Annotated in this window: 49 protein-coding genes (2 of these 49 only partly in view); 32 read left to right on the forward strand and 17 right to left on the reverse strand. The window is 68.0% G+C overall.

Translation table 11 applies throughout. The annotated features are described in order from the left end of the window. The 4 genes from AC1C2R_RS12170 to AC1C2R_RS12185 all read right to left on the reverse strand — a co-directional run. On the reverse strand, positions 1-1,196 hold the 5' portion of the coding sequence (locus AC1C2R_RS12170) for a TIM-barrel domain-containing protein (RefSeq protein WP_495380102.1). 1,231 nt of this gene lie to the left of the window's left edge; only the first 1,196 of its 2,427 coding nucleotides appear in the window; the start codon lies at positions 1,194-1,196; the stop codon falls past the left edge of the window. A 24-nt stretch (positions 1,197-1,220) separates the two neighbouring features. Then, on the reverse strand, positions 1,221-2,135 hold the full coding sequence (locus tag AC1C2R_RS12175) for a sugar ABC transporter permease (protein ID WP_495352754.1): 915 nt from the start codon (positions 2,133-2,135) through the stop codon (positions 1,221-1,223). A gap of 1 nt (position 2,136) precedes the next feature. After that, positions 2,137-3,756 (reverse strand): ABC transporter permease subunit, encoded by a 1,620-nt coding sequence (locus tag AC1C2R_RS12180; RefSeq protein WP_495380103.1) that lies wholly within the window; start codon positions 3,754-3,756, stop codon positions 2,137-2,139. A 91-nt stretch (positions 3,757-3,847) separates the two neighbouring features. Continuing rightward, the gene (locus tag AC1C2R_RS12185) at positions 3,848-5,044 is read right to left on the reverse strand and encodes a sugar ABC transporter substrate-binding protein (protein WP_495380104.1); all 1,197 of its coding nucleotides are present in this window, start codon (positions 5,042-5,044) and stop codon (positions 3,848-3,850) included. Positions 5,045-5,343: 299 nt separating this feature from the next. Between AC1C2R_RS12185 and AC1C2R_RS12190 the strand changes: the two genes are divergently transcribed. The 3 genes from AC1C2R_RS12190 to AC1C2R_RS12200 all read left to right on the forward strand — a co-directional run bounded on the left by AC1C2R_RS12190 (position 5,344) and on the right by AC1C2R_RS12200 (position 8,525). Continuing rightward, positions 5,344-5,757, forward strand: a complete 414-nt coding sequence (locus tag AC1C2R_RS12190) for a DUF7144 family membrane protein (protein ID WP_495352757.1) — start codon at positions 5,344-5,346, stop codon at positions 5,755-5,757. Beyond that, positions 5,754-6,152, forward strand: coding sequence for a DUF7144 family membrane protein (locus AC1C2R_RS12195; protein ID WP_495352758.1), 399 nt, complete (start codon positions 5,754-5,756; stop codon positions 6,150-6,152). Before AC1C2R_RS12190 ends, AC1C2R_RS12195 begins: the two co-directional genes overlap by 4 nt. Positions 6,153-6,374: 222 nt before the next feature. Further along, positions 6,375-8,525, forward strand: coding sequence for an acyl-CoA dehydrogenase family protein (locus tag AC1C2R_RS12200; RefSeq protein ID WP_495380105.1), 2,151 nt, complete (start codon positions 6,375-6,377; stop codon positions 8,523-8,525). A gap of 122 nt (positions 8,526-8,647) precedes the next feature. Here the strand turns inward: AC1C2R_RS12200 and AC1C2R_RS12205 are convergent, their stop codons facing one another. Beyond that, on the reverse strand, positions 8,648-9,487 hold the full coding sequence (locus tag AC1C2R_RS12205) for an ABC transporter permease (RefSeq protein WP_495380106.1): 840 nt from the start codon (positions 9,485-9,487) through the stop codon (positions 8,648-8,650). Then, positions 9,484-10,530 carry an ATP-binding cassette domain-containing protein gene (locus AC1C2R_RS12210; RefSeq protein WP_495380107.1) on the reverse strand — a complete coding sequence of 349 codons (1,047 nt, stop codon included), beginning with the start codon at positions 10,528-10,530 and terminating at the stop codon, positions 9,484-9,486. The genes AC1C2R_RS12205 and AC1C2R_RS12210 overlap by 4 nt, the downstream gene beginning before the upstream one ends. A gap of 84 nt (positions 10,531-10,614) precedes the next feature. Between AC1C2R_RS12210 and AC1C2R_RS12215 the strand changes: the two genes are divergently transcribed. Continuing rightward, positions 10,615-11,388, forward strand: coding sequence for a TetR/AcrR family transcriptional regulator (locus tag AC1C2R_RS12215; RefSeq protein WP_495352762.1), 774 nt, complete (start codon positions 10,615-10,617; stop codon positions 11,386-11,388). 7 nt (positions 11,389-11,395) lie between these two features. On the opposite strand, the gene AC1C2R_RS12220 is transcribed toward AC1C2R_RS12215, so the two are convergent. Both AC1C2R_RS12220 and AC1C2R_RS12225 read right to left on the reverse strand, forming a co-directional pair. Then, the gene (locus AC1C2R_RS12220; RefSeq protein ID WP_495352763.1) at positions 11,396-11,569 is read right to left on the reverse strand and encodes an HPP family protein; all 174 of its coding nucleotides are present in this window, start codon (positions 11,567-11,569) and stop codon (positions 11,396-11,398) included. 273 nt (positions 11,570-11,842) lie between these two features. Further along, the gene (locus tag AC1C2R_RS12225) at positions 11,843-12,856 is read right to left on the reverse strand and encodes a malate dehydrogenase (RefSeq protein WP_495352764.1); all 1,014 of its coding nucleotides are present in this window, start codon (positions 12,854-12,856) and stop codon (positions 11,843-11,845) included. A 174-nt stretch (positions 12,857-13,030) separates the two neighbouring features. Between AC1C2R_RS12225 and AC1C2R_RS12230 the strand changes: the two genes are divergently transcribed. The 6 genes from AC1C2R_RS12230 to AC1C2R_RS12255 all read left to right on the forward strand — a co-directional run bounded on the left by AC1C2R_RS12230 (position 13,031) and on the right by AC1C2R_RS12255 (position 19,149). Next, positions 13,031-13,633 carry a hypothetical protein gene (locus tag AC1C2R_RS12230; protein ID WP_495352765.1) on the forward strand — a complete coding sequence of 201 codons (603 nt, stop codon included), beginning with the start codon at positions 13,031-13,033 and terminating at the stop codon, positions 13,631-13,633. A 61-nt stretch (positions 13,634-13,694) separates the two neighbouring features. Then, positions 13,695-14,810, forward strand: coding sequence for a prolyl aminopeptidase (gene pip / locus AC1C2R_RS12235; protein ID WP_495380108.1), 1,116 nt, complete (start codon positions 13,695-13,697; stop codon positions 14,808-14,810). 79 nt (positions 14,811-14,889) lie between these two features. Next, a complete protein-coding gene (locus tag AC1C2R_RS12240; protein ID WP_495352767.1) occupies positions 14,890-15,648 on the forward strand; it encodes an alpha/beta hydrolase in 759 nt (252 codons plus the stop codon). 506 nt (positions 15,649-16,154) lie between these two features. Beyond that, on the forward strand, positions 16,155-16,787 hold the full coding sequence (locus AC1C2R_RS12245; protein WP_495352768.1) for a hypothetical protein: 633 nt from the start codon (positions 16,155-16,157) through the stop codon (positions 16,785-16,787). A 2-nt stretch (positions 16,788-16,789) separates the two neighbouring features. Beyond that, positions 16,790-18,142: an MFS transporter gene (locus tag AC1C2R_RS12250; protein ID WP_495380109.1), complete on the forward strand. Its 1,353-nt coding sequence runs from the start codon at positions 16,790-16,792 to the stop codon at positions 18,140-18,142. Further along, positions 18,139-19,149 (forward strand): TolB-like translocation protein, encoded by a 1,011-nt coding sequence (locus AC1C2R_RS12255; RefSeq protein ID WP_495380110.1) that lies wholly within the window; start codon positions 18,139-18,141, stop codon positions 19,147-19,149. The genes AC1C2R_RS12250 and AC1C2R_RS12255 overlap by 4 nt, the downstream gene beginning before the upstream one ends. A 25-nt stretch (positions 19,150-19,174) precedes the next feature. Here the strand turns inward: AC1C2R_RS12255 and AC1C2R_RS12260 are convergent, their stop codons facing one another. Next, entirely contained in the window at positions 19,175-23,935 is a 4,761-nt protein-coding gene (locus tag AC1C2R_RS12260; protein WP_495380111.1) for a DUF4082 domain-containing protein, read from the reverse strand. Positions 23,936-24,243: 308 nt separating this feature from the next. On the opposite strand from AC1C2R_RS12260, the gene AC1C2R_RS12265 reads away from it, so the two are divergent. The 8 genes from AC1C2R_RS12265 to AC1C2R_RS12300 are packed head-to-tail and all read left to right on the forward strand — an operon-like array spanning position 24,244 to position 33,352. Further along, a complete protein-coding gene (locus AC1C2R_RS12265; RefSeq protein ID WP_495380112.1) occupies positions 24,244-25,302 on the forward strand; it encodes a Gfo/Idh/MocA family protein in 1,059 nt (352 codons plus the stop codon). Continuing rightward, positions 25,299-26,297 carry an NAD-dependent epimerase/dehydratase family protein gene (locus tag AC1C2R_RS12270; RefSeq protein ID WP_495380113.1) on the forward strand — a complete coding sequence of 333 codons (999 nt, stop codon included), beginning with the start codon at positions 25,299-25,301 and terminating at the stop codon, positions 26,295-26,297. The genes AC1C2R_RS12265 and AC1C2R_RS12270 overlap by 4 nt, the downstream gene beginning before the upstream one ends. Next, the gene (locus tag AC1C2R_RS12275; protein WP_495352774.1) at positions 26,294-27,448 is read left to right on the forward strand and encodes a DegT/DnrJ/EryC1/StrS family aminotransferase; all 1,155 of its coding nucleotides are present in this window, start codon (positions 26,294-26,296) and stop codon (positions 27,446-27,448) included. The genes AC1C2R_RS12270 and AC1C2R_RS12275 overlap by 4 nt, the downstream gene beginning before the upstream one ends. 1 nt (position 27,449) lies before the next feature. Next, complete coding sequence (locus AC1C2R_RS12280; protein WP_495352775.1) at positions 27,450-28,082, forward strand: NeuD/PglB/VioB family sugar acetyltransferase; 633 nt, start codon at positions 27,450-27,452, stop codon at positions 28,080-28,082. After that, positions 28,079-29,200 (forward strand): DegT/DnrJ/EryC1/StrS family aminotransferase, encoded by a 1,122-nt coding sequence (locus tag AC1C2R_RS12285; protein ID WP_495352776.1) that lies wholly within the window; start codon positions 28,079-28,081, stop codon positions 29,198-29,200. Before AC1C2R_RS12280 ends, AC1C2R_RS12285 begins: the two co-directional genes overlap by 4 nt. Next, positions 29,197-30,450: a glycosyltransferase family 4 protein gene (locus AC1C2R_RS12290; RefSeq protein ID WP_495352777.1), complete on the forward strand. Its 1,254-nt coding sequence runs from the start codon at positions 29,197-29,199 to the stop codon at positions 30,448-30,450. Before AC1C2R_RS12285 ends, AC1C2R_RS12290 begins: the two co-directional genes overlap by 4 nt. Beyond that, the gene (locus tag AC1C2R_RS12295; RefSeq protein ID WP_495380114.1) at positions 30,447-31,949 is read left to right on the forward strand and encodes an oligosaccharide flippase family protein; all 1,503 of its coding nucleotides are present in this window, start codon (positions 30,447-30,449) and stop codon (positions 31,947-31,949) included. Before AC1C2R_RS12290 ends, AC1C2R_RS12295 begins: the two co-directional genes overlap by 4 nt. Further along, positions 31,946-33,352: a glycosyltransferase family 4 protein gene (locus AC1C2R_RS12300; RefSeq protein WP_495380115.1), complete on the forward strand. Its 1,407-nt coding sequence runs from the start codon at positions 31,946-31,948 to the stop codon at positions 33,350-33,352. Before AC1C2R_RS12295 ends, AC1C2R_RS12300 begins: the two co-directional genes overlap by 4 nt. Before the next feature lie 41 nt (positions 33,353-33,393). On the opposite strand, the gene AC1C2R_RS12305 is transcribed toward AC1C2R_RS12300, so the two are convergent. After that, entirely contained in the window at positions 33,394-34,911 is a 1,518-nt protein-coding gene (locus AC1C2R_RS12305; protein WP_495380116.1) for a DUF4082 domain-containing protein, read from the reverse strand. A 370-nt stretch (positions 34,912-35,281) separates the two neighbouring features. Here AC1C2R_RS12305 and AC1C2R_RS12310 point away from each other — a divergent pair, with 370 nt between their 5' ends. From AC1C2R_RS12310 to AC1C2R_RS12330, 5 genes are all read left to right on the forward strand, one after another. Beyond that, complete coding sequence (locus AC1C2R_RS12310; RefSeq protein WP_495352781.1) at positions 35,282-36,763, forward strand: glycosyltransferase family 4 protein; 1,482 nt, start codon at positions 35,282-35,284, stop codon at positions 36,761-36,763. Further along, a complete protein-coding gene (locus tag AC1C2R_RS12315; RefSeq protein ID WP_495352782.1) occupies positions 36,760-37,689 on the forward strand; it encodes a glycosyltransferase family 2 protein in 930 nt (309 codons plus the stop codon). Before AC1C2R_RS12310 ends, AC1C2R_RS12315 begins: the two co-directional genes overlap by 4 nt. 118 nt (positions 37,690-37,807) lie before the next feature. Further along, positions 37,808-38,512 (forward strand): hypothetical protein, encoded by a 705-nt coding sequence (locus tag AC1C2R_RS12320; protein ID WP_495352783.1) that lies wholly within the window; start codon positions 37,808-37,810, stop codon positions 38,510-38,512. After that, on the forward strand, positions 38,509-39,285 hold the full coding sequence (locus AC1C2R_RS12325; RefSeq protein ID WP_495352784.1) for a YveK family protein: 777 nt from the start codon (positions 38,509-38,511) through the stop codon (positions 39,283-39,285). Before AC1C2R_RS12320 ends, AC1C2R_RS12325 begins: the two co-directional genes overlap by 4 nt. A 7-nt stretch (positions 39,286-39,292) precedes the next feature. Next, positions 39,293-40,699, forward strand: a complete 1,407-nt coding sequence (locus tag AC1C2R_RS12330; RefSeq protein ID WP_495380117.1) for an O-antigen ligase family protein — start codon at positions 39,293-39,295, stop codon at positions 40,697-40,699. A 26-nt stretch (positions 40,700-40,725) separates the two neighbouring features. Here the strand turns inward: AC1C2R_RS12330 and AC1C2R_RS12335 are convergent, their stop codons facing one another. Further along, positions 40,726-41,793 (reverse strand): glycosyltransferase, encoded by a 1,068-nt coding sequence (locus AC1C2R_RS12335; protein ID WP_495380118.1) that lies wholly within the window; start codon positions 41,791-41,793, stop codon positions 40,726-40,728. Positions 41,794-41,879: 86 nt separating this feature from the next. Here AC1C2R_RS12335 and AC1C2R_RS12340 point away from each other — a divergent pair, with 86 nt between their 5' ends. Beyond that, positions 41,880-42,695 carry a PIG-L deacetylase family protein gene (locus AC1C2R_RS12340; RefSeq protein WP_495380119.1) on the forward strand — a complete coding sequence of 272 codons (816 nt, stop codon included), beginning with the start codon at positions 41,880-41,882 and terminating at the stop codon, positions 42,693-42,695. 54 nt (positions 42,696-42,749) lie between these two features. Here AC1C2R_RS12340 and AC1C2R_RS12345 read toward each other — a convergent pair whose 3' ends face one another. Both AC1C2R_RS12345 and AC1C2R_RS12350 read right to left on the reverse strand, forming a co-directional pair. Beyond that, on the reverse strand, positions 42,750-43,679 hold the full coding sequence (locus AC1C2R_RS12345) for a glycosyltransferase (protein WP_495352788.1): 930 nt from the start codon (positions 43,677-43,679) through the stop codon (positions 42,750-42,752). Positions 43,680-43,884: 205 nt separating this feature from the next. Then, positions 43,885-44,748, reverse strand: a complete 864-nt coding sequence (locus tag AC1C2R_RS12350) for a glycosyltransferase family 2 protein (protein ID WP_495380120.1) — start codon at positions 44,746-44,748, stop codon at positions 43,885-43,887. A gap of 200 nt (positions 44,749-44,948) precedes the next feature. Between AC1C2R_RS12350 and AC1C2R_RS12355 the strand changes: the two genes are divergently transcribed. Further along, positions 44,949-45,641 (forward strand): acyltransferase, encoded by a 693-nt coding sequence (locus AC1C2R_RS12355; protein ID WP_495352790.1) that lies wholly within the window; start codon positions 44,949-44,951, stop codon positions 45,639-45,641. Next, positions 45,638-46,597: a glycosyltransferase family 2 protein gene (locus tag AC1C2R_RS12360; protein ID WP_495352791.1), complete on the forward strand. Its 960-nt coding sequence runs from the start codon at positions 45,638-45,640 to the stop codon at positions 46,595-46,597. Before AC1C2R_RS12355 ends, AC1C2R_RS12360 begins: the two co-directional genes overlap by 4 nt. A gap of 4 nt (positions 46,598-46,601) precedes the next feature. On the opposite strand, the gene AC1C2R_RS12365 is transcribed toward AC1C2R_RS12360, so the two are convergent. Continuing rightward, positions 46,602-47,231 carry an acyltransferase gene (locus AC1C2R_RS12365; protein WP_495380121.1) on the reverse strand — a complete coding sequence of 210 codons (630 nt, stop codon included), beginning with the start codon at positions 47,229-47,231 and terminating at the stop codon, positions 46,602-46,604. 296 nt (positions 47,232-47,527) lie between these two features. On the opposite strand from AC1C2R_RS12365, the gene AC1C2R_RS12370 reads away from it, so the two are divergent. Continuing rightward, positions 47,528-47,977 (forward strand): VanZ family protein, encoded by a 450-nt coding sequence (locus AC1C2R_RS12370; RefSeq protein ID WP_495380122.1) that lies wholly within the window; start codon positions 47,528-47,530, stop codon positions 47,975-47,977. Here AC1C2R_RS12370 and AC1C2R_RS12375 read toward each other — a convergent pair. From AC1C2R_RS12375 to AC1C2R_RS12385, 3 genes are all read right to left on the reverse strand, one after another. Then, entirely contained in the window at positions 47,971-49,497 is a 1,527-nt protein-coding gene (locus tag AC1C2R_RS12375; protein ID WP_495380123.1) for a sugar transferase, read from the reverse strand. The genes AC1C2R_RS12370 and AC1C2R_RS12375 overlap by 7 nt on opposite strands. Before the next feature lie 341 nt (positions 49,498-49,838). Continuing rightward, positions 49,839-50,534 carry an alpha/beta fold hydrolase gene (locus tag AC1C2R_RS12380; RefSeq protein WP_495380124.1) on the reverse strand — a complete coding sequence of 232 codons (696 nt, stop codon included), beginning with the start codon at positions 50,532-50,534 and terminating at the stop codon, positions 49,839-49,841. Between the two features lie 108 nt (positions 50,535-50,642). After that, positions 50,643-51,626 (reverse strand): EamA family transporter, encoded by a 984-nt coding sequence (locus AC1C2R_RS12385; RefSeq protein WP_495380125.1) that lies wholly within the window; start codon positions 51,624-51,626, stop codon positions 50,643-50,645. A 135-nt stretch (positions 51,627-51,761) separates the two neighbouring features. On the opposite strand from AC1C2R_RS12385, the gene AC1C2R_RS12390 reads away from it, so the two are divergent. From AC1C2R_RS12390 to AC1C2R_RS12410, 5 genes are all read left to right on the forward strand, one after another. Next, entirely contained in the window at positions 51,762-54,233 is a 2,472-nt protein-coding gene (locus AC1C2R_RS12390) for an HAD-IC family P-type ATPase (protein WP_495380126.1), read from the forward strand. Between the two features lie 251 nt (positions 54,234-54,484). Next, positions 54,485-55,528, forward strand: a complete 1,044-nt coding sequence (locus tag AC1C2R_RS12395) for an alcohol dehydrogenase catalytic domain-containing protein (RefSeq protein ID WP_495352798.1) — start codon at positions 54,485-54,487, stop codon at positions 55,526-55,528. 72 nt (positions 55,529-55,600) lie between these two features. After that, on the forward strand, positions 55,601-55,975 hold the full coding sequence (locus AC1C2R_RS12400; RefSeq protein WP_495352799.1) for an ArsR/SmtB family transcription factor: 375 nt from the start codon (positions 55,601-55,603) through the stop codon (positions 55,973-55,975). Between the two features lie 116 nt (positions 55,976-56,091). Next, on the forward strand, positions 56,092-57,114 hold the full coding sequence (locus AC1C2R_RS12405) for a cation diffusion facilitator family transporter (RefSeq protein ID WP_495380127.1): 1,023 nt from the start codon (positions 56,092-56,094) through the stop codon (positions 57,112-57,114). 27 nt (positions 57,115-57,141) lie between these two features. Continuing rightward, positions 57,142-57,671 carry the 5' portion of a DUF2510 domain-containing protein gene (locus AC1C2R_RS12410; RefSeq protein WP_495380128.1) on the forward strand. Its footprint extends 229 nt past the window's final position, so 530 of the gene's 759 nt are visible here — the first part of the coding sequence; the start codon lies at positions 57,142-57,144; its stop codon lies off the right edge, out of view.

Below are 57,671 nucleotides of genomic sequence, written 5' to 3' on the forward strand. Positions count from 1 at the left end.
GGATAGCGGTGGCTGCCCGGGCCCGCATAGCGCGAGAGCGTCACGGCCCGACGCCCCGCACGCTCCAGATCGGTGAAGTGCACGTGGTTGAGCATCCACAGAGGGTCGAGGCCGTCGATGCGCGAGACGTCACCCGACTGCCAGTCGAGCCACCAGAAATCGACGCCCTGCTCCTGGAGCGGATGGTGCGCATGCGTCAGATACGCGTCGACGAATGCCCTCGATGCGATATCGAACGGGATCGCATCACCTGACTCCGGATCAACACCGAGTGCCCGTGCGACTGCGGGATAGGCATTCTCGTGCCGGCGGATTCCATCCGCAGGATGGAGATTCAGCGTGACCGCGATTCCGCGTTCATGCAGCGCATGGAGGAATGCGGGCGGATCAGGGAACAGCGCCGTGTTCCACGTATATCCGGTCCATCCCGTTCCGAGTGCCGGGTCGATGTCGACCAGGTGCCAATCCATGTCGAGCACCGCCACCGAGAAGGGCACCCGGTCCGCGGCGAAGCCATCCATGAGCGAGGCGAACTCGTCCGCGCTATAGGGCCAGTAGCGACTCCACCAGTTGCCGAGCACGGAGCGGGGCACCAGGGCGGGCGGTCCGGTGAGTCGGAAGTAGTCGTCGAGGGCACCCTGGTAGTCGTGCCCGTGGGCGAAGAGGTAGATGTCGTGGCCGTGGCCGGGTCGCGTCGCCGGCCAGCCGTCTGCGCCGAGGATGACAGACCGCGAGTCGTCGAGTGTCGCGAACCCGTACGTCGAGAGGATCCCGGGATCGAGTGGGCATTCACCGTCGACCTCGTCGAGGGTGCGAGCCGTGCCACCGAGGTTGCCGCGCAGGGGAAGCGACTGCGGGAGCGCTTCGCCGAACCGCCAGGTGGAGTAATGGATGTCGGGCGCGGCGAGAAGGGTGACCGACAGTCCCGAGGGGGAGAACTCGCGGCCGTTGTAGTGCAGTTCGAGGAAGTCCGTTCGTAGAGAGAGCCCGCTCTCGCCGTGAGTGACCGTGAACTCGGGAGTTGGGAACCGGCGATCCACGACGACGGCCGTCGGTTGGTCGACGAAGACCGCGTCCCCGCTCCATTCCATGCGGATGAGCCGCTCGGTGAGGACGGTGAACCGGTATCGATCACCTTGGATCACGGCTCCCGCACGGGCAGCGGTGAGCGCGACGTCTCGGGTGGCGATAGTCAATTCGAGCCTCTCTTGGGGCTGCCGTCAGCCCTTGGTGGAGCCGGCGGTGAGGCCGGAGACGATGTACCGCTGCAGCACGAGGAACAAGAGGACGACCGGGATGGCGGCGATGACGGCTCCGGCCGCGAACAGGCCCCACGGCGCATTGCGCTCGTCGGATCCCCAGTTGTACAGGCCGATTGCCAGCGTGAACTGCTCCGATCGCTGCAGCACGACGCGCGCAATGATGAAGTCACTGAAGGTCCCGATGAACGACAGGAGGCCGACGACCGTCAGGATGGGCGTGACGAGGCGGACGATGATGCGCCAGAAGATCTGCGCGTGGCTGGCTCCGTCGATCTTCGCGGCCTCGTCCAGCTCGCGTGGCACAGTGTTGAAGAACCCGTACATGAGGAATGTGTTCACCCCCAGCGCTCCGCCCAGGTAGACGAAGACGAGTCCCAGGTGGGAGTTCAACCCGAGCAGCGGGAAGACGTCGCCGATCGCCAACAGCACGAGGAAGATCGCCACGAACGCCAGCATCTGGGGAAACATCTGCAGCAGCAAGAGCGTCGTCAATCCCGCGCGCCGTCCGGTGAAGCGGAAGCGTGAGAAGGCGTAGGCCGCGGCCGCGCCCATGAGCACGGTGCCGATCGCCGTGAGGGATGACACCAGCAGGGAGTTCCTCATCCACGTTCCGAACGGAGTGGACCACAGCTCGACGAAGTTCTCGAGCGACACCACACGGAAGAGTTCGTACGAACCCGTCAGGGTGCCCGATGGGTTGAGCGACGCGGACAGGGCGTAGAGCAGCGGGAAGACGCAGATCACGATCATGACCGCCGCGACGACATAGCGCCAGCCGATCTCCGACCAGAACCGTGCACCCCGCAGCCGAGTATTGTTCGGCCGCACTGTCGCGTCCACGGTCGCGACGGCTGCGGTAGTCACCTTGGTCATGTCAGATCTCCTCCAGACGACGCGTACGGCGGAATCCGAGCCACGAGATGACGCCGACCAGGACGAAGATCACGAGCGAGAGAGCGCTCGCGACGCCGTACTGCTTGCTCCCGCTCTCGAAGGCGACGGAATAGACCATCGAGATGAGGATGTCGGTGTGGCCCACCACGTAGGGCGTGCCGGCGAAGTTCGGACCACCGCCGGTGAGCATGTAGATGAGGGCGAAGTTGTTGAAGTTGAACGCGAAGGACGAGATCAGCAGGGGAGCGACCGAGATCATCACGAATGGCAGCGTGAGGTGGCGGAAGACCTGCCAGCGGTTGGCACCGTCGATCCGGGCGGCGTCGATGATGTCCGAAGACACGGCCTGCAGCGCGCCGGTGCAGATGAGGAACATGTACGGGAAACCGAGCCAGAGGTTGACCAGGATGAGGGACACCTTGGCGAGGAACGGATCTGTCAGCCACGGCACGTCCGCCCCGCCCAGAAGCACCACATTGATGTAGCCGAAGCGGTCGTTGAGCATGCCCGCCCAGACGAGCGCGGAAAGGAAACCCGGGAACGCGTACGGCAGGATCAGCAGCGACCGGATGATCTTGCGCCCTCGGAGACGCTGATCGTTGAAGGCGACGGCAAGGAAGATCCCGAGCGCGAACGTGGTGACGACGGACAGGAGCGCGAAGCCGAACGTCCACAGGAAGATCTCGATGAACGGACCGACCATGCGCTCATCGGCGACCATCGCCGTGAAGTTCGAGAATCCGACACCGACGCGCCACCCGGGGGTGAGCACGGTCCCATCGTCGGAGACGAAGTTGCCGGTATCGCTGACGTGGTACACGGTGCCATCCGTCGTATTGACGAACGTGTCCGTCTCCGAGTCGTACTGCAGCACCGGCACCGCGATGAATCCCGATGAGCCGTCCTGCGTGCGTAGCGATCCGTCCGCGGGATCCTCCGACACGGGGACTCGCAGGTCGACGACATCGGTCTGTCTGTCGGCGATGTCCACGAAGGTGAGCGTGTCCCATCCTGGGACGGCCGCGACCCTCTCGTCTTCCACCGTCGCGTCGCTGACTTCGCCGAGAGGCTGCTCAGCGGTGCCGAGAAGCACCTCGCCGTCGTCGAGCACTGCGAAGGCCAGCTGATCGCCGTTCGAGAGAACGGTGAGCTGGAATGTGTTCGACCCCTCCACGCGACGCTCGTTCTGCACCGAGATCTGCTCGATGGCGTCTTCCTGCGTGGAGTTGTGGCCGTCACCGTAGTTGGTGAAAGCGACGTATGCCGTGTAGCCCATCGCGAAGATCTGGTACGCGAACAGGAAGATCAGCCCGGGGATGAGGTACTTCGCCGCAACCGCCCGCCGCGAGAAATACGCCCAGTTGACGAAGGCGAGAGTGACGATGAGGAAGGCGACGATGGCCCATTGGCCGATCGCCCATGCCGCGAGCAGGCCGTACAGCCCGAACGCGTCCGCGAGCCCGACCAGCACGAGCTTGACGAAGAAGCCGGGCGAGAGGGTTCGTTCACCCGAGCCTCGCCGGCCGGGGCGGACGGGGCGACCGGGGGGTTTCGGGGGCAGTGTCTGTGCGACGGGGTCGGAAGAAGTGGAAGTGGTCATCGATGATCCTCAGTGCGGCGATCGGTGCGTACGCAAACCCTGCTCCCGTCCGCCCGAGTGATGGGCGGGCGGGCGGAAGCAGCGAAGCCGATCAGCCGTTGTCGATGGCGTCCTGGATGTTCAGAACCAGAGAGTCCCACCCCGCGATGGGGTCGACCTGGCCGTCGATGATCTGGGCCTCGGTGGCGCCCCAGAATCCCCAGACCGCGCTCATCTCGGGAATCGCGGGCATCGGAGCGCCTGAGGCGCCTGCCTCGGTGAATCCGGCGATGATCGGGTCGTCGACCTTCTCCGCCGAGGCGATGAGCGCCGGGCTGCGCTTGCTGGACTCGTAGAGCATGTCCTGTGCCGCTTCGGTCGTCATGTAGTTGACCACGAACTCGTTCGCGAGCACCGGGTTCTTGGTCTTCGCCGAGATGAAGATGCCCGACACCCCGACGAACGGCTGCGCAGGCTGACCGCCCGCACTCGGGATCGGCAGCACCGTGAAGTCGATGCCGGCCTCCTGCATGCCCGGGATGCCCCACGGACCTGTGATGATGTAGGGCGCTTTGCCGTCACCGAACGCCTGCCCGGCGACAGCGCCGTCGACGGCGATGTCGAGAGTCCCGTCCCGGCCGAGCTTCGCGATGTACTCGGCGAAGGCATGCCCGGCATCGCCGCCCATCGCCAGCTCCGACGTGTATGAACCATCCGCGTTCTGCTTGAACACGGGGGCACCGAACGAGGTCTGGAGCGGGTACATGTGGTACGGGTCCGACGACTCACCCTGCTGGATGAGCACGGAGAACTCGGTGCCGGCCGTCGCGGCCTCGGTGATCAGCTCGTCGAACGTCGTGGCTTTCGTCTCCGACAACAGTGCGTTGTTGCGCACGAGCGCGACGTTCTCGAGCGCCAGGGGAACGCCGTAGTACTGACCGTCGTAGGCCATCGCCGCAGATGCCACCTGCGCGAAGTCGTCGGCCTTGTCGCCGAGGTCGATCGGCGCGACGACACCGTTCTTGATCCATTCACCGAGACCGTCGTGCGCCGAGATGATGAGGTCGGGGCCTTCGCCCGTGGGAACCTGGGCGACGAAGTCCGGCCCGATGTCTTCCACGGCCTTCTCGACGAGTTCAACCGTGACGCCGGACTCCTCTTTGAATGCCTCCACAAGGGGCTGCATTTCGGCATACCGGTTCGGATCCACCCACAGAGTGAGCGTCTCTTCCGTAGTCGCGGCGGGCTCTCCCCCGTCGGTGCTCGCGCAAGCCGCGAACGTAAGTACGACGCCAAGAGCGCCGATCATCATGATGCTCCTTCGCATCATCACTCCTCTTCGGGTTAGGCCCGCCACTTCAGCGAGGCTGATTGCTCATAGCGTAGATCAGAATTGCGTTAGAACGGCATATATTTTCATGCGTTCTGCATATCATTTCCGTAACGCACCGCGGTCGTCGGTCCCGCGCCTGGGAACGAAAACCTAACATCATTCGGTTTATGATCGAACGGATGCCGCTGAGTCGCGCGCGTTTCGAGACAGGCGAGCCCCCACAGCGCTAGCATCGGCGCAGAGGCGCCGCGTGCGCGGCGCAAGGGGGGCTCCGCATGTCCGATCAGTTGACTCGACCGACGGGGGTGACGGTCGTCGCGATTCTCGCCTGGATCGCCGGCGCGCTCGACATCGTCTCGGGAACCATCCTGCTGTTCCAAGCCGGAGTCACGTCCGTCGCCGACGGACTGGGCGGCACCGGTCCGCTCTATGCCGCCGCGATCGGCTCCATCGTGCTCGGCCTCGTCGTCGTGGTGGTCGCCGCCGGTCTCCTCACCGGCAATTGGGCCGCGCGCATGATCATCACGGTCGCCGAGGTGCTCTCGATCATCGGCTCGCTCTTCCTCGCCTTCGCGTACCTTGGCGGTGCGGTCGGCGAATGGCTCGGCATCCTCGTTTCGCTCATCGTGCTGTTCCTGCTCTGGGGGCACAAGTCGAGTGTGTTTTTCGGAAGCCGGAGCCCCGCGTGAACGCGATCGGCCGCCCGGGCGGCGTCACGTTCATTGCAGTGCTGGTCTGGATCAGCGGCCTCCTCGACATCGTCGGCGGCACGATCCTGCTCTTCCAGACGAGCATCGCTGCGACCGTGGAGCAGTTCGGCGGCGCCGGTCAGCTCATCACTTCGGCGATCATCACGATCCTGATCGGTATCGTCCTCATCGCCGTCGCCGGTGGACTCCTCCGAGGCAGTGCCGGTGCGCGCGTCGTCGTGACGATCTTCCAGGCGCTCTCGATCGTGAGCTCGGTCTTCCTTGCCATCGCCTACCCGGCCGGAGCCATCGGCGAGTACTTCAGCGTCGCCATCTCGGTGATCGTCCTGGCCCTCCTGTGGTCGGGGCGTGCGAACGCGTTCTTCCGCAGCTGATCACCGCCGCGGTCGATTGCGGCCGTGCTGTCGGGCCGTCTCGAGGTTCCCCTTGTGGATTCTCGGATGCGCAGCGTCGGCGAGTTTGTAGGGTAGTCACAGTCGCTCACGAGACGTCATCGGGCGGTTTTGTAGGGCACGGACGCAGGGTTTCCCCGCCACGTCGCCCCGTCCTACCGTGGAAGGAAGCCCAGACCGCACACGAAGGACGAGACACCGACGATGGTTGACACGGCACCCCGCACGACTTCGAAGCAGAAGCAGCAGCAGACGACGACGCCTGAGCGATCGGCCGACACGGCGTCGTCGAAGCCGGCGCGCACCGCGGCATCCGCACCATCGCAGCAGGCGAACGGCGGCGCGGCCACCGTGGCACGGGTCGATGTGGCGACGCTCGGCCGGCAGCTGCTCGGCACCTGGCCCGACATCCGCCTCGAGGCGCGAGAGCGCGCCGCGCGCCCCGACCTGCAGCGCATCGAGGGCCAGCCGATGGCTGAGCATCGCGAGCGCGTGCTGCAGCAAATGATGATCCTGGTCGAAACGCAAGCCGTGCACCGCGCGTTCCCGACTTCGCTCGGCGGCCACGACGACCACGGCGGCAACATCGCCGCGTTCGAAGAGCTCGTCATCGCCGACCCGAGCCTGCAGATCAAGGCGGGCGTGCAGTGGGGCCTCTTCGGTGCTGCCGTGCTGCACCTCGGCACCGAGTTCCACCACGAGACGTTCCTGCCCGACATCATGTCGCTGAAGGTGCCGGGCGCGTTCGCGATGACCGAGACCGGCCATGGTTCGGATGTCGCGGCGATCGGCACGACCGCGACCTACGACGAGGCCAAGCAGCAGTTCGTGATCAACACCCCGTTCCGCGGCGCGTGGAAGGACTACCTCGGCAACGCCGCGGTGCACGGCACCGCTGCCGTCGTGTTCGCGCAGCTCGTCACGAAGGGCGTGAACCACGGCGTGCACGCCTTCTACGTGCCGCTTCGCACTGCGAAGGGCGGGTTCCTCAAGGGCATCGGCGGCGAAGACGACGGCCTGAAGGGCGGGCTCAACGGCATCGACAACGGCCGTCTGCACTTCACGAACGTGCGTGTGCCTCGCGTGAACCTGCTGAACCGCTACGGTTCGGTCGCCGAAGACGGCACCTACTCGAGCCCGATCGCGAGCCCGGGCCGCCGCTTCTTCACCATGCTCGGCACGCTCGTGCAGGGCCGCGTCTCGCTCGACGGCGCGGCGACGACCGCTGCCGCGATGGCCCTCACGATCGCGATCACCTACGGCAACCAGCGTCGCCAGTTCAACGCGGCGAGCGACACCGACGAAGAGGTGCTGCTCGACTACCAGCGCCACCAGCGGCGTCTGCTGCCGAAGCTCGCGACGACGTACGCGCAGATCTTCGCCCACGACGAGTTCCTCGTGAAGTTCGATTCGGTCTTCTCTGGAGCGGCCGACACCGACGACGACCGCCAAGACCTCGAGACGATCGCGGCCGCGCTGAAGCCCCTGTCGACGTGGCACGCACTCGAGACGCTGCAAGAGGCGCGCGAGGCATCCGGCGGTGCGGGCTTCCTCGCCGAGAACCGCATGGTGGGCCTGCGTCAAGACCTCGATGTCTATGCGACCTTCGAAGGCGACAACAACGTGCTGCTGCAGCTCGTGGCCAAGCGCCTGCTGACGGACTTCTCGAAGCAGTTCGCGAAAGCCGACGCCGGCGCGATGGCACGCTACGTCGTCGCGCAGACCGCAGACCGCGCGTACCACGGCACGGGCCTCCGCAGCCTCGCGCAGACCATCGCCGACTTCGGCTCGACGGCGCGCTCGGTCTCAGAGCTCCGCGACGAGCAGACGCAGCGGGAGCTGCTCACCGACCGGGTCGAGGCGATGATCGCCGAGATCGCCGGGCGACTGCGCGACGCGCGCAAGCTGCCGAAGGCCGATGCGGCTGCGGCGTTCAACCGCAACCAGAACGAGCTCATCGAGGCAGCTCGCGCACACGGCGAGCTGCTGCAGTGGGAGGCGTTCACTCGAGCACTCGCGAAGACGAGCGATCCCGGCACCAAGCAGGTGCTCACCTGGGTGCGCGATCTCTTCGGGCTCGGCCTCGTCGAGAAGCACCTCGCGTGGTACCTGATCAACGGCCGGCTCTCGCCGAAGCGCGCGCAGGCCGTCAGCGCCTACATCGACCGGCTCGTCGAGCGTCTGCGCCCCCACGCACAAGATCTCGTCGACGCGTTCGGCTACTCGCCCGCGCACTTGCGCGCGAAGATCGCCTCGGGCGCCGAGCAGGAGCGTCAAGACGAGGCGCGTGCCTACTACGCCGCCCAGCGCGCCGCCGGCACCCTTCCCGTGCCCGAGAAGTCGAAGAAGAAATAGCCCTTTCCTCCCGCTGGTCGAGTAGCGCGAAGCGCGTATCGAGACCTGTCACCAGATCTCGATACGCGTCGTGCTTCGCCCGGCGCTACTCGATCAGCGTTCTCGCTCCCGCGGGGTCCGCGTCAGCGGCGCAAGCGCCGGTATGCGGCCGCCGCGAGCGGCAGGAACACCACGGTGATCACGAGCGGCCAGACGGATGCCGCGAGCACGGCGTTCTCCGCGAACCATCCGCTCGTCGTGCCGGTCGGGTTGCCGAACAACTCACGGGTGGCGGTGGCGGTCGCCGAGACCGGGTTCCACTCGGCGATCGTGCCCAGCCAGCCGGGCATCGTCTCGGCCGAGACGAACACGGTCGAGAGGAATCCGATCGGCCAGACGAGCACTTGCACCACGGTCGTCGCGCCGGCGCTCCTGAACCGCAGGCCGAGGAAGATGCCGAGCCACAGCAGTGAGAAACGCAGCCATAGCAGCAGCGCGATGCCGAGCGCGATCTCGCCCGGGCCCGTGGTCGGACGCCAGCCGATGAGCATACCGCCGAGCATGAGCACTCCGAGGCTCAGAGCTGAGGAGGCCAGGTCGGCGATCGCGCGACCGAGCGCCACCGAGGCGCTCGCGATGGGCAACGAACGGAACCGGTCGGTGATGCCGCGCTTCGCATCTTCCGCCATCGCGGTCATGGTCGATTCGAGCCCGAAGAGCATCGTGAGGGCGAACATGCCGGGCAGTAGGAACGCGATGTAGTCGCCGCCGCCCGGCAGCTCGATTGCGCCGCCGAAGAGGAACCCGAACATCAGGATGAGCATGATGTTGAACGCGAGCCCGAAGACGATGCCCCAGGGTTCTCGCACCCAGTGCATCATGTCGCGGCCGGCGATCAGCCAGCCTTCGCGGGCGGCGTTCGGGCGGCGGTCCCGGGTGACGGTTGCGTCGGCGATGGCGGTGGGCGGGGTGATGGCGGTCATCGTGCCTCCTCGGTGTCGTGGTGCCGTGCGGTGACGGCGATCGGGTCCGCGGTTGATGCGGCAGCGTGGCCGGCCGGGAGTGCAGCACCGCCCGGACCGGTGAGGTGCAGGAAGACCTCGTCGAGCGTGGGTCGGCGAAGGGAGAGGTCGTCGACGGTGAGGGCGGCGGCGTCGAGAGTGCGCACGATCGGGGCGAGCGCCTGCTGGCCGTCGGCGACCTCGACCGTGACGGTTCGGGTGTCGGTGTCGACGGATGCCTCGACCCCCACGGTTCGCCCGATGAGCTCGGCCGCTTCGTCGAGCCGGGTGGCTTCGGCGATCACGACGGAGACCCGGTCACCGCCGAGTCGCCGCTTCAGCTCACCGGGCGTGCCTTCGGCGACGACCGTGCCGTGGTCCATCACCGAGATGCGGTCGGCGAGCTGGTCGGCCTCGTCGAGGTACTGCGTGGTCAGCAGCACGGTGGTGCCGGCGGCCGCGATCTCGCGTACGGCCTGCCAAACCGTTGCCCGACCGCGGGGGTCGAGTCCCGTGGTGGGCTCGTCGAGGAAGAGGATCGCCGGAGTCAGCACGAGGCTCGCCGCGATGTCGAGCCGGCGCCGCATGCCGCCGGAGAATCCGGAGACGGTGCGGGACGCGGCATCTGTCAGCTCGAAGGAACCGAGGAGATCATCGGCGCGACTCCGTGCGCGGGCCTTCGAGAGCCCGCTCAGACGTGCGAAGAGCACGAGGTTCTGGTGGGCGGTGAGCGCCTCGTCGACCGCGTGGAACTGGCCGACGAGGCCGATGCGCTCGCGAACGCGGGCGGGGTGGCGACGCACGTCGATGCCGTCGATCTCGGCGGTGCCGGCGTCGAGATCGGTCAGCGTGGTCAGGCAGCGCACGGCGGTGGACTTGCCGGCGCCGTTGGGGCCGAGGAGTCCGTGCACCTGGCCGCGGGCGATCTCGAGGTCGAAGCCGTCGAGTGCGTGCTCGCCGCCGTAGCGCTTGCGGAGGCCGACCGCTCGAAGGGCCGTGGAATCAGTGGTTCTGGGCGGAGTCATGAGTGTCATCGCATCCTTCAACGTACGCCGTACGGACTTGTTTCTTGCATACCGTACACCATACGAAGAATGTAGGCTAGCGCCATGTCGACCGAATCCACCGGGCGCGGCGAACCCGACCGCACGCTGCGGCTGCTCTGGCGTGCGCGGCTCGGCGAACCGCTCGGCTCCCGCGGGCCCAAACAGCGTTCCAGCGTCGACGAGGTGGTCGAGGCAGCGATCCAGATCGCCGACGAAGAGGGCATCGACGCGCTCTCCATGCGCCGCATCGCCGATCGCCTGGGCCTCAAGCCGATGTCGGTCTACACCTACGTGCCCGGCAAGGCCGAGCTCATCGATCTCATGGTCGACCAGGTCGCCGGCGAGGTACCGCTGCCCGAACTCGAGGGCAGCCTACGCGAGCGGCTCACCGAGATCGCGCGACTGCAGTGGGGCGAGTACCTGCGGCATCCGTGGCTGCTCGCGATCGATACGAGCCGGCCGCCGCTCGGCCCGAACGTCTCCGACCACTGGGAGTGGTGCCTCGGCGCGATCGACGGGCTCGGCCTCGCCGACCTCGACATGGACCGCGTCATCACGCTGCTGCTCGGGTTCGTCGGCGGGCCTGCGCGGGCCTACCTCGATGCCGAACGGCTGCGGCGATCGAGTGCCGAGTCCGACCTCGAATGGTGGGAGCGCAACGCGCCGCTGCTCGAACAGATCATGGACGGCGAGCGCTACCCGATCTCAGGTCGAGTGGGCCAAGCGGCCGGCGAGGCCTACGAGGCGCCCGCCGATCCGCTCGGAGCGTTCGAATTCGGGCTCGCCCGCGTGATCGACGGCATCGAGGGGTACGTGGCATCGGTGCGCGCCGCCTGAGGGCCGGTCACTGCTCGGACGGCGGCCTCATCAGTGCGCCGGCAGCGAGCCCCACGACGACTCCGGCAGCCGACCAGAGCCAGAAACCCGTCCACAGGCTGATGCCGACCCCGACGATTGCACCGACGATGAGCCCGACGATGAGTTGGTTGCGACGTGCGGGAGTCATCCGTTGGGCCATGCACCAAGCCTACGTGCGCACGGTGGTCGAGCAGAGCGGCACACGTTGGTCGAGTAGGGGGCGGCACACGTTGGTCGAGTAGGGAGCGAAGCGAGCGTATCGAGACCGGTCGCGGGGTCTCGATACGGCGCTGGCGCGCCTACTCGACCGACGAATGGCTGGCGCGCCTGCTCGACCGACGGGTTGGGGTCGCGGGGTCTCGATACGGCGCTGGCGCGCCTACTCGACCAACGAATGGCTGGCGCGCCTACTCGACCGACGGTCGCGAGAAGCTCAGATGAGCCCGAGCGCGCGCACCGCCTCGCGCTCCTCCTCGAGTTCGGCGACGGATGCCGCGATGCGGCGCCTCGCGAATTCGTCGACCTCGAGGCCCTGCACGATGCGCCACGCACCATCGACGGACTCCACCGGGAACGAGGAGACGAGCCCCTCTGGCACGCCATAGGACCCGTCGGAGACGACCGCGGCGCTCGTCCAGCCGGCTTGGGTGCCCGCGACCCAGTCGCGCACATGATCGATCGTCGCGCTCGCCGCAGACGCCACCGACGACGAACCGCGCACCTCGATGATCTCCGCCCCGCGTCCCGCGACCCGCGGGATGAACTCGTCGACGAGCCACTCCTTCGCCGCATCAACACCGCCCAGACGGGCGGCGAGCAGGGCCGGCACCGAATCGCCCGCCGCCGTCGCATGCGCGATGTCGGGGAACTGGGTCGCCGAGTGGTTTCCCCAGATCGTGACGCCGCGGATCTCGCCGACCGAACTGTCGACCGTCGCCGCGAGCTGGCCCAACGCACGATTGTGGTCGAGGCGGGTCAGCGCGGTGAAACGCTCGGCCGGGACATCCGGAGCATGCGCTGCCGCAATGAGCGCATTGGTGTTCGCCGGATTGCCGACCACGACGACACGGATGTCGTCGGCGGCTCCGGCGTTGATCGCTTCGCCCTGCGGGCCGAAGATCCCGCCGTTCGCCGCGAGCAGGTCGCCGCGTTCCATGCCCGCGGCGCGCGGGCGCGCGCCGACGAGGAGCGCCGTATTCGAACCGGCGAATGCGGCCCGCGCATCGTCGTAGACCTCGACGTGCGACAGCAGCGGGAAGGCGGAGTCCTGCAGCTCGAGCGCGGCACCCTCGGCGGCGCGCACCCCCTGGGGAATCTCGAGCAGGTTCAGCCGAACGGATGTCTCGTGGCCGAACAGTGCTCCCGACGCGATGCGGAACAACAGGGCGTATCCGATCTGTCCGCCTGCGCCCGTGAGCGTGACGGTGATCGGCTTCTCAGCAGCCATGTTCCGAGCCTATCCGTGGTGTTCACTCGCGCCGCCACATGGTGGCACCACGGCAGGGCCACGAGCACCCGACGATCCCCGAAGTGGGGGGTGAGACGAGCATCGGGCGCGCGTAGCGTGGCGAAAGAGGGTCCCTGCACCCCGCACGCCGCAGATCGGGGAGTAGGGCCGTTCATGCGCGCAACTGATGAATCCATCGAACGAGGCGTCGGCAGACCTTGGCGGCTGGTCGCGCTCGGCGCCGTCATCGGGCTGACCTGGGCGGCAAGCCTCCGCGGTCTCTTGTCGGTGCTCGCGGGCGTCGCATCGACGGTCGAATGGTCGGGCACATTCGTCCAGATCCTCGCGCCGGCGGCGATCGTCGGCGGCCTGTTCGGCTGGGCGGAGTACCTGCGCCGCTATAACGGGCCGCGCTGGCGGCGCTGGTTCGCCCTGTCGCCCCTCGTCTTCGGGCTCACCGCGCTGACCGGGGTCGGTGCGTGGGCCGACCTCGGCATGGCCGCCGTCGCGGTGATCGCCGGCACGCTCGTCGCGATCTCGGGCGGATACGCCCTATCGGGTGTCGGCCCGGTATGGGCGAGATTCCTCACCGGGCTGGTTGCAGCGGTGCCGGTCGTCGTCTTCGCCGTCGTCGCACCCGATGCGGCGGGCCCGGCATTCGGGTTGACACGTCCGCGCGGCGTCTGGGCGACGGTGTACTTCGCCGGGCTGCTCGTCGTCTTCTGCCTCGGCAACTCGATCCCGTTCCGGCGCGCGCCCCGCGCCGTCGAGCCGTGAGCCGATGCCCGGTGCGGCGCGGCATCAGCCGGAGGCATCCACTGATCGATACCGTGGCGCCATGAGAGAGATGTATCCGGAGATCGAGCCGCTGGAGACCGGCATGCTCGATGTGGGGGACGGCCAGCACATCTACTGGGAGGTGTCGGGCAATCGGCGGGGGAAGCCGGTCGTGTTCCTGCACGGGGGGCCGGGCGCGGGAACGACGCCTCAGTATCGTCGGCTCTTCGACCCCGATCGCTACCGGATCGTGCTCTTCGACCAGCGTGGTTGCGGACTGTCGATCCCGCATGCGAGCGAACCGGAAGCGAAACTCTCGGCGAACACGACCTGGCATCTGGTCGCCGACATGGAACGCCTGCGCGGCCATCTCAGCATCGACCGTTGGCAGGTGTTCGGCGGCTCGTGGGGGAGCGCGCTCGGTCTCGCCTACGCCCAGACGCACCCCGAGCGAGTGACCGAGATGGTGCTGCGCGGCATCTTCACCCTGCGACGACAGGAGCTCGACTGGTTCTACGAAGGCGGCGCCTCTGCGGTGTTCCCCGACCTGTGGGAGGACTTCATCGCGCCGATTCCGGCTCTCGAGCGGGGGCACCTCATCGAGGCGTACGCGCGGCTGCTGGCCGACCCGAACCCCGAAGTGCACGAGCCGGCAGCCATCGCCTGGGCGCGGTGGGAATCCTCGACGATCACCCTGCTGCCGCAGGCCGCGAACATCGCCCGGTTCACCGCGCCCGAGTATGCGACGGCATTCGCGCGCATCGAGAACCACTACTTCCGGCACGGCGGATGGTGGGAGGAAGGGCAACTGATTCGGGATGCCTCGCGGCTCCGCGACATCCCCTCGGTCATCATCCAGGGGCGCTACGACATGTGCACGCCCGCGATGACCGCGTGGGACCTGCACCGGGCATGGCCCGAGGCGGAGCTGACGATCGTCGACGATGCGGGGCACTCGTTCGACGAGCCCGGCATCCTCGACGCGTTGATCACGGCGACCGACCGCTTCGCAGGCGGCGACGAGGGCTACGGACCGGCGGGCGGCGATGCCGAGCGCGATGCCGTAGGGGTCGACGACCTCGCCGAGGTGGATGACGAGCTCGACGATGACGACGAGTTCGATGATGACGATGACGACGATGACGACCTCGACGACGGCAAGCGGGACGCGGAGTAGCGACGGATCATGACGTTCAATCCCGCGCCGAGATCAGCGCAGGCGCCTGCGGCACCAGCGCGGTCGGTCCGGTGAGGCTGTGATCGCTCGCCGGGTCGGACGCGTCGCCGTGGGCGTGCTCGCCGTGCTCGTGCTCATCGGCGTGATCTTCGCAGCGTGGGCGCACACGGTCATGGCCGGTGAGCGCACCCGCGCGCTCGAGGCGTGGCGCGATTCCGAGATCACGATCCGGCAGACGGATCACTCGTTCGTGATCGAGCCGGCGGAGGCTGGTTCCGATGTCGGGATCGTGTTCATCCCTGGAGCGAGGGTCGATCCGGCAGCGTACCTCTGGAAGCTCGGCGGGATCGTGGCGGAAACGGGGGCGACGGTCATCATCACCGAACCGACCCTGAATCTCGCGTTCTTCGACACCCGACCGCTCGAGGAGTTCACGGCCGACGCGCCCGGCATCGAGCGATGGTACGTCGGCGGCCATTCGCTCGGTGGGGTTCGCGCGTGCCAGATGGCGGCCGAGGCATCGGATGCCGCGTCGCCCGAGGTCGTCGGCATCATCCTGTTCGGCAGCTACTGCGCGAACGACCTGTCGGATTCAGGACTGCGCGCCCTGTCGCTCGTCGCGGAGTTCGACGGACTGAGCACTCCCGAGAAGGTCGGGGCCGCGTCGCAACTCCTCCCCGCCGATGCCGTGACCGTCGTGCTCGACGGCGCGAACCACGCGGCCTTCGGCGACTACGGCGCGCAACCCGGTGATGGCACGGCCACGGCCGATGACGAGATCACCCGCGAGCGAGTCACCGCTGCCGTCTCGGAGTTCCTCGCGCAAGCCGCGTCATGATTCGCGGGTGATCGCGTCTCTCAGATGACGGCCATGCGATCGACGCATGCCGCAGTCAGATGGGAACCCGAAACCATGCGACGAAACGACCCAACCCCTCATCGCGAGTTCATCCGTGCCGACGGCATCGATGAAACGGTGGCCTGGCCATGCTCGTGCGGGCGCGGCGCCGATCACCGGTACCTCGAACCGAGGCGCCCGGCCGGTGCGACCGGAGCGATCCATCGTCCAGCCACCGCAGACGAGCATCGGATGACGCGTGCTGCGAGTCATCCGATCGCGACGGGCTGACGGGCCGGCGCTCCTGCATCGGCGTCGAGCTCCGGAGCCCCCGGAAATGGGGGGAGCGCGCGCATCGGTACCGCTCGTAGAGTATTCGCAGTCCGTGGAGTGCGTACCCTGCGCATCGAGCACTGAGGCGGAACAGACTCCCGAAGTCCCGATTCGTGCGCTCGCTCCGGTCTCGTCGTCTGTGCCGGCGAAGCCACGAAACGAGGGGAGGGCACATGACGTCGAAGATGCGATATGCGCTCATCGCGGTCGGAGTCGCGGTCGTCCTCATCCTGGCGATCGGTGTCACCCTGAATCGCCTCGCCGATGCCGCACCGCAAGCGGCTTCGGAGCCGACATCGTCGGCCGATGCGCGTGCCGACGATCGTGCAGCCGAGACGAACGCCACGCAGCCCCCGGGATCGTCGGGCGAAGACGGCGACGCCAGCGAGGTGCTGCCGCCAGTCGATCCGACGACGGGCCTGCCTGCCCCCGTGGAGTACGCGCCGCTGATCTCGGCGCCGTTGCCGCCGAACGCCGCCGAGTCCGGGCGTCTCGTCGAGGGGTTTCCCTCGGCGGTCGCGGTGTACGAGGGATCGGAGATCGCCACGAGTTCGGTGAGTTCGTCGGATGATCGTCTGCAGGCGGCCGTCGAAGCCCGGAGCGACTCAGAACCTCAAGCCATTCTCGACTTCTACGTCAAGCACTTCGCAGCGCTCGGTCTGACATCGACGACGTCGCCGGCCGTGGGGGGCTCGCTCGCGCTCTCCTTCACGCGCGGCGGCGATGCACTCGTCGTGACCGTGACCGGCGACACCGGAGGAACGGTCTACACGGTGTTCGGAACGTTGACCGCGGCGGGAGGTTAGTCATGTACCTGTCATTCTCAGAGCTGCGCGCGAAGGCGAAGCTGGAACAGGATGCCGACGGCGATCCATCGTCGAGCCCAGACGGTGCGGACGACACGACCTCGACGGCCGGACGAACCTCCACAGCGCGCGTCGCCAGCAGCCGAGTGTCATCCGTGGTCATCGCGCTCGGCATCGTGAGCATGTTCACCGACATCTCATCCGAGGCGACCGCGGCGATCCTCCCGCTCTACATCACGGGCGTCATCGGGCTCTCGACCGTCGCCTACGGTGTCATCGATGGCCTCTACCAGGGCGTGAGCGCGGTCGTTCGCATCGCCGCCGGCTACGCTGCCGACCGCGGGGACAGCCCGAAATGGATCGCGCTGTTCGGGTACGGCGTGTCGGCGATCGCACGCGTCGGCCTGCTCTTCGCGACCGGATTCGCGGCGCTCAGTGCGGTCATCGTCGTCGACCGGCTCGGCAAGGGAGCCCGCACCGCCCCGCGCGACGCGCTGATCTCGGCGTCGTCCGCGCCGGAGAACCTCGGTCGGTCATTCGGCGTGCACCGCATGCTCGACACAGTCGGAGCAGCGATCGGCCCGCTGCTCGCATTCATCGTGCTCCTCTTCATCCCTGACGGGTACACGACTGTCTTCGTCATCTCCCTCGCCTTCGCGGTGCTCGGGGTGATCGTTCTCGGCCTGTTCGTACCGAACCGGCATCCGCGCGCCGAGGGTGCCGGCGGCGACACGGCGCCGGCACCGTTCCGCTGGAAGCACCTCGCGAATCCTCGCTTGCGGCGGGTGCTGATCGTCGCCGGCCTGTTCGGCGTGCTCACGGTCGGCGACGGTTTCATCTACCTCGTGTTGCAGGATCGCAGCTCCTTCGCCGCCGAATGGTTTCCCCTGCTGTACGTCGGCACGAATATCGTGTTCCTCGCACTCGCCGTGCCGCTCGGCCGGCTCAGCGACCGGTTCGGAAGCGCCCGCGTCTTCGTCCTCGGACATCTTGCGTTGCTCGCGACGTACATCGTCGCGGCGATTCCCTTCACAGGCTGGGGAACGACGATCGTCTGTCTGGTGCTTCTGGGCACGTTCTACGCGGCGACCGACGGAATCCTCGCGGCACTCGCGAGCCGGGCGACACCGACCGAATCCCGCGCGAGCGGAATCGCCGCCGCACAGACCGTCGTCGCGCTGACCCGGCTCGTCGCCTCGATCGGCTTCGGCGTGCTCTGGTTCGCGATCGGACGTACCGAGGCGGTCGTGATCGTCGCGTGCCTGTTGGCCGTCACGATCCCGGTCGCTGCGTGGATGTTGTTCGGTGGCGCACGCGGGCCGGTCGACGCCGCCGAGCCGGAGCGCACGGTGTGAGCCCCCGGCTCAAGTGGGTGCTCGTCGTCATTGCAGCCGTCGCGCTCCTCGGCGGCTCGCTGGCATACGGACTCTCGGCGTTCGCGCGATTCCAGGCGCGCTCGAACGCGTCGAGCGAGGTCCCGTCCACCACGCTCGACCGCGTCGAGTCCGGGCAGATCGTGTTCCGATCAACGGCGGCAGGCGACGACTACGGCCTCGTCGCCGCCGTATCGGCCGGTGCGCCGGGCTCGGCGCGTGCCGTACACGACCTCGCTTGCGACCGAGTGGATGCGACATCCGAGTTCGTCTCGTGCCTGCGCATCGTGCGCGGCATCGTCACGACGTTCGAGTGGGATGTCACCGACGCCACGTTCCGGCCGGAGTGGCAAGCGCCACTGCCGGGCGTGCCGAGCCGCACCCGAGTTGCGGACGACTCGCGGTACTGGGCGTCGACGGCGTTCGTCACGGGCCACTCCTACGCGACGATCGGGTTCTCGACCGCGACCGTGATCCACGGCTCCGACGGCACGGACCACGGCAACCTCGAGGACTTCGACTTCACCGTCAATGGCGAGCCCGTGACGGCCGCCGACCGGAACTTCTGGGGTGTCACGTTCGTTCCGGGGACCGACGAGTTCTACGCCACGGCCGCCTCGGGCGGCCGCACGTGGCTCGTGCACGGCGACCTCGGCGACCGTACCCTCGAGGCGATCCACGATGGCGTCGAATGTCCGTCGCTCTCGCCGGACGGCACCCGTATCGCGTTCAAGAAGATCACCGGCGACGCTCCCCAGACGCAGTGGACGATCGCCGTGCTCGATCTCGCGACGAGAGAGGAGACGGTTCTGCCCGAGTCGCGGGGCGTCGACGACCAGGTCGAGTGGCTCGACGACGACACGGTCATCTACGGGATGCCACGCGCCACTGTCGCCGGCGACAGCGACGTCTGGTCGATCGCCGCCGACGGTTCGGGCGAGCCTGCCCTGCTCATCGAGCACGCATGGTCACCGTCGGTCGTGCGGTAGCCGGATCTGTTCGACCCCGCAACGTTCACTCCGTGAGCACGATGTCCGTCCAGTAATTGTGACCCGCCGTCGCCATCGGATAGGTCGCGCCCCCGTAGACGTAGACGCCGCCGTTCGGCACCGTGACGATCGGCCCGCTCTGCACGGAGCCGATGAGCGCGCGGACATTGGCCGCATAACGCCCGGTCGTCGTGATGTAGCTTGCGCGGTACTCGACACCGGGAGTCAGCACGACGGGGGATGCGAATGAAACGGTGTACCACCCGGAAGCCGGTTCGTCGCTCGATACGGCGGAGGTGATCGGGGCGCTCGTGTCGGCTCCCCAGAGGAATGCTTGGTGCGAGGTGGCCGAGTCGGCGGCGACCTTGTACAGGCGAAGGCCCGAGATGCTCACGGTCTCAGTCACGGTGAACCGGACGCCGAGCTGCACGGTCGTCCCGTCGTTCCAGGACGTGTTCGCGGGCGTCGCGTCATTGAAGATCGCTCCGGTAGGTGGCACGTCGACGGTCTCGAAGGTCCAGGAGCCGTCGACGATGGTCTCGCCGCCGACGGTGACGGTCGCCGTGAACGTGGCGCCGTCGGCGAGCGCGGAGTTCGGGGTGAATGTGACCGTCGACGACGCCGAGTTCCACGCGGATGCGCCGGAGACCTCACCGCCAGGTCCCGCGAGGGCGAGTTGCGGCGTCGAATCGACGTCGCCCGTGAGCACTGCGGAGACGGTCGTCGACGTGTCGATCAATGTGGCGCCGGCGCCGGGTGACGAACTGCTCACTGCGGGTGGTGCGATGTTCTCCGCCGGATCGAACACGACATCGACGAAGTAGCTCGTGCGGTTCCATGCGAACGCCGGGATCGCGGTGCCGTCACCGTAGCGGTAGCGCCCGTTGAGATCGGGTACCGCGGCGAGCGGTCCGTTGGTGACGCCGGTCGCGAAGAATCCGGAGGTGAACGAATAGTGCCCGGCGGGTGCGAAGTAAGACACGACGTACTGGTGGTTCGGCACGATCTCCACCGGTTCATCGAAGAGTGCCTGCTGCCAGCCCGACGCCGACTCGCCGACGAAGCTCACCGAGGCGAGTTCGACACCGGTCTCGGCATCCCACAGCGAGCCGGTGTGCGCGCCGGTGTTGCCCGCGCCCTTGTGGAATCGCACTCCGAGCACCTCGCCGCGAACGGTCGTCGTGAAGGCCATGCCGAGCTCGACCGAAGCGGAGTCGTCGCCTGCAGCGGCGACCGCGGGGGTGACGCCGGTGAACAGCGTGAGGGCGCCGTCCGGCACCGGGTCGGGCCCGGGCGTCGGCGACACGACGGTGAACGTCCACGTGCGTGCCGGGACGCTGCCCTCACCGCTCTCTGCTGTCGCACCCGAGAACGAGACCGTGACCGTGGTGCCGAGCGGCAGCGACTCAGCAGGGTTGAATGTGAGGGTCTTGCGGTCCGAGGAAAAAGCGAGCACGCCGGCGACCGATTGACCTGCCACGGTGAGGCCGAGTGTCGATCCTTCGGCGGCCGGCGCACCGAACGATACCGAGACGTCCGACGCGGCGGCAACGCCGACCGCGTTCTCGGCCGGTGTCACCGAGGTGACGGCGAACGACGGCGCTGCCGACTCGAAGACGACGTCGACCAGATAACTCGTGGTGCTTCGCGTCGCCGGGAAATCACCGTTGTAGCTGTATGCGCCCGCGGAGGCCGCAGTAGTGAGCGGACCGACCGTCTTCGGGGAGGAGAACGTGCCGATCGTGGCGGAGTAGCGTCCGGCCGGAGCTCGATAGGCGGCGACGTACGCCGTGCCGGCCTCGACCGGAACGGGTTCGTCGAAGACCAGGGTCTGCCACCCGCTTGTCCCCTCCGACGTGAACGTGCCGCTCGCGAGCTGCTGACCGGCATCAGTCCACAGGCTTCCCGTGTGCGGACCCGTGTTGCCGACCGACTGGTAGAACGAGACCCCGGTCACGACGCCGTCCGTCGTCGGCGTGAATGCCGTTCCGAGCACGGCCGGCACCGTGTCCGGATCCTCCAGGATGCCGGGGACCGTCGACTCGGAGAAGATGCCGCACGGGCATGCGCCGGAGACGGGATCGGGTTTCGCGGTACGGAAATCCCAGGTGGCGCCGCTCGTGAGTTGGATCCCGGTGGCGGTTCGCGCTGAGAGTTCGACCGTGTACGTCACGAAACCGTCGAGTGCGCTGTCAGGCGTGAACGTGATCGTGCGAGTCGTCGGATCGTAGCTCGTCTCGCCGGGGACGGCGTGGCCCAGTTGGTCACGGACGGCCACCGCGTGCTCACTGACCGCCTTGGTGAACGTTGCCGAGATCGTGGTGTCGGCGTCGACGCTCACCGAGCCGGGAAGCGGCCAGCGGGACGTCGCCCCGAGTGGTGACGCATCCGTGGTGTGGAACACGACATCGACGTAGTAGTTCGTGTTGCCCCACGTCGAGACGGGCATCCGGCCCTGTCCTCCGTACACACCGGCCGCCGCGCTTCCGAAGCCGCCTGGGAGGTGGAGCGGGTCGCGCTCGAGGGACGCGGCGGCGAAGGCGTTGTCGTCGGCCGAATAGTGGCCCTGGGGGGCCCAGTACGACGCCGTGTACGTCGCTCCGGCCTGCACGGCCACGGGTGCCGCGAGCATGAGGGTCTGCCAGCCGCTCGACGTCTCATCGATGAACGTGCCCGTCGCGAGCTGCGTGCCGTCGGGGCCCCAGAGCGAGCCGATGTGCGTGCCGGTGTTGGCGGCGCTCTTGTAGAAACGAATCCCTTGCACGAAGCCGTCGACCATGGGAATGAACCGCACTCCGAGCTCGACCGGCGAGGCGTCATCGGAGTCGACCTGCTTCGGTACCTCCAAGCCGAAGGCCGAGTACGGCCCGGTCACGTGAAGCCCGACGGAGGCTCCAGTCGGCGGGGTGTTCGCGCTGTCGTCGATCGCTCGCGCGAGCACGGCGAGATCACCCATTCCGTGGAGCACGAACTCGTAGCTCCACGTCGTGGTGCCCACCGCCGCATGCCACGTGATCCCGCCGTCAGTCGAGACCTCGACGCCCGCGACCCGGCCGCCGCCACCGTCAGTGGCGGTACCGGAGAGTGCGACGACCGAACCGTTCGCGACCGTCGTGCCCGCTGCCGGCGACGTGATGGTCGCGGTCGGCGCGGTCGTGTCGGCGCTCGGGGAGGCGGGATCGAGGTCGCTCTGCAGCGTCGCGGGTTGTGCGCCCATGTCCGCAAGCAGGTTGACTTCCGCCTGCTGCATGCGGGGATCGGCCGGTGCGCCGTCGCCGTCGTGTGTGGCGTCGAGCCCCCACGCCCACTGGATGCTGCCGGCGGAGAACACGAGCGCGCCGCTCGCCGCTCGATAGAGGGTGAGGTGGTGCTCCGTCGCACCGGGCTTGACCGTGTTCCCGAAGTCCTGCAGGTATTCGGGGACGGCCCCGACGGTCGTCGAGAGACGGATGAGGCCGGGCGGGCGATGCCCGTTGTCGATGTCCTCGTCGGACTCGTAGCCGACCGTGTGCGGCGCCAGCGCGGTCGCCGTGCCGGTCGGCTGCGATTCGAGCCCGGTATTGCGCCAGAGTCGTGTCTTGCCTTCTTCGGCGGAGACCGTGACGGGGAGGTCGGAGAAGTTGGACATGTACATCGTGCCGAGCAAGGCGTTCTCCGGACGGCCGGCTCCGTTCTGCGGCGACGCGTATCGGGGATCGCGCCACGTGCCCGTCCACTCTGCGGAGGGATCGATCTTCGAGTTCGACCACGTCTCCTTGTAGCTGACGAGCGTGCGGTACGGCGTGGCTGAGGAGTCTGCCGACTGCTCGTACCGCGTGTGCCAGTACGCGCTGTTCCCGCCGAGGAATTGGATGTTCACCCCAGCGTCCCGTGCAGCGCCGATGTTCGCGCGCTGCGCGGCCGACCAATACTCGTCGTGACCGACGTCGAGGAACACTCGGTGATTCGTCAGCAGCGAGCCGTACCGGTCGGTGTCGACGCCCGAGAAGTAGGACACGTCGTAGCCGTTGCGCTCGAGGAAGCGCACCATGGCGAACTCGGAACTGAAGTAGAAGTCGCGGCCGTCATCGTGGTAGCGATTGGAGAACGGGCGGTTGTAGCTGATCTTGTAGGCTCGACCGTTCGCTGCGCCCTGATAGAAGTTCGAGCCGCCGTAACGGTTGTACGCGTGCCAGGTCGGGTCGGAGGTCTGGAACAACACGTCGGAAGTGCTCGATTCGTCGCGCACGATGAACGTGATGTGGCTCTGGCCGCCGGTGTCGCCGCGTGTGAGGAGCGCGAGGTACACGCCCGAGACGGCGTTCGACGGCACGTCCCAACCTGCCGAGACGGCCCAGTTGCCGCAATCGTAGACTTCGGTGCTGGCATCCGTGATGCACTCCGGCTGGTGCTGTGGGAGTGGGGCGCTCGGTGAGACCGAGTCCCACTTGCGAGCGCCGAGGCCCTGATACCAGCCGGTGCGGTAGATGTCGATCGAGTACGCGGATGCGTCGGTGTCGATCTTGAAGTCGATGCGGCTCCCGATGTTGACACTGATATCGGTGGCGAAGCCTTGGATCGATGCATCGCCGGCGCCCGACGAGATCTCCCATTCCTCCGGATCCGCGCCGGCGAGTGCGTTCTCGCACGCGACGGGGTTCGCACAGCCTTCGGCCGCAGCGACGGTCGCGGTGGTGAGCCCGAGCGAAGCGAGCAGACCGGTGAGCGTCACGGCGGTCACGATTCGGCGCAGGCGCCAACGCATGGCCGAGCGGGATTCGGGCTCAGTCGAGGTGGCAATGGTCACGATGGGTCCTCTGGTTTCGGGTAATGAGGACGCCCTGAGTATTCGGGAGCGGCTATCCCCTCCGTCTTATCGCAGGCCGCTGCCATGCTGCTCCCCCCAATTCGGGGCCGCGGAGCGGCTGGGCAGGTGGCAGCGTCGGTCCACCCCCATATTGGGACTGCCGGGCTCGAACCGGCGGCGGGGAGAATCGATGCGATCGGTGCGAGAGTTCGCGCGACGTCGTCGCTGGCGGCCGGACGCGTTCCGCGACATTCGCGATCGCCGGCGCAGCTCCGGATGCGAACCCGAAACCCTAGGAGCACACCTCGATGCACACCCTATCCGTCGCAGTGATCGGTGCTGGTTACTGGGGTCCGAATCTGGCCCGGAACTTCAGCAACAGCCCGGATTGGCGTCTCGCGGCGATCTGCGATCTCGACCGCGACCGTGCCGAGAAACTCGCCGCCCGCTTCGTCGCCGTTCGCGCCGAGCACGATTTGGCCGCGGTTCTCGATGATCCCTCGATCGACGCGATCGCCATCGCGACGCCGGCCCGCAGCCATCACTCCATCGCGCTCGCCGCCATCGCGGCGGGCAAGCACGTCGTGGTCGAGAAGCCGCTCGCCGATTCGAGCGAGAAGGCACGGGAGATGGTGGACGCCGCGCGGGCCGCCGGTGTCGTCCTCATGACCGATCACACCTACTGCTACACGCCGGCCGTGCTGAAGGTCCGGGAGCTCATCGCGGCGGGCGAGCTCGGGGACATCCTCTTCATCGACTCCGTGCGCATCAATCTCGGACTCGTCCAGCCCGACGTCGACGTGTTCTGGGATCTCGCCCCGCACGATCTGTCGATCATCGATTTCGTGCTCCCCGGAGGACTCAAGCCGCTCACGGCGGCGGCGCAAGGCGCCGATCCTCTCGGTGCAGGCAAGGCGTGCATCGGCTACCTCTCGATGCCGCTGCCGAGTGGTGCCGTCGCTCATGTGCACGTCAATTGGCTGAGCCCCACGAAGGTCCGTCAGATGATCATCGGCGGCTCGCGGCGCACCCTCGTGTGGGATGACCTGAACCCCCAGCAACGCATCAGCGTCTACGACCGGGGTGTCGACCTGCAGACGCAGGTTCTCGACAGCTTGGAGCGGCGGGCCGCGACGGTCGCCTACCGGCTCGGCGACACGTGGGCCCCGGCATTGTCCGAGCGCGAGGCCCTCGACGCGATGGTCTCCGAGTTCGCCGAGGCCATCCACGAGGGGCGCTCTGCGCGCACCGACGGTGAGTCGGGTCTGCGCGTGCTCGCAGTGCTCGAGGCGGCGAGCCGCAGCCTCGCAGCCGGCGGCGATCCGGCTCCGATGTCCGAGCTGGAACTGGCGGGAGACGCAGCATGACCGGGCTCAAGGGCGCGAACGTGCTCGTGACCGGTGGCGCAGGCACGATCGGGTCGACGCTGGTCGATCAATTGCTCGACGCAGGGGTCGCTCACGTCGACATCATCGACAATCTCGTACGCGGGCGGCGCGCGAACCTCGAGCCGGCGCTCGCCTCGGGCCGAGCGACGATCATCGACGGCGACATCCGTGACCGTTCGCTCGTGCACGAGCTGACCCGCGGCAAAGACGTGGTGTTCCATCAGGCCGCGATCCGAATCACGCAATGCGCCGAGGAGCCGCGACTCGCGCTCGAGGTCCTCGTCGACGGAACGTTCAACGTCTACGAGGCCGCCGCGGAACACCACGTCGCCAAGGTGATATCGGCTTCGAGCGCCTCGGTCTACGGCATGGCCGAGCAGTTCCCGACCGATGAGCGGCACCACCACCTCAACAACGACACGTTCTACGGGGCTGCCAAGTCGTTCAACGAGGGGATGCTGCGCAGCTTCCGAGCCATGTACGGACTCGACTACGTGCTGCTGCGCTACTTCAACGTCTACGGTCCCCGTATGGACGTGCACGGCGTCTACACCGAGGTGCTCGTGCGCTGGATGGAACGCATCGCCGACGGCCTTCCGCCGCTCATCTTCGGTGACGGCCGGCAGACCATGGACTTCGTCTGCGTCCCCGACATCGCCCGGGCTAATGTGCTCGCTGCGACGAGCGACATCGTCGACGGCGAGTACAACATCGCGAGCGGCACCGAGACGAGCCTGCTCGAGCTCGCAGAGGCCCTGCTTCGCGTCATGGGCTCCGACCTCGGAGTGGAGCATGGCCCGGATCGCGCGGTCAACGGCGTCGTTCGGCGGCTCGCCGATGTGTCAGCGGCCAAGCGCGATCTCGGGTTCGAGGCGACCACCGGTCTCGAAGACGGCCTCCGTCTGCTCGTCGACTGGTGGACCCCGCTGCGCCACGAGATCGCTGCCGGCCGACCGACGGCGAGCGCCGCATGAGCACCGCGGTGGACGCGCGCATCAATGTGATGAAGCCCTGGCTGGGCGCCGAAGAGGTGGCTGCGGTCACGGAGGTCATCGAGTCCGGCTGGGTCGCTCAGGGCCCGAAGGTCGCCGAATTCGAACGAGCGTTCGCGCACGCGATGCAGGCCCGCGAAGCGGTGGCGGTGTCCAACTGCACCACGGCGCTGCACCTCGCCCTCGTCGTCGCGGGCATCGGCCCGGCCGACGACGTCGTCGTGCCGTCGTTCTCGTTCATCGCGACATCCAATGCACCCACCTACGTGGGAGCCCGACCGGTCTTCGCCGACGTGGACGCCATGACCGGGAACGTGACGGCCGAAACCGTCCGCCGCGCACTGACACCGGCGACGAGAGCGGTCATCGTCGTCGACCAGGGGGGTGTACCCGTCGACCTCGATCCGATCCGCGCGGTGTGCGACCCGAAGGGCATCGTCGTCATCGAGGATGCCGCGTGCGGCGCCGGATCCCGGTACCGCGGGCGCCCTGTCGGTGCGGGCGCCGAGCTTGCCGCGTGGTCGTTCCACCCGCGCAAGATCCTGACGACGGGTGAGGGCGGCATGCTCACGACGAGCAATTCGGAGTGGGCGGCGCGCGCACGCCGGCTCCGCGAGCACGCGATGAGCACCTCCGCTGCGGAACGGCACGGCAGCCTCGTCTCGCCGGCCGAGGAGTACGACGAGATCGGGTTCAACTTCCGCATGACGGACCTGCAGGCGGCCGTCGGGCTCGTGCAGCTCGGCAAACTCGCCGAAGTCGTCGAGCGTCGTCGCGCGAATGCGGCGCGATATCGCGAACTGCTCGCCGACGTCGGGGGAGTTCGTCTCGTCGATGACCCCGAGTGGGGTGCCGGCAACTTCCAGTCGCTGTGGCTGGAGGTGCTGGCCGACTACCCGCTCGACCGCGAGGGGCTTCTCGTCGCGCTCGCCGAGGCGGGAATCTCCGCTCGTCGCGGCATCATGGCCGCGCACCGGCAGCCCGCGTACGCCGGGCGCGACACGGGCGACGTTCCGCTACCGGTCACGGAACGACTCACCGAGGCCACCCTCATCCTGCCCCTCTTCCACCAGATGTCCGGCGACGAGCTGGAACGCGTCTCGCGCGTCATCCACGACGCCGGAGCCCACTGAGATGGCCGTCCTGCTCGTCGGGGCGAGCGGTCTCTTCCGAGAGGTCGTGCCCGTGCTGCGGGAAGCGGGCCGAGATCTGCTCGGGCTGCTCGACGATCGGAGTGCGAGCCTGCCGCGCACGGTCGGCGGCGTGGCGGTGCTCGGCGGTGTGGATGATGTCGCGCTCTACCCCGACGCCGATGTGCTGGTGTGCGTCGGATCGGGACTGGCGCGCTCCGCGATCGTCGAGCGGATGGCGCGCGCGGGTGTCGATGCGTCTCGGTACACGACCGTCGTCGACCCTTCGGTGCGCAACGTCGGTGGCTCCCCTGTGGGCCTCGGATCGATCCTGCTCGCGAACGTGACGATCACCGCCGATGCCGTCATCGGCGCCCACATCGTCGTGATGCCGAACGTGACGATCACGCACGACTGCCTCGTCGACGACTTCGCGACCTTCGGAGCCGGCGTCTCGCTCGGCGGCGGTGTGCGCATCGGGCGCGGTGCATATGTCGGCATGAACGCCTCGGTACTGCCGGGCCTCCAGGTGGGTGCGGGCGCGACGGTCGGCATGGGGGCGGTCGTGCTGGCCGATGTGCCCGATGGAGAGACCTGGGCCGGGGTGCCCGCACGAGCGTTGGGAGTGAAGAAGTGAGCATCGGCGTCAGCATGAGGGTGCCGTTCCTCGACCTCGCGGCGCAGTCGGCCGAGGTCGCCGACGAGGTGCTGCCCGTGTGGCGCGCCCAGTTCGAGTCGGCGTCGTTCATCGGCGGCGGCGAGGTTGCGGCGTTCGAGCGCGAGTACGCGGCGTACATCGGGGTCGAACACTGCGTCGGCGTCGGCAACGGCACCGACGCGGTCGAGCTCGCACTGCGCGCCGTCGGCGTCGGCCTGGGCGACGAGGTCATCATGCCGGTCAACACCTTCATCGCGACCGCCGAGGCCGTCTCGCGCACGGGCGCCACCCCCGTGTTCGTCGATGTCGACGATGAGCACCTGCTCATCGACCCGGCTGCGGTCGAGGCTGCCGTCACCGCACGCACGCGGGTGATCCTCCCCGTGCACCTGTACGGCCAGACCGCGCCGGTCGAGGCGCTCGTTCCCATCGCCGAGCGGCACGGCATCGTGATCATCGAAGACGCCGCGCAGTCGCAGGGGGCGTCATCCGCTGCCGGACGAGCGGGCGGGCTCGGGCTGATCGCCGCAACCAGCTTCTATCCCGGAAAGAATCTCGGTGCAGCCGGCGACGCCGGTGCCGTACTGACCAATGATCCCGCCCTCGCCGAGTTCGTGCGCAATGTCGCCGCTCACGGCAGCACCGTGAAGTACGTGCACGATCGCGTCGGCTTCAACTCGAGGCTCGACGCCGTGCAGGCACCGGTGCTGCGAGCCAAGTTGCGTCGACTGGAGTCGTGGAACGCCGCCCGCCGCGCCGCCGCGGCCGAGTATGCGCAGCTGCTCGCCGATGTGGCCGGCGTGCGTGTGCCGACCGGACGCCTGGGTAACGAGGACGTCTGGCATCTCTATGTCGTGCGCGTCGACGAGCGCGACCGGGTGCTCTCGGAACTGGGCGCGGCAGGGATCAGTGCGGCCATCCATTACCCGACGCCGCTCCATCTCACCGCCGCCTACGGCTCCCTCGGCTACCGAGCCGGACAGTTCCCCGTCGCAGAGGCCGAGGCACGCCGCATCCTGTCGCTGCCGATGTTCCCGCACCTCACGCCGGAACAGCAGGCCGGAGTCGCCGACGAGCTGATCAGGAGCGTGCGATGACCGTCACCGCGCATCGCCTCGCAGCAACGGCTCGGCAGCGGACGTCCGTCGAGGGGCAGCCGATGCGGATCGTCATCGGCCTCGCGGGACTGCGGTTCGGGGGATGCCAGATCAACGCCATCGATCTTGCGCGGGTGCTGCGGCCGCGCGGCCACGATGTCGCGGTGTTCGCGGTACGCGACTCCGATGTCAGCTCGACGATCCTTCCGTACGCGGAGGCTGCGGGCTTCGAGATCGAGATCCTCGAACGGGCAGGACTCCTGCGCACAGCCCGCGGCATCACGCGGTTCGCCGATGCGCACCAGGCGGACATCGTGCACGTCTTCGCGCCCTGGATGAATCGACCGGTCGCAGTGGCGTCGGCCGGCTGGTCGGGGCGCGCCTGCATCGAGACCAACTGGAACATGGAGAACGCCTTCTGGGGCTCAGCGCGGGTGCCGCTGATCGTCGGGACCGGTGCCATGCTCGAGGAGGCGCAACGCCGGCGAGGGGCCGCCGTGCACCTCATGGAGCCGCCGGTCGACCTCACGGCGGACAGGCCCGATCGTGGTTCGGCGTCGGCGTTTCGCGCTGCACACCGGATTCCTCTCGACGAGACCCTCGCGGTGATCGTCACGCGGGTGGACAGGGACATGAAGGCCGAGGGGATCCTGCACGCGATCTCGGCGGTGGTTCGGATCGATTCACCGACGTTGACACTCGTGGTCGTGGGCGACGGCGACGCATTCACGGCGGTGGACGCCGCGGCCACCGCTGCGAATACCCGGCTCGGGCGGCAAGCGGTTCGCATGGTCGGTGACATGCAGGACCCCCGGGCCGCTTACGCTGCGGCGGACATCGTCTTGGGCATGGGTGGATCGGCGATCAGGGGGCTCGCGCACGGGAAGCCGCTGATCGTGCTCGGCGAGGATGGATTCTCGTCGATGTACGAGCCCGCGACCGTCCCGCACTTCCGCCGCGAAGGCTTCTACGGCGTCGGGGGCGCCGGCGATCCCGCAGATCGACTGGCTGCGCTCATCCGCGCGTTGCATGCCGATCCCGAGCGCCGTGATGCCCTCGGCGCCTTCGGGCTCGACGAGGCGTCTCGCCGATTCGGGCTCGATGCGGCGGCGAGCGCGCTCGAGTCGATCTACAGATCCGCGCTCCTGGCGGCGCCGGGCCGGGCAGCTCGGGTGAGCGACGCGGCGCGGCTCCTCATGAAGTCCCGCCTCGAGCAGCTGCGCTCCCGCGTTCCCGGGAGGACCCGGTGACCCCCAGGACGGTGTCCGGCGACGAACCCCTGACGGACGCGGCGCTCGACCGAAAGGTGCGCCGAGGCAGTTTCTGGCTCGGCGGCAACTCGATCGTGATGCGGATCTCCAACATCGCCGTGATGGCGGTCGTCGCCCGCATCGTCGCCCCCGACGAGTTCGGCGTGTTCGCGCTCGCGATCGTGGCGCACGCCACGATCGTGACCGTCGCGGAGTTGGGCATCGCCTCGGCGATCGCAAGGAGGGACCTCGATCAGGATGCGATCGCTCCGACTGCGGTCACGATCTCGGTCGGCGTCAGCGCGCTCCTTGCGGGGCTGCTCGCGTTCTTCGCAGAACCGATCGCCATCGCGCTCGGCTCGGTCGAGGCGGCGCCGGCATTGCGGATCCTCTCGATCTCGGTGGCGTTCAGCGGCGTGTTCGTCGTTCCGAGCGCGCAACTCCAACGTGAGTTCCGGCAGAACGTCATCTTCAGCACGAGCCTGGTCGGAACGATCATCGGCTCGGGAGTGCTCATCTGGCTCGCGCTCGTCGGCGACGGTGCGGAGGCGTTCGCCTGGTCGCGGGTCGCCGGGCAGCTGATCACGGGTGTGCTCGTGATCGCTGCGCTCTCGAAGCGGTATGCGCCGGGATGGAATGCGAGTTCGGTCAGGCTCCTGCTCCGGTTCGGTGTGCCGCTCGCATTCGCCAACCTGCTGAGCCAGGTCGTCGCAAATGTCGACTACGTCTTCGTAGGCCACGCTCTCGAACTGCGCGACGTCGGGCTCTACACGCTCGCCTTCAATGTGGCGTCATGGGCGTCATCGGTCATTGCATCTGTGCTCAATGGGATCGTTCTGCCCGCCTTCTCCGCCGTTCGCCAACGAAACGGCGACGTCATCGGCGCGCTCTTCACCTCGACACGGGTCGTCGCCCTCGTGGCGTTCCCGATCGCAGCGATGACGAGTGGGCTGGCGTGGCCGCTCATCGTCGTGCTCTACGGCGAACGATGGGGCGACGCCGCCCCCGTGGTGGTCATCCTGTCGGTGTACGGCGCGGCGACCGCGATCGGGCAGCTCATCGCCAACATCCTGATCGCCTCGGGCCGAACAGTGGTGCTCTTCGTCGTTCAGGTGGCCGTGCTCGCCGTGCTGGTACCGGCGTTGTGGCTGGGTATTTCCACGGCCGGACTGATCGGCGCCGGACTCGCGCACGTCGCGACGGTGCTGCTCATCTCGCTCCCGGTTTACCTGATCTCGCTTCGTCGCGTGCTCGGCGGCGGTCTCGGTGCGATGGCTCGAGGCGCCGCGCTGCCGTTGATGGCGGCGGTCATCGCAGGTGCGATCGCGTATGCGGTCTCGCTCCCGATCTCGTCGCCGCTGTGGCAGCTGCTGGCCGGCGGACTGTGCGGTGGCATCGCCTACCTGCTCATGACCGCCAAGCAATTGGCGCTCCTGCTGCCCCCAGGTGCTCGGGCACGGATCGAGGGAGTGACGTCCCGGTTCGGACGCAGAACATGAGCGGCACGAGCGCCGGAGTCCTGCTCGCCCTGGAGCGTCTGTCTGCACGTGTCGTGCCGAGGCGGATGCGAGAGCTGCTGCGCCCGATGCTGCGGCGAAATCGGACGGCGGTGCTCGACCCGTGGGACTCCCCGTTGACCCACCGGGGGCAGGTGCCGGTGTGGCCGGCCGCACCCGATGCCCCGAAGGAGACGTTTCGGACCGCCGGGGCCTCGGGCGGCATGCGTTGCCTGCTCGTGACGGACTCGCTCGAGACCGGCGGGGTCGACGAGGTCGTGGCCCTTCTGGCACGCAGTCTGCCCGCGCACGGAATGGAAGTCGCCGTGCTCCTGGCATCGGACGATCGCACGAAGGGCATCGGGCTGATCGGTCGAGATCTGCTCGCGCACGGGGTGGAGGTCGTCGACTTCGGTCCGATCGACGGTGCGCGCTGGGTCGCGAACTGGCACCCCGATGTCGTCTACCTCCATGGCGACATGCAGTGGCCTGTCGAGTCGGCGGTTCGGCTCGACGTGCCGGCAGCACTCGTGCTGCACGGAATGCACGACCTGTTCGATGTCGACAGTCAGACGGTCGTCGATCGTTCGGGCAAGCTGACAGCCGTCGTGGCCGTGAGCGAACTCGTCCGGCAGGAATACCTCTCGATATCCGACGGGTTGGATCCCGCCAAGACGGTGGTGATCCCGAATGGCGTCGACCCGCGAAAGGTCTCCAGACTCGCCAGGGTCGACTGCAGGCAGAGCCTGGGCCTCGAAGACGAGATCGTGTTCCTTTCGCTCGCGCGCCATTGTCTGCAGAAGAACACCTACGCGCTCATGAGTGCGTTCGAGGATGTCGCGAAGGCGCTGCCGCGTGCGCACCTGCTCGTCTGCGGTCGCGTCGACGAAGCGGTGTACACGCGCCAGATCATCGCGTTGCGGAATCGGTCGCCCTTCAGAGATCGCCTTCACGTGCGCGACAACGTGCAACGAACGGATGTGCTGTTCGGTGCGGCAGACGTGTTCGTGCTCGATTCGTTCTTCGAGGGCTGGGCGCTGTCGTCGATGGAGGCGCTGGCCTCCGGTGTCCCCGTCGTCCTCAGCGACGTCGGCGGTGCGCGCGAACAGGTCTCGAGCGCAGTTCCGAGCGGCCTCATCGTGTCGAATCCTCTCGGGGACCCGGTGGGGCAGACCTGGGACGACATGCTCGGCGCCCGGTTCCGACGGCAGGGGAACCGTGATGAGCTCATCGAGGCGATGCGCTCCGTCGGCGAGAACCGCGGTCTGGTTGCTCCGAGAGACGAGATCGCGGCGGACTCCTCGGACCGGTTCGACTCATCGAAGTCGGTCGAGGCTCACGCGAACCTGCTTCGCGCCCTGGCCTCGAGGAAGGCGCCGCACGTCGCTGGGCCGCAGACGGCCTGATCAGTCGCCGGCGGCCGCTCCTCTCACGGACACGATCGAGGTCACGACGGGTCCGAGACCACCCTGCCCTTTCCATTGTTCCCACCGGTGCTGTACGTGTAGTTCTCCCGCCACTCCGCCCAGCCCTCGCCGCGGCCGGCGAGCTTCGTCGGCCCGTACTCGGTGTTGAGCATGCGGTTGTCGATGGCGCGCATGTTGTGGTAACTCACACCCGGGAACCGGCCCTGGTCGTCTTCGAGGATCAGCTGGAACCCGTTGCCGGCCAGCAGGTTGCCTTGCGCCGTCATGTTGTTCACGTCGCCGCCGTTCGGCTGCACGAAGAACGCACCGGTCGCGTTCTTGCCGTCGCAATCGAAGAAGTTGTCCTTCACCAGCAGCTGCCGGTTGGGGTTGGCATCGGTGACGAAGTCGCGCACCGTGAAGGCGGACTGGTGGTTGCCGCTCCCGTTCGCGTCGCCGTAGGCGATGAGGTGATCGACGTAGTTGTTCTGGATGACGACGTCGGCACCGGTTCGCTCGTCGCTGCCCTGGATGCCGATACCACTGCCCGAATCATGCACGTAATTGCGGTAGAAGCTCGCGACGCCGTTGAAGAAGCCGATGAATGCCTTGTCGCGATCGCTGAGGAGCGAGCCGTCGTACTCGCTGTCTTGGATCACGATCGGCCCCTGCAGTTCGCGCCGGTTGTTCCAGGTCGTGAGCGACGTCGTGCCCTGCCCGACGGCTCCGGGGACGGGCTGGATGCAGCTGCGCTGGATCGTGATGTCGCCCATGGAGAGGTCGAGCCATCCGGTGATGCGCTTGCCGTCGATCACGGTGCCGGCCGGCACCGTGTTCCCGGAGAGTCGATACTCGGGCAGGTCGGCGCACTTCAGGCCGAACGGTGCGAGGCCGACGGTCGATGGGCTGATGGCCCAGCCCTTGCCGACGGACGGTTGGGCGTTGACGCCGCCCGGTGACGGCTCGCTCGGGTCGGTCGGGGTCGGAGTCGGAGTCGGAGTCGCCGTCGGCGTGGGTGTCGGGGTCGGGGTAGGCGTGGGCGTCGGGGTGGGAGTCTGTGTGGGCCTCGGGGTCGCCGTGGGAGTCGGCTTCGGCGTCGGCGTGGTCGACGGGGGCGGCGTGGTGGTGCCGTCGGCGGGGAGGAAGAGCACGTCGACCCAATACTGACTCGAACGCCAGGACGACGTCGGGTACCGGGTATCGCCGTAGGCGTACACCCCGCTCTTGCCACGGGTCACCGAGAGCGTCGACGACTCGGCCTGCCCGGTGAATCCGATGCTCGACACGTAGCGACCGTTCGGCGCGTGATAGGAGGCGACATAGCGTTCGCCGGCTTCGACGGCCACCGGGCTGTCGAAGGTCACGGTCTGCCAACCACGCGACGATTCGTCGACGAAGGTAGCGGTGGCCAGCAGTTCGCCGTCGGGCCCCCAGAGGTGACCGACGTGCGTTCCGGTGTTCGCCCGGGTCTTCCAGTACCTGACGCCCGTGACGGTGCCGTCCACAGTGCTCTCGAACGCGGTGCCGAGCTCCACCGGAACTCGGTCGCTGTCGAGCACCGGCCTCGCGTCCGGCTGATCGCCCCAGAGCGTCAGCGGCGCTTTCGCTGCTGGAGTGGAGGCGCTTGCAACCGTTGGAATCAGGGTTCCGACCAGCAATGTGGCGGCGATGGCAGCGAACAGCCGGGTCCGTCTCCGAGTTCGCTTCGCGGGTGCAGCAGTGTCGATGGCGTGGGCCGGTCGGCGCATTTGGGCGTGCCTTCCTACAGCGTGGGTGTTATCAGGAAGGTAGGGCCCCTGTATGCGGTCGATACGGACGGGTCTTGACATGCTGACATGCTCGGCGCGCATCGGCAAGCGCGTGTCCGACCGTGACGGGGCGCGCGCGGCCTTCTTGAGCCCCGTTCTGGGGAAGGAATCGCGTCGAGAGATGTGCGAAGCTGACGTCGTCTTCCACCGCCCCTACGTCGATCGGATGCTGCACATGAACGACCTGCGCGGAGCCGATGGTGCCCGGCGCCGGTCGAAGCAGGTCGTCGATCGCGCGACGCATGTGCTCGTGATCGTCCAGAATCTGCCGGTGCCGCTCGACCGGCGGGTCTGGCTCGAGTGCCTGGCGCTCACCGCCAACGGCTACCGGGTCAGTGTGATCTGTCCGAAGGGACCGGGGGATCCGTCTCGACAGGAGATCGAGGGCGTGTCCATATTCAAGTACGCGCCGGCGCCGGCTGCGAAGGGCCTCGCCGGCTTCGTCCTCGAGTTCGCATATTCGTGGCTTCGCACCGCACTCCTCTCTCATGTCGTCTTCCGCCGGTCCCGGTTCGACGTGATCCAAGCGTGCAATCCGCCCGACACGTACTGGCTGCTCGCGAAGCTCTGGCGGCGACGCGGCGTTCGATTCGTCTTCGACCAGCACGATCTGAACCCCGAACTCTTCCTCTCGCGTTTCGGCGAGCCGAAGAGCCGACTGCGGTCTGGCGAGCTTCGAGCGCTCCGATGGCTCGAGCGCATGACCTACCGCACGGCCGACCGGGTCATCTCGACCAACGACTCCTACCGGCGAATCGCCATCGAACGAGGCCGCGTCGACCCGTCGCACATCACGGTCGTGCGAAGCGGGCCCGACACCGAGAGCATGCGGCCGATCTATCCGGATGCCCCGCGCGCGGACGGCTCCATCGAACTCGCGTACCTCGGCATCATGGGGCCTCAAGACGGCGTCGACTCGGCATTGCACGTCGTCCACGAGCTCGTGCACGGACGCGGCAGGACGAATGTGCATGCGACGCTCATGGGGTTCGGTGATTGCCTGGACGAACTCAAGAGGTTGAGCACGCAGCTGCGGCTCGACGATCATGTGACCTTCACCGGCCGGGCCGACCGAGCGATGATCGCCCAATACCTGAGTCGAGCGGACATCGGACTCTGCCCCGACCTGAAGACGCCATTGAACGACGTCTCGACGATGAACAAGACGATGGAATACATGGCCTACGCGTTGCCGTCGGTCTCGTTCGACTTGGCGGAGACGCGCGTCAGCGGTGGCGACTCCGTGTCGTATGTCCCGTCCGGCGACATCACCGCGTTCGCGGATGCCGTCGCGCGACTGATCGATGAGCCCGACCTCAGACGCGACATGGGAGCTCGTGCTCGCGCGCGGGTCGCGCAGGAGCTCGACTGGCGGCCGCAGTCGCGGGCGTACGTGGAGGTATTCGACGCACTGATCGGTACCTCGCGAGGCGAAGGTGCCGCCGACGCTTCCGAGTCGGCCGACACTCAGGAGGTCGGCCGGGGCGACGTCTTCGTCCCATTGGACGACTCCGACGAATTCGAGCGATTCATCATCGAACGGAGGGCGATCAGCTCGACGTCGCTTCCTTCCGAGGTCGGTCTCGAATCGGTGTCGCCGTGAGAGTCGAAGTACTGCTGGCGACGCGGGACAGCGAGAAGTATCTCGCGGAGTTGCTCGAGTCCCTCGTGTCGCAGAGCTACCGCGACTTCGTGCTCGTGGTCAGCGACGATTGTTCGACCGATGGCACGCTCGGTGTGCTCGCAGAATGGGCCGATCGATTCGCTCATCCGCCGGAGTGCATCGTCCGCGACGTCCCGAGCGGGAGCGCGGGGGCGAACTTCGCTTCGCTGCTCGCCCGATCCACCGGCGACTACGTCCTGCTGGCCGACCACGACGACATCTGGCTCCCCGACAAGATCGAAGCGGGCCTGGCACGCATCCGAGCCCTGGAGGCGAGTCGGGGGGTGGACACTCCGTTGCTCGTTCATGGTGACCTCGAAGTGGTCGACGGCGAGGCGCGACCGATCGCACCGTCGTTCTGGGGGTTCAAATCGATCAGCCCTGAGTTCGGAACCTCGCTGCGAACCGCACTGATGCATCCGACTGTGACGGGTTGCACGGCAGTGCTGAACCGCAGCCTCGTCGAACTCGTGCGGGCGATCCCTGCGGAAGCGATCATGCACGACTGGTGGATCAACCTGACCGCGGCCGCATTCGGAGCAGTGGACTTCGATCCCGACCCGCATATTCAGTACCGGATCCACGGGGGCAACACGTCTGCCCCGAAACACTCGAGCTTGGCGAGCGCCGCTCAGCGCCTCCCCTCGGCACGCGACATCCGGCGCTGGGTGCGCATCCGGCTCGACCAAGGAGAGCTGTTCCTCCACGCGTACGGCGACGAACTCCCCGACGAGAGCCGGACGGTGCTCGAGCGATTCGTTTCGATGCGCCATGCCGGGCCATACGCTCGCCGGCGGACCCTGGTCACCGGTGGATTCCGCTCGCCCGACCTCTGGCGGAACGCAGCGACCTTGGTGTTCGTATGAGGGCGTGGAGCAGGCCCGGCGCACGGCTGATCTCGGTCCCCCCAGTTCGGGGCGGTCATGAGGATCAGTCGAATTCGCCCGGTACGCTGGCGAGAGGAGCTCGGAGAGGAGTGCGCTCGTGACCTTTCGCGACCTCATGATCACGATGCTCCGTCATTGGTATCTCCCGCTCGCCGCGGTCGTGGCCGCTGGGCTCCTCACGATGATGTTCGCCAATGACGGCGGCAGCTACTCCACGCGAACCGTCGTCTCCTTCGTGTTTCCGGCCAAGACGAATCTGACTCCGTACAACGGAGCCGGGGACAAGAACGTCATCGCGTTCGCGGGCTCCGTCGCGCAGGAGATCAACAACGGCAGACCGACCATGCGCTATGCGGCCGACGGCGCACCGTTCTACGGCGCAGGAGTCCGCCAGGGAGTCCTGGTCGGGCTCCCGAACACCGGTGGACAGTGGGCCACGAGCTTCGGCAAGGCGGAGATCGAGATCCAGATCGTCGGCCGAACCGAACAATGGGTTGAAGCGATGCAGTCGACCCTGGTCGCCGACGTGCTGCGAATCGCCGAAGCCCAGCAGGAGTCTGCCGGGGCCACGCCGGAGTCTCGCATCCTGGTTTCGGTCGTACCGCTCACCCTGCATATCGAGCACATCGCGCCGACTCGCACGACCCAGGTCGCCGCTGTCGCTGCCATGCTCGCGGCCGCTCTGATCGTCGGCGGCTGGGCGGCGATCATGGCCGAGCGGCTCCGTGCGGCGCGGCTGAAGCGCGCACGGACCAGACTTGTACGCCCGCCCGATCATCAACCGATAGGCACATTCGCATGAACCTCGCCGACACCCTACGCGGCCTCTGGAGACGTTGGTACATCGTATTTCCCGGCATCATCGTCGCGGTCATCCTCGCCTTCCTGGCGTGGTCCACGATTCAGCCGGGCTACGAGCGTTCCGCCACCCAACTTCTGCTTCCCGGCACGGGGAGCCTTCCCGAACAGGGCGGCAATCCCTATCTGTACATCGGCGGGCTCACTCAAGCCGCCGACGTGCTCGTCAGCGCCGTCGGCTCGGAGAATGTGTTGGCGGAGGTCGGTGAGAAGTTTCCGGGAGCAGAGGTCTCGGTCTCCCGGGATCCATCCACTTCCGGACCGGTCATCCTGATCACCGTGACGACGCGCAACGATGCGGAGACGGCGGAAGTGCTCGAGCTGCTGGTCGATCGAACGCCGACCGTGCTCGACGAACTGCAGGAGGCCGAGTCGATCGCCGTAGCGGAGCGGATCACCGTGAGGCCGATCACGGTCGACGAGCACAGCGCGCTGCAGCAGAAGAGCCGTCTCATGGCCGCCGCCGGTGCGGGCGCAGGTGTCGTCGTGCTCACGCTCCTCCTCGCCGCGGTCGTCGACGGCCTCAGCCAACGCCGCATCAGGCGGCGCAGGTCGGTCGAGCGCACCGAAGACGACGAGGTCGAACAGTTCCTCGACTCGATGGGTGAAGACCACGCTGGAGCGGGCGCGGACCCCGGTGCTTCCTCGTTGGAGGACGACGACTCGAGCAACGTGATCGCCGAGCGGGTGCCTGCGGTTCCAGGCCGCGGCAGGTGAGCCGAGGATGCCATTCGGCGCCGAAACACCGGAGCCGGTCCGGGCACTGCAGCATCGCGGGGTAGTCCGGTGGCGCGGCGTCGACGCCGCCACGATGCTGACCGTCTACCTCGTGCTGCTTCTGGCGATTCCGTCGAACGTCACGCTCGGCCCGCTCGGCGCGTACGGCCGGCCCTCGATGCTCTGGGGCATCCTGCTTCTCGCCTGGTGGGTCCTGTCTCGCCTGCAGGCGCGTACCTTCGATATCAGGCCGGCCTGGCAGCCCGTTCGGCTGGCGTTCGGCTTCTTCGTCGTCGTGGCACTCGCGAGCTTCGCTGCGGCGATGCTGCGCGGCCAGCCGTTCGATCAGGTGAGCCCTGCGATCTCCGCCATCGTGCGGCTCGCGTCATGGGGTGGCGTACTGCTGGTGACACTCGACGGCATCCGCACGATGCACGACATCGGTCGGATCGTGCGCGGGCTCGCCGTCGCTGCCGGACTGCTCGCCGCCCTCGGCCTCGCGCAATTCGTCACCCGGCAGACCTTCCTCGATTGGATCACGCTCATTCCCGGGCTGAGCTACGACTCCGATGGGGTCGGCCAGCGAGGGGCGTTCGCGCGCGCCACGGGAACCGCGACGCATCCGCTCGAGTATGCGATCGTGCTCGCAGGGGTGCTCCCGCTCGCGATCTTCGCGGCGATCGAACGTGGGCTCCGCCCCGGCTCGCTCCGCACGCGACTCGCCTGGTGGCTCCCGGTGGCGCTCATCATGGTGACCTCCCTGATCGCCGTCTCCCGCTCGGCGATCATCGGCCTCGTCGTCGCCGTCGTGGCCTCGCTGCCGGGCCTGCCGAAGCGATACCGCTGGATCATCGCGATCGGCGGGTTCGTGGCGGTCGTCGGGGTCTCGCTGCTCATCCCGGGCATGGCGACGACGATCATCGCCCTCTTCATCGGTGCGCCCGACGATCCGAGCACGCAGTCCCGCACCGCCGCGCTCGCGCGGGTGCCCGATTTCGTCGCAGCGTCGCCGGTGCTCGGCGCCGGCTTCGGAACCTTCCTGCCCCGCTACTACATCTTCGATAATCAGTGGGTGCTCCTGCTCGTCGAAGTCGGCGTGCTCGGTGCCATCGGCTTCGCCGCGATGACCGTGGCCGCCATCGGGAGCGCGTTGCACGCCGGCCGTATCTCAGGACACCCCGACACGTTCCGTCTGTCGCGCATGCTGGCCGCCTCGATGCTCACGATCGCGGTGCTGTACGCCTTCTTCGACGCGTTGTCCTTCCCGATATCGGCGGGCCTGTTCTTCCTCGTCGCAGGACTCTGCGGAAGCGTGCTCACGATCGGGCGTGCCGACGCTCAGCTCAGCTCCTCGCAACTACCGAAGACGCGTGCTCGTTCGAGCCCCCGTGTCGAGCAGGTCGGTCGTCGGTGAGATGGATGTCGCTCCGAGGGTCGGGTTCACGACGCACGGTCGAAGCCCAGCGTCGCGTAGAACGCGACCAGATCGCTGCGCAGACCGTCGAGGCTGTAGCGCTCGAGGATCGTGCGAGAGGCGAGCAGTCCGGCATCGGTGAGCGTGCGCGGGTCGGCGTCGTACGACACGACCGCGTTCTCCACCGCGCGGGCGAAGCCCAGCAGATCGCTGTCGGCGACCGGGCCGCAGTATGCGGGATCGAAGAACTCACGACCGCCTCGTCCGTGATAGCCGACGACGAAGCATCCGCTCGCCATCGCTTCGGCCGGAGGCAGGCCGAAGCCCTCCCGCTCGCTGAAGCTGAGGAAGATCGCGCACGTGCGCATCGTGGCCGCGACCTGCTCCTCGGACATGCCGGAGATGGGCACGAGCTCCCAACCGGCGAGTCGGCCCCGCACCTCGAGGATGCTCAACAGCTGGTCGCGCTCCTGAGCGCGGCGGCTGGGTGCGTAGCCGATGCGTCGCGAACTCCTCTCGCCGGGCGCGGGGTGGAAGAGCGAACCGTCGATCACCGAGCGTGCGGTGTGCACGGGCACATCGGGGAAGGTGTACTGGAGCAGGTCGAGGCTGTCGTTCGAGACCGTCAGGAGTGCGGAGACCGGCGTGCGGGCGAGCACCGCGGCCTCTTCAGGGGTCATGCCGTCGAAGGTGTGGTACGCCCCCTGATTGAATATCGCGATCCTCGGACCGGTCGGCAGCAAGCGCAGGTTCGAGCCGTAGAACTCGGGCACGACGAGGACGTCGTCGGGTGCGGCGAACACCTCGGATGCCGCGGCGATTCGAGTCTCGTTCGCGAACCAGTCGGCACGGTACCCCGCACGGTGGTGCACGATGGTCGCTGGGATCCCAGCCTCGTTGAGCAGGTCGACGTGCCGGTAGAACACTCGAACGCCGCCCCTCGGAGCGCGTGGATCGGGCGAGAGGTAGTAGACGTGCGGTGGGGCCGTGCCCGACGCACCCGTGCGGATCTGCGGCGGTATGCGGTACTTCGCGTGGCGCGCGTGGCGTGTGGCCGCAAGGATGCGCCGCGCTCGATCGGCGAGGATTGTCATGAGAGTTCCACATCTGCTGGAGCCGTTGTCCAACGATATCGGGGCCCTGCCACCGGGGCGACTGAAACGAAAGTGCAGGTCACGCCGTGCCCACACTGACCGAGCGACTCCGGGCCCTCGCCCGGACCGCCATCTCGCGCAGCGCCCGCGACGTCACCATCGTGGCGGAGGAGCGCAGCGCGTTGGTGCTGGCTCCGCATCCGGACGACGAGACGCTCGGGTGCGGGGCGACCATCCTCCGCAAGGTGGCCTGGGGTGCACAGGTGACCCTGGTCATGGTCACCGACGGGCGCCACTCCCACCACAGCCGTTCGCTGCCTCCCGAGCACCTCGGTGCGCTGCGACGTCGGGAGATGGGCGAGGCCGCAGCCCGTCTCGGTCTCGATGATGCTGCGGTGCGCTGGATCGACCTCGACGACGGCTCGGTGGCCGAGCACGAGGATCGCCTCGTCGAGATCATCGCCGAATTGCTCGTCGAGTTGAGGCCCGACGAGTTGTACGCCACCAGTGCCGACGAGCCGCACCCGGACCACGCGGCCGTGGGCCGCGCCGCGCGCCGAGCTGCGAGTTCGCAGCCTTCGGGAGCCGAAGTGGCGCTGCTCGAATACCCCGTCTGGTTGTGGGGGAGTTGGCCCCTGCGCCGAGGCGCCCGACTGGGCTCCCTCATCGACGCGGCCGGCCGCGTCGTCGGCCGACGCGCCGTCGTGGTGCGTGTCGATGATCACGGTGCCGCGAAACAGTTCGCTCTCGACGCTCACGATTCGCAATTGCGCCGTCCGGCCGTCGTCCCCGAGCAGGACGAATGGAAGGTGCTTCCGGCCGCGGTGCTCGCCGCCGCCGCCGACCGGGTCGAGGTCTTCTTTCCGGTCGGCGTCGAACGGGCGGTGCGCACCGGTCGATGAGGCGCTCGGTCCTGGTTCCCGGGCCGATGGGAGGGTTCGTGAAGCGACGGCATGTCAGCGAGACGAGCGCCTGCCCAGAGACTCTTTCACTCGGTCGAGTCCGCCCTTGCCGATCGTGCCCAGGAGCACTGCCTTGCCGACGCGACGCACTGTTTCCCGCGCCTCGCGCGCGGGGACCCGCAGCAGCCCGTCACGAAGCAGTTCACCGCGCGAGGGGGCCGGTACGTCGTCGAGGACGCCCGGGAAGTCAACGCGAAACGAGGCCGGATCGATCCGGCGTCCGCGCACCCGATTGCTCACGTTCCGGCCGTGCACCAGTTGCAGCCATGCAGGCCGGCCCCGGTCCGTGGTGATCGGCATGTGCTTGTGCAGCAGATTGTGCCATTCGCGCCAGACCGACTCGGCTCCGGCCCAGGGTTCCGCCACGCTGCAGAACGCGTTCTGGCGGTCGAGACGCAGGTACGCCTCATCCCCCGAGAGGATGATTCCGCGACCCAGATAGAGGGCGGTGCGTTGTCCGGGGCGCACGAGTCCGTGCAGCCGTTCGACGAAGTCCACCGCGATCGCGTCGTCGTTGTCGAGATTGGTGGTCAGGAGGACATCCCCTCGACCACCGGTCAGGGTTCGAGCGTCTTCGACGACATCGAGATGAGTGAACTGCTCGCGATAGATCGGTGCGAACACGCCTTCGGCGATCAGCGGACCGAGACGCTCGATGAGCCAGCTCGGGCTCTCGGGATCGAAGTACACGATCCAGGTGAATGTCCCGGCCACGGTCTGCCGTCTGACGGACGGCACGGTGAAGCGTTCGAACAACTTCACGCGACTCTGAAGCCAGCCGTCCTGGGCTCGGATCAGGCTCTCCGGACCGACCGACGGCAGGTTGAACCGGGTCAGGATCACGTGGTCGATCGTCACTGCGCCGACCGTGGCGCGCGGACGGAGCATGCTGAGCGTTCGATCGGGAGTATCGGAGGCGGTCATGACCCTGGCTCCAGTTGCCCGGAGCGAACAGGACGTCGCGGGCGAGACATCTTCGATGGGTTCACGGGCGCTCCAGTTCGGGTGAGATCTCGGGCGGACAGGGCTGCCGTGCATCGCGTGGGCGTGCACGGGACTGCCACCGTCCTCGACTCCTGCCGCGACAGTACTGCCGCGAAGGCGTGCGCCTCTTCCCCCAGTGGTGGGGTCAGCTGGTGGAGACGACTCGGTTCGACTCGTCGCGATTCCATGACTGCGAGGCCCACCGGCCGCGCACACGCGCGGCCCGGAGGCGGGCGATGATGCCGGTCGCGAGGTAGACCGCCGCCGGCGGCCACAGTGAAGGGCGGCGAACCACTCGGCTGCCGAGCGACCGCACGCTCGACCCGGCGCCCCCTTCACGCAGCTCCGGGAAGCGATCGGCGAGTTCATCATTGCCCGCCACGATCCGGGTCTGTCTCCGAAGGAACGACCCGTAGGTGCGAGGAGCACGCAAGGTGAAGCTGTGTTCGGCCACCGAGATGCGCTCGGCAGGGGTGAAGTGGCGCCGCACGAAGAGATCGTCGGCGATGACGTCGGGAAAGCGTCCGAACCGTCGATGTCCGGCCGCTGAAACAACGTAGACGCCTGAACCGACCAGGGCCGACAAACGGTAGTCGGAGAGCGCCCAGACGCGGTAGTACCAGCGCACCGCCCTGCTCGCACCGCGGAGGTCGACCTCGAGCCGTGGCGCGCCGACGAACGGCCCCTCATCGGAAAGCGCATCGGCGACGGCGATCAACGCGTCGGCCGTGACGGTGATGTCGGCATCGAGGTACACGCGCGGGAAACCGGTGCACGCGGCATCCCCCGCATTCAATGCGGCGATCTTGGATGCCTCCGCAATAGCGATGACGTTCACTCGCGGGCCGAAGGCCGTGGCGATGGCGGTTGTCTCGTCGGTGCATCCGTTCGCGACGACGACGATCTCGAGCCTGCCCTCGAGGTCGGTGTCCACGAGACGGTGCAGGAGTTCGGCGATGGATGCGCCTTCATTGTGCGCGGGGATCACGACGCTCACCTGTGCGGTCATCGTGTGGTCTCGTCCCGTCATCTCGTGCGCGCGCGTGGAGTGCTCCGAGTCGCCTCCGGTTCAGTGTACGAAAGAGCGCAAACCAGGTCGATACCCGCCTTCGGGTGACCCTGACGAGTCGATCGAAGGGGGCGCCGCCGGCTCCAGCCCCCGCATACTGGGGGAGGCGGATCCGGGGTCCCGGAGTCTACGTTCGTCGTATGGCGAGCACCGATCTGCCGACTCCAGCGAACGCAGATGCCTCCCCTGGAGCGCATCGCCGTTCGCGCAGCCACGGTGGGGAGACGACCGCGACCCGTACGTCGGGAGCGGTGCGCTCGATCCTCGACCCGCGCACCTGGTTGCACATGCTGCGGCTCGCGCACCTGACCTCCTATTCGCACGTGCAGGAAGTGCGCAAGCTCGATTGCGGATCAGGCGTGCGCATCGCGCCCAATGCCACGTTTCGCAACGGCGAGCGGATCCGCATCGGCCGTGGCACGCACATCGGCGAGTCCGACGTCATCTGGGCGGGCAACACGAGCGGGCGCATCACGTTCGGCGACTTCTGCCTGCTCGCGCCGCATGTCACCGTCACCGCTTCGAACTACGGCATCACCCAGGGCACACCCGTGATGCACCAGGCCAAGCTCGAGCAGGACATCGTCATCGGCGATGACGTCTGGCTCGGCAGCAACGTCGTCGTGCTGGCCGGCGTGACGATCGGCGACGGTGCCGTCGTCGCGGCGGGCGCCGTCGTGACGAAGGATCTGCCTCCGCAGTGCATCGCGGCCGGAGTGCCGGCGAAAGTCATCGGCGTGCGACCGCTCCCGTCGGTGACGGAGCCTCCCATCGATCGCTCGGTGTGGGGGGAATCGTTGCCTTCGGAGGCCGCGAGGCTGGCCAGCCGATGAGATTGTCCGTCGTCATCGTGAGCTTCAACACGCGCGACGAGACGCTCACCTGCATCGAGAGCGTCCTCGCCCACTCGCCGGCCGGCACAGAGATCGTCGTCGTCGACAACGGGTCGACCGACGGCAGTGCACAGGCGATCCGGGAGCGGTATCCGGTCGTCGTCGTCGACGAGGCGGGAGCGAATCTCGGCTTCGCGGGTGGCGTGAACCGGGGCGTCGCGCAATCGGCGGGCGAGTACGTGTTGCTCCTCAACCCCGACACCGTCGTTCTGCCGCAGTCGTTCCACCGGCTGCTCGAGTATGCCCGGACGCATCCGGAGTACGGGCTCTACGGTGGTCGCACGGTGCGGGTCGATGGCATGCTCGAACCGAGTTCCTGCTGGGGTGCCCCGACGCTGTGGTCGCTCACGTGCTTCGCACTCGGCCTCTCCACCGCGTTCGCGCGATCACGGTTCTTCGATCCGGAATCGCTCGGTCGGTGGCAGCGCGACACCGTACGCGAAGTACCGATCGTGACGGGATGCCTGCTCCTGATGCGCCGCGAACAGTGGGACGACCTCGGCGGCATGGACGAGACCTTCTTCCTGTACGGGGAGGACGCGGAGTTCAGCATCCGCGCTGCGCGACGCGGCCTCCGTCCGGTCATCGTGCCCGAGGCCCTCATCGTGCACGCGGTCGGAGGCTCGACCAGCTCCAACGGACTGAAGATGTGCATGGTCATGGCCGGGAAGACGACGCTGCTGCGTCGCATCTGGAGCCCGTCCCGAGCAGGCTTCGGCATCGGGCTGCTCACTGCAGGGGTCGGTCTCCGTGCACTGCTCGAACGCGTGGTTCGACGGCGCCGAGGAATGTGGTCCACCGTCTGGTCGAGACGAGCCGGTTGGGCACCGGGCTATCCCGCCGCGCGAGTTTCGCTGTTCGGCGCGAGCACGACCGGGCAAGCATCCATCGTGTGATGGATCAGGGCGCAGGCTCTTCCGTGAGCCCGCCGTCGAGCTCGACATAGTGTTCTCCGGTGCGCGGGCACACCCACTGGCCGTGGAGCTGTTCGACCAGCGGTACTCCCGCCCTCCCGACCCACCCGATCCTGCGGGCGGGCACGCCGGCCACGAGCGCGTGCGGGGGAACGTCCTTCGTGACGACCGAGCCCGCAGCGATCAGGGACCACGCCCCGATCGTCACGGGCGCGATGCACACTGCGCCGGCCCCGATCGATGCACCCTCTCGCACCCTCACGCCGATCGCGACCCAGTCAGCGGCCGACTTGAGACTCCCATCGGGGTTGACGGCTCTCGGGAACTCATCGTTCGTGAAGACCACGGCGGGCCCGATGAAGACCCCGTCATCGAGAGTGGCGGGCTCGTAGATCAACGCGGAATTCTGGATCTTGCAGCGGTTGCCGACGGCGACGCCCGGCCCGATGTAGACGTTTCGGCCGATGATGCAATCCGAGCCGATGACGACATCTTCCCTGAGCTGGGACAGATGCCAGATCTTCGTCCCGTCGCCGATGCTGACGGAGGGGTGGATCTGGGCGCTCGTTGCGACTGCGACCGGTGGGTCGGCCGAAGGCGACGGGGTGGTGTCCAACTCTGTGCTCTCCCTGTCGATCGAACGATGGCCGAGATCCGAATTCCGTGGAACGAGTTCCTGATGAATCATCGTTCGCGGCCGTGTGATCGACGGGGCGGCATGCTCGTCGCGGCAGATCCCGCTGCCTATGTCCAGAAGCTACCCGCGCCCGAACCCAGGGCGCCTCCCCCAGTGAGGGGGGAGTCTCGGTTCGGTGCGGATGCTCCGGGGTAATCTGAGGTGGCGGCCGACCAGCGGATGCCAGCTCGTGTCCGCGGCGCGGCGCGACGCGACGAGGTCGATGCGAGGAAAGCGTGGAGCGGAACCGTCCCCTTTGGCTGTACTGGGCGCTGGCCTTGTACGTGCTGTTCGCGCTCGTCGTGCTGCTGTCGCCTCGAACGCCGCACTCGTTCGGGGCGATCGTCAATGAGATCGTGACCTGGATGCACCAGAACCTCGGAATCTCCGGGCTGCGCGACGGCATGGTCGAGTTCGCAGCGAACATCGCCTTCTTCATCCCGTTCGGCTTCCTGCTGAGTCTGCTGACTCGCCGATTCTGGATCGGAGTGGGTCTCGCATTGGTGCTGTCGGTGTCGGCCGAACTCGTGCAGGCGCTCCTGCCCGCTCGCGTCGCGAGTCCGAGAGATGTCCTCGCCAATGCCGTCGGTGCGGGCATCGGAAGCCTCGTCGCATTCCTCTTCTCCCGGGCCTGGTCGCCCCGGAGCCTTCGGGCGGACCCAGCCGCCCCCTCGTTCCGTCAGTAGGCGCCGACGGGTCGGAGGATGACTCGCACCGTACGCCAGATGAGCATGAGATCACCCATCAGCGACCAGTTCTCGACGTAGTAGAGGTCGAGCCGCACGCTCTCCTCCCAGCTGAGGTCGGAGCGTCCGCCGACCTGCCACAGGCCGGTGAGTCCGGGCTTGATCATGAGACGACGCTTGACCGCCTTTTCGTAGCGCTCCGCTTCGGCGACGAGCGGCGGTCTCGGTCCGACGACGCTCATGTCTCCGATGAGGATGTTCCAGAACTGGGGCAGCTCATCGATCGAGTACTTGCGGAGAATCCGGCCCGCACGCGTGACGCGGGGATCGGACCGGAGTTTGAACAGGATGCCCGATCCGTCGTTCTGCTGAACGAGGGCGGCGAGGTCCTGCTCCGCCGTCGGCACCATGGAGCGGAACTTGAACATCTCGAACGTGTTGCCGTCGCGACCGCAGCGGAGCTGCCTGAAGATGATCGGGCCGGGACTGTCGACTCTCACGAGGAGAGCGACCGCGATGAGCAGGGGGCTGAGCAGCAGCAGGGCGGTTCCGGCGAACGCGATGTCGAAGGTTCGCTTGAGCGCATGCCGCCAGCCATCGAACGTCGGGATCTCGACATGCAGGAGGGGAAGTCCGTCGACTGGGCGGAAGTGGATCCGAGGACCGGCGACATCGGTGAGTCGTGACGACAACACGAGTTCCGTCGCGGTGCCCTCGAGATCCCAGCTGAGCTGTCGGATCGCGTCTCCTCCGGAGCTGTACTGACCCGCGACGATCACGGAGTTCGCCCGAAGCTGGGCAGCGGCGCCGGCCGCTCCGCTGATATCGGCGATGACGGGAATCGTCGCCCCGTCGACCAGGAGCTCGGATCGATCATCACCCGAGATCGCAGCACCGACGACGACGAATCCCGCACCCGTGTCGCGGCTGATCTGACTCGCCACGTACTCGGCGTCGGCGCGAGAGCCGACGACGATCGCGCGGGAGAGGAAATGGCCGTGGCGGCGCTGCGCGAAGAGCCATTTCCGCCAGAACCACCTGCCTGCCAGGAGTCCACCGACTCCGACCGGAGCCCCGACGACCAGGTACCAGCGCGCGTCGGGAGTCTGCACGAGGAGGAAGACGATCGCGGCCACGCCGAAGGTGGTCGCCGTGGCATTGAGCACTCGCTTGTACTCGAGTGCGCCGACACCGAGAACGTGTCCGTCGCGAGTGCGGAACGCGACGAGGGCGAGCAACCACACGGTCGCGATGACGGCGGGCACCCCCATGCGCTCGATCGGCCCGTCGTCGGTGACGCTCGGACCGACGACGGCCGACCTCATGGCGACGGCGGCCAGCATGGCGACGGCGACGATCGCCGCATCGGTGATGCGCAGTCGATCACGATATCTGCGCGCCCACTGCAGTCCGGAGGACGGGGCGTCGACGGAGAGTTCCGTCGCGGTCGAGGCGGTCGAACCGTGGAACCGCCCGATGTTGCTCGCGGGCGGTTCCACAGGCGAAGGGAGGCCGGTCATGGGCGTGACACGGTCTCTGCGAGGGCGAAGGCGCCCATCTGGGGTCGACGGAAACGTCGACGGGTTGCAGGCATCATTTGTTCGTTCTTCGGGATCGGGTAATCGGGTGTGATGCCGGGGTGGTCCCGGGCATCGGGCGACTCGAGACTGAACGAACGTCGGTGAGCCGGTCGGGTGGCGCATCCATTCGGGAGGATGTTGCCCATGACGCTACTCGCCCGCTCGCGTTGTCACCTTACCCAAAACGGGGGGGCATTCACCGCGTCGGCGACGGCCTTGCGGCGCCTCGTTCCGGGTCCTCGCGCGGTGATGCGAACCCCGGATCAGGCGCGGCGCTCGAGTCAGCCGATCGCCGCGACGATCGCCTGACCGAGCTGCACCGGCTTCGTGAACTGCGGCCAGTGGCCGGTCGGCACATCGAGGTAGCTCACGTTCTTGATCTTCGCGAGCTCGCGCGTATACGGCGAGCCCGCGGCGATCCACTCGCCGAGGAGCTTGCTCGGGAACTCGCTCGCGATGATGGTGACCGGTACGTCGTAGCGTCGCTCGTCGCTGAGGACGATCGCATCGGTGGCGACTGCGGCGGGCTCGGGGATGGCCCGGGCGCGGAATGCTGCGCGCAGTTCATCGTCGAGGTCGACGAGGTCTTCGTCGCCGAATGCCTCCCACGGCGGCAACGGCAGGTCGGCGCCCTCGGTCGGGAACTCGTCGTTGATCACGTCGCCATCGGCGAGGGGGCCGGCGTCGACGTAGACGACCCGGGCGATGCGGTCGGGGCGGGCGTCTGCCACGCCGTGCGCGATCGCGCCGCCGCCGGAATGGCCGACGATCACCACCTGGTCGTCGAACGTGTCGACGATGGCGGCGACGGCGTCGATGTGGGTGAGCAGGCCGATGCCCGATCGGTCGGCATCGGCCGACTCGAGACCGGGAAGGGTCAACGGGTGCACGCGGTGGCCGGCCTCTTCGAGGATCGGGGTCACCTGCTGCCACGATGATGCGTCGAGCCAGAATCCGGGGATGAGAATGACGTCCATGCATGGAAGCTAGCGCTGGCCGCCGACATCCGAGATCCGGTTTCCGTCGTCGAAACCACGTGTCGCGGCCGTCGTGGCCGCCCGGTCGCGGCCCGCCCCCTCGCGAGCTCACGCCGCCGCGGCGTGCGGCGTGCGGCGGCCGCCGGCGGTGGCGAGCACGACGATGCCGGCGGCGAGCACGAGGAGCCCGAGCAGTGCCCCGGTCGTGAGCGTCTCGCCGAGGAGCGCGACGCCGAGGATGGCTGCGGTCAGCGGCTCCGCGAGCGTCAGCGTCGACACCGTCGCAGGGGCGAGCCCGCCGAGCCCGTACCCGAAGAGCAGGTAGGCGAGGGTCGTCGAGACGAGCCCCAGCCAGAGCGCCATGGCGAATCCGGGGCCGGTGGCGAGCCACGAGGCATCCGTCGCAGCAAGAAGCGGAAGGCTGAAGACGGCCGCGACGCCGAAGAGTGCCCCCATGCTCGACGTGCCGCTCCATCCGCGGTCGAGCAGGGCTTTCGCGGCGAGGGTGTAGACCGCGTACGAGGCGCCTGCCCCGAGCGACGCGGCGAGGCCGAGTGGGTCGGCACCTGAAGCACCCGAGGCGCCTGTTGCACCCAACGCGCCTGAGGCACCCGCCGCGTCGCCGCCGGTCGCTGCGGCGAGGACGCCGACGCCGAGGGTCGCGATCGCGGTCGCGACCGCCCATCGGTGGCCGGGGTAGCGCCGGTGCAGCGCCCAGTCGAGCGCGCCGGTCAGCACGGGAGCCGAGCCGAGGGCGACCACGGTGCCGACGGCCACCCCGTTCGCCGCGGTGCCGGCGAAGAACGCGGGCTGGTAGGCGACTACGGCGGCGGCGCCGATGACGATGACGAGCCAGACGGGCAGCGGATGCCGCGTGGCCCCGCCGGGCGCCGGTGCGGCGGGTGTCCCGGCCGCATCGCGCCGACGCCCGGCGAAGTGGAGGATCACGGCGATGAGCCCGAGGGCGCCGCCGCCGATCAGGATCCGCGCTGCGCCGACCGAGGTCGCGCTCGCCTCGGGACCGAGGGCCTGTGCAGTGCCCGTGGTGCCGAAGCAGACGGCCGCGAGCAGCACGGCGGTCACGAATCGCATGGCATATTGTTACACAATCTGCGATGCGACGCCTCCCTCACTCCGGGTGCGAGCGCTGTGTCAGACTCGAACGGGGTCGAGCAGGGCCGAGCGGAGCCGAGCAGGCTGAACGAAGGCGGTTCGAACGGGGGCGTCTTGAGCGATGAACAGCTCGCGGTGCAACGGGCCGTGACCGAACCCGATCGCGGCCTCACCGCCGCCGAGGTCGAGGCCCGCGTGCGCGACGGCCGGGTGAACATCTCGAACGACGCCTCGAGCCGCAGCATCTGGAGCATCCTCCGAGCCAACGTCTTCACCCTCTTCAACGGCATCGTGGTCACGGGCTTCCTCCTTCTCCTGATCCTCGGGCGATGGCAGGACGCCCTCTTCGGCATCGCCGCGATCGCGAACGCCGCCATCGGCGTCGTGCAGGAGTACCGCGCCAAACGCGCGCTCGACAAGCTCGCCCTGCTCCATGCCCCGCGTGCCCGCGTCGTGCGCGACGGCGTGGAGGCCGAGATCGACGTGCGCGGCGTCGTCGAGGACGACGTGCTCGTCCTCCGCTCGGGCGACCAGGTCACGGCCGACGCCCTGCTCGTCGACGGGGTGCGACTCGTGGTCGACGAGTCGCTGCTCACGGGCGAGTCCGAGGCGATCGACAAGGAGCCGGGCGACCGCGTGTTCTCGGGTTCGATCGTCATCGGTGGGCATGGTCGCGCGGTCGTCACCGAAGTCGGCGATGCCGCGTTCGCAGCCAGGCTCACGTCCGAGGCGAAGCGGTTCTCCCTCGTGAGCTCCGAGCTCCGCAGTTCGATCGACCGCATCCTGAAGTGGATCACGTGGGCGATCTTCCCGATCATGCTCCTCGTCGTGAACGCCAATATGGTGGCCGCAGGCGGTTGGCGTCACGCGATCGAGACGGGGCAGTGGCACGAAGCGGCCGTGGCATCCGTCGCCGCCGTCATCGCGATGATTCCGCTCGGACTCGTGCTCATGACGAGCATCGCCTTCGCCGTCGGGGCCGTGAAGCTCGGTTCGCACAACGTGCTCGTGCAGGAACTGCCGGCCGTCGAAGGGCTCGCCCGGGTCGATCTCATCTGCCTCGACAAGACGGGCACGCTGACGAGCGGCGAGGTGCGGTTCGACGGCGTGCATCCGCTCGGCGATGCCCCGCCCGAGGGGTGGCGGCTCGCCCTCGCCTGGAACGGTGCCGAGTCCGACGCGAACGCGACGGCCAAGAGTCTTCGCGACGAGTTCGCGCTCGAGGCGCCGATCGAGCCGGCGGAGCGCATCGAGTTCTCCTCTGCGCGCAAGTGGAGCGCGGTCGCGTTCGATGAGACTGCGGGTGCGCCCGGCACGTGGGTGCTCGGCGCCCCCGAGTTCGTGTTGCGCGATGCGGCGGTGACGGATGCCGCGGCATCCGTTGCCCTCGAACGCGCCGGCGAGCTCGCCGAATCGGGGCGGCGCACCCTGCTGCTCGCCCACAGCCCCGTCTCGCTCGGCGAAGCGGATGCCGCCGCCGCGCGCCTTCCCGATGGGTTGGCGCCGGTCGCCCTGCTGACCTTCCGTGAGGCCGTGCGCGACGACGCCGCCTCGACCCTCCGCTACTTCGAGCAAGAGGGCGTGGCCGTGCGCATCATCTCGGGTGACAACCCGCGCACGGTCGCGGCGGTCGCCCGTGAGGTCGGCCTCGACGCGGGCGCGGGGTTCGACGCCCGCGAGCTGCCGGAGGAGCTCGACGAACTCGGCGAGGTGCTCGACACGCACCTCGTGTTCGGACGCGTCACACCGGTGCAGAAGCGGGCGATGGTCCGCGCGCTCCGGGCGCGGGGGCACACGGTCGCGATGACCGGCGACGGGGTCAACGACGCGCTCGCGATCAAGGAGGCCGACATCGGCATCGCGATGGAGTCGGGTTCGGCCGCGACGAAGGCGGTCGCCCGCATCGTGCTGCTCGACAGTCGCTTCTCCCACATGCCGGGGGTCGTGGCCGAGGGGCGCCGGGTGATCGCGAACATCGAGCGCGTCTCGATGCTCTTCCTCTCCAAGACCGCGTACGCGATCGCGATGGCGGTACTCTTCGGCGTGCTGCTCTGGCCGTTCCCATTCCTGCCCAGGCAGCTCTCCGTCACCGACGGGCTGACGATCGGCATCCCGGCGTTCCTGCTCGCGCTGCTGCCCAATGCGCGACGCTACGTGCCGGGGTTCCTGCGGCGCTCGCTGTCGTTCGCCATCCCGGCGGGGCTCGTCGCCCTCTCGATCGCCGTCGTCTCGGGTCACGCCCGGGCGCTCGGATTCGACGAGCAGATCGTGCGCACCGCGTGCACGGTCACGCTCGCGCTCATCGGCCTCTGGATCCTCGCGGTGCTCTCGCGGCCGTTCACCTGGATCAAGGTTGGTGTGCTCGCCGCCATGGTCGTGGGGCTCGTGCTCGTGCTCACCGTGCCGATCGCTGTGGCGTTCCTCGAGTTCGTGCCGCTGCCCCTCGACACGCTCATCGACGTGGCGATCGTGGTGCCGATCGCGTGCGTGCTCATCGAGGCGATCGGGTTCTGGCATCGCCGCCGGTTCGGCACCGCCTCGGAGATCGCCGAGCCCGAGCGCCACCGGCGGCGCGCGGCCCCATAGGCGGCTCCGCCACCGCTTGGGAGGCGATCGGCCGATCGGGGGGCGGAACTCGGGTCGGCGCTCGTCCCGATCGCGCGATCCCCTCCCGAGTTCCGACGTCGGCGGGCCGCCGGCCGCGCGAGCACCCCTCCGAAGGCCGATAAGCTCGCGGATGTCGCGCGCGCGATCCGGCGACGATGCCATGAGCTGCGCCGCCGACATGTGCGATGCCCTGAGCCTGTCGAAGGGCGACCCGATACGGAAGGACTCCTGTGCGCGCTGTGCTCTTCAACGCCTTCGGTGAGAAACCCGAACTCGTGGAGGTGGCGGAGCCCGACTGTCCGCCGAGGGGCGCCGTCATCCGGGTGCGGGCGACGGGTGTGTGTCGCAGCGACTGGCACGCCTGGATGGGTCACGACGCTGCCGTGTCGCTGCCGCACGTGCCCGGCCACGAGTTCGCCGGCGAGATCGCCGTGCTCGGCTCCGAGCTCGCAGCAGATTCGGGTTGGGCCGTCGGCGATCGCGTCACGGCCCCCTTCATCTGCGCTTGCGGTCGCTGCCACGAGTGCCTGACGGGCAATGAGCAGGTGTGCGACGCCCAGTCGCAGCCGGGCTTCACGCACTGGGGCTCGTTCGCCGAGTACGTCGCGATCGACGAGGCCGAGCTGAACCTCATCCGCCTGCCCGAATCGCTCGGCTTCGTCGAGGCGGCGTCGCTCGGCTGCCGATTCGCGACCGCGTACCGGGCGATCGTCTCTCGAAGCCGGCTCGCTCCCGGTGAGCAGATCGCGGTGCACGGATGCGGCGGGGTCGGCCTCTCGGCCATCATGATCGCCGTCGCCGCCGGCGTGAAGGTCTACGGCGTCGACGTCTCCGATGCCGCGCTCGCCGCGGCCGAGGGGCTCGGCGCGGTGCCGGTGCAGGGCGGCGAGGGAGCGGCCGAGCGGATCCTCGAGGCATCCGGCGGCGGGGTGGATGTCTCGGTGGATGCCTTCGGCTCGACCGAGACCTCGTTCGCCTCCGTTCGCAGCCTCAAGAAGCGCGGCCGGCACGTGCAGATCGGGCTCATGGTCGGCGACTCCGCGCTCGCCGCGATGCCCATGGACGCCGTGATCGACGGCGAGCTCGAGATCCTCGGCAGCCACGGAATGGCCGCGCACGAGTACCCGTCGATGCTCGGCGCGGTCGCTTCGGGCGACTTCCGGCCGATCGAGCTCGTCGGTCGTCGCATCACGCTCGACGAGGTGCCGAAGGCGCTCGCTGCGATGGGCAAGGCCGGGGGAGCGGGCTCGGGCATGACGGTCGTCGAGCTGTAGCGGCATCCGCTCGCCCGACCGCATTCGCTCTCGAATCGTGACGGGCGCCGACGCCTGTGGCATAATCTGCATATGGATGCAGATACGCAGACATCTGGTCGATCGCCCGACGGCCAGTACGTCGAACTCGCCGTCGAGGTCTTCTCGATGCTGGCCGATGCCACCCGCATCCGCATCATCCTCACGCTCCGCGACCGCGGCGAACTCTCGGTGAACCTGCTCGCCGACCTCGTCGACAAGGCTCCTGCGGCCGTCTCCCAACACCTTGCGAAGCTGCGCCTCGCACGCATCGTCGCGACCCGGCACGAGGGCACCAAGGTCTTCTACCGCCTCGAGAACGAACACGCACGCCAGCTCGTCGCCGATGCGATCCTCCAAGCGGAGCACTCGCTCGGCGGCACTCCCCGGCACCACGACGTCGAGTCGGCGACGGAAGCGACAGCGTGATGGATGCCTCCAGAGCCCACGCCGACGGGCCGACTGACGAGCACGAGCACGAGCACGATCATGTGCATGACCATGACCATGACCATGACCATGACCATGACCATGACCATGACCATGTGCATGATCATGATCATGACCACGACCACGACCATGTGCATGATCACGACCACCCTCGCGGCATCCGCGGATTCCTGCACGAGCTCTTCCTGCCGCACACCCACGATTCGGCCGACTCGGTCGACGACGCACTCGAGTCGAGCCGCCAGGGCATCCGTGCCCTCAAGATCAGCCTGTTCGTGCTCCTCGCCACGACGATCCTGCAGTTCGCGATCGTCTTCGTCAGCAACTCGGTGGCACTCCTCGCCGACACCGTGCACAACTTCTCCGACGCGATGACGGCAGTGCCGCTCTGGATCGCGTTCGTCCTCGGCCGGCGAGCCGCGTCCCGGCGCTACCCGTACGGATACGGCCGCGCCGAGGATCTCGCCGGTCTCTTCATCGTCGTCGTCATCGCGGCATCCGCCATCGTCGCCGCGTGGCAGTCGATCGGTCGGCTGGTGCATCCCCAGCCCGTGGAGAATCTCGGTTGGCTCATGGCGGCGGGCGTGATCGGCTTCCTCGGCAACGAGGCCGTCGCGATCTACCGCATCAGAGTCGGGCAGCGCATCGGCTCTGCCGCACTCGTCGCCGACGGGGTGCACGCCCGCACCGACGGCTTCACCTCGCTCGCGGTCGTCGTCGGCGCCATCGGCGTGATGCTCGGATTCCCCCTCGCGGATCCGATCGTCGGGCTCGTGATCGTCGTGGCGATCCTCGTTCTGCTCTGGGGCACGGTGCGCAGCGTCGGCCGCCGACTTATGGACGGCATCGAGCCCGAGCTGCTCGATCGCGCAGAGCATGCGCTCGCGCAGACGCCCGGGGTCGCCGCGGTCGATGTCGTGCGGCTCCGCTGGAGCGGTCACCGGTTGAGCGGAGACGCGGTCGTCGCGGTGGCCGGCGAGCCGAACCTCCGCGATGTGGAGGCGATCGCCGCCGATGCCGAGGCGCGCGCACGGCTCGCCCTCCCGAAGCTCGACGCATTCGCCGTGCGCGTGATGAGCATCTCACCCGCGTCGTCGCGTGACCTCGGGGGCCCGTAGCATGGCGGGGACCCCAAGGAGGAATCGATGAGCGATGGTCGTTCGGCACCCGCCGGCTGGTATCCCGATCCGAGCGGCACCGGTGGCCAGCGCTGGTGGAACGGCTTCCAATGGTCCGAGCATGTCGCGCCGGCGACACCGGTTGCACCCGTGGTGCCGGTCGCACCGGTCGAAGCGCCGGCCTACGTCGCGCCGGCCTCTGCGGTCGCCCCGCTGACTCCCGCGACGACGGCGTATCCGGCCGCGCCTGCGTACGCCGCCGGGCAGCCGGCACCGTACGGCGGAGACCAGCAGGCTCGCGTGCCCGAGGGCACCCCGGTCGACACCGTCTGGATCTGGCTCATCGTGGCGCTGCCCGTGCTCGCCGTGCTCCCGCTCTTCCTCTGGGACGCCAATGGATACTTCGAGCGGTCGATGTACTCGTCGACGTCGGGCAGTCCGCTGGCCGCGGCCCTCGGTCCGTACGCCGACCCGTGGTCCCTCCTCGCGACCCTTGCCAGCTGGGTCGTCTACGGACTCGCCGTCTGGTTCGCCTACCTCGACTGGGCCGCTCTCGC

The sequence above is a fragment of the Agromyces sp. Y182 genome (genome assembly GCF_059445385.1).

Bases quoted from the DNA above. Each gene is read 5' to 3' on its own strand.
- AC1C2R_RS12380 (WP_495380124.1), bottom strand. From the start codon at position 50,534: ATGGACGTCATTCTCATCCCCGGATTCTGGCTCGACGCATCATCGTGG.
- AC1C2R_RS12270 (WP_495380113.1), top strand. From the start codon at position 25,299: ATGACCGGGCTCAAGGGCGCGAACGTGCTCGTGACCGGTGGCGCAGGC.
- AC1C2R_RS12360 (WP_495352791.1), top strand. From the start codon at position 45,638: ATGAGATTGTCCGTCGTCATCGTGAGCTTCAACACGCGCGACGAGACG.
- AC1C2R_RS12185 (WP_495380104.1), bottom strand. From the start codon at position 5,044: ATGATCGGCGCTCTTGGCGTCGTACTTACGTTCGCGGCTTGCGCGAGC.
- AC1C2R_RS12275 (WP_495352774.1), top strand. From the start codon at position 26,294: ATGAGCACCGCGGTGGACGCGCGCATCAATGTGATGAAGCCCTGGCTG.
- AC1C2R_RS12175 (WP_495352754.1), bottom strand. From the start codon at position 2,135: ATGACCAAGGTGACTACCGCAGCCGTCGCGACCGTGGACGCGACAGTG.
- AC1C2R_RS12250 (WP_495380109.1), top strand. From the start codon at position 16,790: ATGTACCTGTCATTCTCAGAGCTGCGCGCGAAGGCGAAGCTGGAACAG.
- AC1C2R_RS12265 (WP_495380112.1), top strand. From the start codon at position 24,244: ATGCACACCCTATCCGTCGCAGTGATCGGTGCTGGTTACTGGGGTCCG.
- AC1C2R_RS12180 (WP_495380103.1), bottom strand. From the start codon at position 3,756: ATGACCACTTCCACTTCTTCCGACCCCGTCGCACAGACACTGCCCCCG.
- AC1C2R_RS12330 (WP_495380117.1), top strand. From the start codon at position 39,293: ATGCCATTCGGCGCCGAAACACCGGAGCCGGTCCGGGCACTGCAGCAT.
- AC1C2R_RS12220 (WP_495352763.1), bottom strand. From the start codon at position 11,569: ATGGCCCAACGGATGACTCCCGCACGTCGCAACCAACTCATCGTCGGG.
- AC1C2R_RS12325 (WP_495352784.1), top strand. From the start codon at position 38,509: ATGAACCTCGCCGACACCCTACGCGGCCTCTGGAGACGTTGGTACATC.
- AC1C2R_RS12245 (WP_495352768.1), top strand. From the start codon at position 16,155: ATGACGTCGAAGATGCGATATGCGCTCATCGCGGTCGGAGTCGCGGTC.
- AC1C2R_RS12350 (WP_495380120.1), bottom strand. From the start codon at position 44,748: ATGACCGCACAGGTGAGCGTCGTGATCCCCGCGCACAATGAAGGCGCA.
- AC1C2R_RS12205 (WP_495380106.1), bottom strand. From the start codon at position 9,487: ATGACCGCCATCACCCCGCCCACCGCCATCGCCGACGCAACCGTCACC.
- AC1C2R_RS12310 (WP_495352781.1), top strand. From the start codon at position 35,282: ATGTGCGAAGCTGACGTCGTCTTCCACCGCCCCTACGTCGATCGGATG.
- AC1C2R_RS12210 (WP_495380107.1), bottom strand. From the start codon at position 10,530: ATGACTCCGCCCAGAACCACTGATTCCACGGCCCTTCGAGCGGTCGGC.
- AC1C2R_RS12400 (WP_495352799.1), top strand. From the start codon at position 55,601: ATGGATGCAGATACGCAGACATCTGGTCGATCGCCCGACGGCCAGTAC.
- AC1C2R_RS12190 (WP_495352757.1), top strand. From the start codon at position 5,344: ATGTCCGATCAGTTGACTCGACCGACGGGGGTGACGGTCGTCGCGATT.
- AC1C2R_RS12375 (WP_495380123.1), bottom strand. From the start codon at position 49,497: ATGACCGGCCTCCCTTCGCCTGTGGAACCGCCCGCGAGCAACATCGGG.
- AC1C2R_RS12335 (WP_495380118.1), bottom strand. From the start codon at position 41,793: ATGACAATCCTCGCCGATCGAGCGCGGCGCATCCTTGCGGCCACACGC.
- AC1C2R_RS12300 (WP_495380115.1), top strand. From the start codon at position 31,946: ATGAGCGGCACGAGCGCCGGAGTCCTGCTCGCCCTGGAGCGTCTGTCT.
- AC1C2R_RS12230 (WP_495352765.1), top strand. From the start codon at position 13,031: ATGCGCGCAACTGATGAATCCATCGAACGAGGCGTCGGCAGACCTTGG.
- AC1C2R_RS12345 (WP_495352788.1), bottom strand. From the start codon at position 43,679: ATGACCGCCTCCGATACTCCCGATCGAACGCTCAGCATGCTCCGTCCG.
- AC1C2R_RS12355 (WP_495352790.1), top strand. From the start codon at position 44,949: ATGGCGAGCACCGATCTGCCGACTCCAGCGAACGCAGATGCCTCCCCT.
- AC1C2R_RS12215 (WP_495352762.1), top strand. From the start codon at position 10,615: ATGTCGACCGAATCCACCGGGCGCGGCGAACCCGACCGCACGCTGCGG.
- AC1C2R_RS12385 (WP_495380125.1), bottom strand. From the start codon at position 51,626: ATGCGATTCGTGACCGCCGTGCTGCTCGCGGCCGTCTGCTTCGGCACC.
- pip (WP_495380108.1), top strand. From the start codon at position 13,695: ATGAGAGAGATGTATCCGGAGATCGAGCCGCTGGAGACCGGCATGCTC.
- AC1C2R_RS12280 (WP_495352775.1), top strand. From the start codon at position 27,450: ATGGCCGTCCTGCTCGTCGGGGCGAGCGGTCTCTTCCGAGAGGTCGTG.
- AC1C2R_RS12200 (WP_495380105.1), top strand. From the start codon at position 6,375: ATGGTTGACACGGCACCCCGCACGACTTCGAAGCAGAAGCAGCAGCAG.
- AC1C2R_RS12290 (WP_495352777.1), top strand. From the start codon at position 29,197: ATGACCGTCACCGCGCATCGCCTCGCAGCAACGGCTCGGCAGCGGACG.
- AC1C2R_RS12225 (WP_495352764.1), bottom strand. From the start codon at position 12,856: ATGGCTGCTGAGAAGCCGATCACCGTCACGCTCACGGGCGCAGGCGGA.